53 protein-coding genes, 1 tRNA gene and 1 pseudogene are annotated in these 56232 nt (G+C 67.6%); 32 read left to right on the top strand and 23 right to left on the bottom strand.

What is annotated here, in order from left to right:
- The 6 genes and pseudogenes from J4573_RS44350 to J4573_RS44375 all read right to left on the bottom strand — a co-directional run.
- Nucleotides 1-885: pseudogene (locus J4573_RS44350) on the bottom strand (hypothetical protein); the annotation flags it as partial.
- Nucleotides 886-1211: 326 nt separating this feature from the next.
- Complete coding sequence (locus tag J4573_RS44355) at nucleotides 1212-1661, bottom strand: hypothetical protein (RefSeq protein ID WP_208262397.1); 450 nt, start codon at nucleotides 1659-1661, stop codon at nucleotides 1212-1214.
- Between the two features lie 642 nt (nucleotides 1662-2303).
- On the bottom strand, nucleotides 2304-2828 hold the full coding sequence (locus tag J4573_RS44360; protein ID WP_208262398.1) for an ATP-binding protein: 525 nt from the start codon (nucleotides 2826-2828) through the stop codon (nucleotides 2304-2306).
- A gap of 101 nt (nucleotides 2829-2929) precedes the next feature.
- Nucleotides 2930-3280: a helix-turn-helix domain-containing protein gene (locus J4573_RS44365; RefSeq protein ID WP_208262399.1), complete on the bottom strand. Its 351-nt coding sequence runs from the start codon at nucleotides 3278-3280 to the stop codon at nucleotides 2930-2932.
- 7 nt (nucleotides 3281-3287) lie between these two features.
- Entirely contained in the window at nucleotides 3288-3839 is a 552-nt protein-coding gene (locus tag J4573_RS44370) for a hypothetical protein (RefSeq protein ID WP_208262400.1), read from the bottom strand.
- 427 nt (nucleotides 3840-4266) lie between these two features.
- Entirely contained in the window at nucleotides 4267-4716 is a 450-nt protein-coding gene (locus J4573_RS44375; protein WP_208262401.1) for an ATP-binding protein, read from the bottom strand.
- Nucleotides 4717-4994: 278 nt separating this feature from the next.
- Here J4573_RS44375 and J4573_RS44380 point away from each other — a divergent pair, with 278 nt between their 5' ends.
- Nucleotides 4995-5849 (top strand): helix-turn-helix domain-containing protein, encoded by an 855-nt coding sequence (locus J4573_RS44380; RefSeq protein WP_307797419.1) that lies wholly within the window; start codon nucleotides 4995-4997, stop codon nucleotides 5847-5849.
- A 30-nt stretch (nucleotides 5850-5879) separates the two neighbouring features.
- Nucleotides 5880-6083: a DUF397 domain-containing protein gene (locus tag J4573_RS44385; RefSeq protein WP_208262402.1), complete on the top strand. Its 204-nt coding sequence runs from the start codon at nucleotides 5880-5882 to the stop codon at nucleotides 6081-6083.
- Nucleotides 6084-6211: 128 nt separating this feature from the next.
- Here the strand turns inward: J4573_RS44385 and J4573_RS44390 are convergent, their stop codons facing one another.
- Both J4573_RS44390 and J4573_RS44395 read right to left on the bottom strand, forming a co-directional pair.
- Complete coding sequence (locus J4573_RS44390) at nucleotides 6212-7408, bottom strand: helix-turn-helix domain-containing protein (RefSeq protein ID WP_208262403.1); 1197 nt, start codon at nucleotides 7406-7408, stop codon at nucleotides 6212-6214.
- A 3-nt stretch (nucleotides 7409-7411) separates the two neighbouring features.
- A complete protein-coding gene (locus J4573_RS44395) occupies nucleotides 7412-7828 on the bottom strand; it encodes an NUDIX domain-containing protein (protein WP_208262404.1) in 417 nt (138 codons plus the stop codon).
- A gap of 139 nt (nucleotides 7829-7967) precedes the next feature.
- Here J4573_RS44395 and J4573_RS44400 point away from each other — a divergent pair, with 139 nt between their 5' ends.
- The 4 genes from J4573_RS44400 to J4573_RS44415 all read left to right on the top strand — a co-directional run bounded on the left by J4573_RS44400 (nucleotide 7968) and on the right by J4573_RS44415 (nucleotide 10512).
- A complete protein-coding gene (locus tag J4573_RS44400; protein WP_208262405.1) occupies nucleotides 7968-8804 on the top strand; it encodes a TauD/TfdA family dioxygenase in 837 nt (278 codons plus the stop codon).
- Between the two features lie 423 nt (nucleotides 8805-9227).
- Nucleotides 9228-9428: a hypothetical protein gene (locus J4573_RS44405; protein ID WP_208262406.1), complete on the top strand. Its 201-nt coding sequence runs from the start codon at nucleotides 9228-9230 to the stop codon at nucleotides 9426-9428.
- 23 nt (nucleotides 9429-9451) lie between these two features.
- Nucleotides 9452-9634: a hypothetical protein gene (locus tag J4573_RS44410; protein ID WP_208262407.1), complete on the top strand. Its 183-nt coding sequence runs from the start codon at nucleotides 9452-9454 to the stop codon at nucleotides 9632-9634.
- 155 nt (nucleotides 9635-9789) lie between these two features.
- Nucleotides 9790-10512 carry an aKG-HExxH-type peptide beta-hydroxylase gene (locus J4573_RS44415; RefSeq protein ID WP_208262408.1) on the top strand — a complete coding sequence of 241 codons (723 nt, stop codon included), beginning with the start codon at nucleotides 9790-9792 and terminating at the stop codon, nucleotides 10510-10512.
- Here the strand turns inward: J4573_RS44415 and J4573_RS44420 are convergent.
- Both J4573_RS44420 and J4573_RS56445 read right to left on the bottom strand, forming a co-directional pair.
- Nucleotides 10509-11186 (bottom strand): pentapeptide repeat-containing protein, encoded by a 678-nt coding sequence (locus J4573_RS44420; protein WP_208262409.1) that lies wholly within the window; start codon nucleotides 11184-11186, stop codon nucleotides 10509-10511. The genes J4573_RS44415 and J4573_RS44420 overlap by 4 nt on opposite strands.
- Before the next feature lie 140 nt (nucleotides 11187-11326).
- Nucleotides 11327-12715: an AfsR/SARP family transcriptional regulator gene (locus J4573_RS56445; RefSeq protein ID WP_208262410.1), complete on the bottom strand. Its 1389-nt coding sequence runs from the start codon at nucleotides 12713-12715 to the stop codon at nucleotides 11327-11329.
- A gap of 1082 nt (nucleotides 12716-13797) precedes the next feature.
- Here J4573_RS56445 and J4573_RS44430 point away from each other — a divergent pair.
- The 7 genes from J4573_RS44430 to J4573_RS44460 all read left to right on the top strand — a co-directional run bounded on the left by J4573_RS44430 (nucleotide 13798) and on the right by J4573_RS44460 (nucleotide 24011).
- Nucleotides 13798-14844, top strand: a complete 1047-nt coding sequence (locus J4573_RS44430; protein ID WP_208262411.1) for a restriction system modified-DNA reader domain-containing protein — start codon at nucleotides 13798-13800, stop codon at nucleotides 14842-14844.
- Nucleotides 14845-15069: 225 nt separating this feature from the next.
- Nucleotides 15070-15708: a DUF433 domain-containing protein gene (locus tag J4573_RS44435; RefSeq protein WP_208262412.1), complete on the top strand. Its 639-nt coding sequence runs from the start codon at nucleotides 15070-15072 to the stop codon at nucleotides 15706-15708.
- Between the two features lie 57 nt (nucleotides 15709-15765).
- Complete coding sequence (locus J4573_RS44440; protein WP_208262413.1) at nucleotides 15766-16200, top strand: hypothetical protein; 435 nt, start codon at nucleotides 15766-15768, stop codon at nucleotides 16198-16200.
- 180 nt (nucleotides 16201-16380) lie between these two features.
- Entirely contained in the window at nucleotides 16381-17337 is a 957-nt protein-coding gene (locus J4573_RS44445; protein WP_208262414.1) for a hypothetical protein, read from the top strand.
- A 244-nt stretch (nucleotides 17338-17581) separates the two neighbouring features.
- Complete coding sequence (locus J4573_RS44450; RefSeq protein ID WP_208262415.1) at nucleotides 17582-21088, top strand: DEAD/DEAH box helicase family protein; 3507 nt, start codon at nucleotides 17582-17584, stop codon at nucleotides 21086-21088.
- The gene (locus J4573_RS44455; protein WP_208262416.1) at nucleotides 21085-22509 is read left to right on the top strand and encodes a restriction endonuclease subunit S; all 1425 of its coding nucleotides are present in this window, start codon (nucleotides 21085-21087) and stop codon (nucleotides 22507-22509) included. Before J4573_RS44450 ends, J4573_RS44455 begins: the two co-directional genes overlap by 4 nt.
- Complete coding sequence (locus tag J4573_RS44460; RefSeq protein ID WP_208262417.1) at nucleotides 22506-24011, top strand: class I SAM-dependent DNA methyltransferase; 1506 nt, start codon at nucleotides 22506-22508, stop codon at nucleotides 24009-24011. The genes J4573_RS44455 and J4573_RS44460 overlap by 4 nt, the downstream gene beginning before the upstream one ends.
- A 131-nt stretch (nucleotides 24012-24142) precedes the next feature.
- Here J4573_RS44460 and J4573_RS44465 read toward each other — a convergent pair.
- Nucleotides 24143-24218: transfer RNA gene (locus tag J4573_RS44465), tRNA-Glu, on the bottom strand.
- Between the two features lie 48 nt (nucleotides 24219-24266).
- Nucleotides 24267-25895 carry a metallophosphoesterase family protein gene (locus tag J4573_RS44470; protein WP_208262418.1) on the bottom strand — a complete coding sequence of 543 codons (1629 nt, stop codon included), beginning with the start codon at nucleotides 25893-25895 and terminating at the stop codon, nucleotides 24267-24269.
- A 29-nt stretch (nucleotides 25896-25924) separates the two neighbouring features.
- Between J4573_RS44470 and J4573_RS44475 the strand changes: the two genes are divergently transcribed.
- Nucleotides 25925-26266: a metallopeptidase family protein gene (locus J4573_RS44475; protein ID WP_208262419.1), complete on the top strand. Its 342-nt coding sequence runs from the start codon at nucleotides 25925-25927 to the stop codon at nucleotides 26264-26266.
- Between the two features lie 146 nt (nucleotides 26267-26412).
- Nucleotides 26413-27864 (top strand): MFS transporter, encoded by a 1452-nt coding sequence (locus J4573_RS44480; protein ID WP_208262420.1) that lies wholly within the window; start codon nucleotides 26413-26415, stop codon nucleotides 27862-27864.
- 24 nt (nucleotides 27865-27888) lie between these two features.
- Here the strand turns inward: J4573_RS44480 and J4573_RS44485 are convergent, their stop codons facing one another.
- A complete protein-coding gene (locus J4573_RS44485) occupies nucleotides 27889-28215 on the bottom strand; it encodes a PspC domain-containing protein (RefSeq protein ID WP_243774608.1) in 327 nt (108 codons plus the stop codon).
- A 143-nt stretch (nucleotides 28216-28358) separates the two neighbouring features.
- On the opposite strand from J4573_RS44485, the gene J4573_RS44490 reads away from it, so the two are divergent.
- The 5 genes from J4573_RS44490 to J4573_RS44510 all read left to right on the top strand — a co-directional run bounded on the left by J4573_RS44490 (nucleotide 28359) and on the right by J4573_RS44510 (nucleotide 32052).
- On the top strand, nucleotides 28359-29510 hold the full coding sequence (locus J4573_RS44490; protein WP_208262421.1) for an acyl-CoA dehydrogenase family protein: 1152 nt from the start codon (nucleotides 28359-28361) through the stop codon (nucleotides 29508-29510).
- A 116-nt stretch (nucleotides 29511-29626) separates the two neighbouring features.
- On the top strand, nucleotides 29627-29857 hold the full coding sequence (locus J4573_RS44495; RefSeq protein WP_208262422.1) for a hypothetical protein: 231 nt from the start codon (nucleotides 29627-29629) through the stop codon (nucleotides 29855-29857).
- 122 nt (nucleotides 29858-29979) lie between these two features.
- Nucleotides 29980-30201, top strand: a complete 222-nt coding sequence (locus J4573_RS44500; protein WP_208262423.1) for a hypothetical protein — start codon at nucleotides 29980-29982, stop codon at nucleotides 30199-30201.
- Nucleotides 30202-30329: 128 nt separating this feature from the next.
- Entirely contained in the window at nucleotides 30330-31352 is a 1023-nt protein-coding gene (locus J4573_RS44505; protein ID WP_208262424.1) for an aspartate-semialdehyde dehydrogenase, read from the top strand.
- 97 nt (nucleotides 31353-31449) lie between these two features.
- Complete coding sequence (locus J4573_RS44510) at nucleotides 31450-32052, top strand: hypothetical protein (RefSeq protein WP_208262425.1); 603 nt, start codon at nucleotides 31450-31452, stop codon at nucleotides 32050-32052.
- Between the two features lie 14 nt (nucleotides 32053-32066).
- On the opposite strand, the gene J4573_RS44515 is transcribed toward J4573_RS44510, so the two are convergent.
- Nucleotides 32067-32288, bottom strand: a complete 222-nt coding sequence (locus J4573_RS44515) for a DUF2277 domain-containing protein (protein ID WP_208262426.1) — start codon at nucleotides 32286-32288, stop codon at nucleotides 32067-32069.
- Nucleotides 32289-32450: 162 nt separating this feature from the next.
- Between J4573_RS44515 and J4573_RS44520 the strand changes: the two genes are divergently transcribed.
- Together J4573_RS44520 and J4573_RS44525 are read left to right on the top strand one after the other, a co-directional pair.
- Complete coding sequence (locus J4573_RS44520) at nucleotides 32451-32846, top strand: hypothetical protein (protein ID WP_208262427.1); 396 nt, start codon at nucleotides 32451-32453, stop codon at nucleotides 32844-32846.
- 11 nt (nucleotides 32847-32857) lie between these two features.
- A complete protein-coding gene (locus tag J4573_RS44525; protein ID WP_208262428.1) occupies nucleotides 32858-33325 on the top strand; it encodes a hypothetical protein in 468 nt (155 codons plus the stop codon).
- Nucleotides 33326-33419: 94 nt separating this feature from the next.
- On the opposite strand, the gene J4573_RS44530 is transcribed toward J4573_RS44525, so the two are convergent.
- The 3 genes from J4573_RS44530 to J4573_RS44540 form a co-directional block, all read right to left on the bottom strand.
- The gene (locus tag J4573_RS44530; protein WP_208262429.1) at nucleotides 33420-34946 is read right to left on the bottom strand and encodes a M28 family metallopeptidase; all 1527 of its coding nucleotides are present in this window, start codon (nucleotides 34944-34946) and stop codon (nucleotides 33420-33422) included.
- 137 nt (nucleotides 34947-35083) lie between these two features.
- Nucleotides 35084-37492: a M4 family metallopeptidase gene (locus J4573_RS44535; protein WP_208262430.1), complete on the bottom strand. Its 2409-nt coding sequence runs from the start codon at nucleotides 37490-37492 to the stop codon at nucleotides 35084-35086.
- A 350-nt stretch (nucleotides 37493-37842) separates the two neighbouring features.
- Nucleotides 37843-38871, bottom strand: a complete 1029-nt coding sequence (locus tag J4573_RS44540; protein WP_208262431.1) for an alpha/beta hydrolase — start codon at nucleotides 38869-38871, stop codon at nucleotides 37843-37845.
- 91 nt (nucleotides 38872-38962) lie between these two features.
- Between J4573_RS44540 and J4573_RS44545 the strand changes: the two genes are divergently transcribed.
- Nucleotides 38963-39673 carry a peptidylprolyl isomerase gene (locus J4573_RS44545; RefSeq protein WP_243774609.1) on the top strand — a complete coding sequence of 237 codons (711 nt, stop codon included), beginning with the start codon at nucleotides 38963-38965 and terminating at the stop codon, nucleotides 39671-39673.
- A gap of 6 nt (nucleotides 39674-39679) precedes the next feature.
- On the opposite strand, the gene J4573_RS44550 is transcribed toward J4573_RS44545, so the two are convergent.
- Nucleotides 39680-42184: a tetratricopeptide repeat protein gene (locus J4573_RS44550; RefSeq protein WP_208262432.1), complete on the bottom strand. Its 2505-nt coding sequence runs from the start codon at nucleotides 42182-42184 to the stop codon at nucleotides 39680-39682.
- 156 nt (nucleotides 42185-42340) lie between these two features.
- Nucleotides 42341-43264 (bottom strand): hypothetical protein, encoded by a 924-nt coding sequence (locus J4573_RS44555; RefSeq protein WP_208262433.1) that lies wholly within the window; start codon nucleotides 43262-43264, stop codon nucleotides 42341-42343.
- 175 nt (nucleotides 43265-43439) lie between these two features.
- On the opposite strand from J4573_RS44555, the gene J4573_RS44560 reads away from it, so the two are divergent.
- The gene (locus tag J4573_RS44560; protein WP_243774610.1) at nucleotides 43440-44210 is read left to right on the top strand and encodes an isocitrate lyase/PEP mutase family protein; all 771 of its coding nucleotides are present in this window, start codon (nucleotides 43440-43442) and stop codon (nucleotides 44208-44210) included.
- 35 nt (nucleotides 44211-44245) lie between these two features.
- Here the strand turns inward: J4573_RS44560 and J4573_RS44565 are convergent, their stop codons facing one another.
- Entirely contained in the window at nucleotides 44246-44920 is a 675-nt protein-coding gene (locus J4573_RS44565; protein WP_208262434.1) for a hypothetical protein, read from the bottom strand.
- Between the two features lie 86 nt (nucleotides 44921-45006).
- Here J4573_RS44565 and J4573_RS44570 point away from each other — a divergent pair, with 86 nt between their 5' ends.
- The gene (locus J4573_RS44570) at nucleotides 45007-46092 is read left to right on the top strand and encodes a lipocalin-like domain-containing protein (RefSeq protein ID WP_208262435.1); all 1086 of its coding nucleotides are present in this window, start codon (nucleotides 45007-45009) and stop codon (nucleotides 46090-46092) included.
- Nucleotides 46093-46427: 335 nt separating this feature from the next.
- On the top strand, nucleotides 46428-47264 hold the full coding sequence (locus J4573_RS44575; RefSeq protein WP_208262436.1) for a nitroreductase/quinone reductase family protein: 837 nt from the start codon (nucleotides 46428-46430) through the stop codon (nucleotides 47262-47264).
- A gap of 7 nt (nucleotides 47265-47271) precedes the next feature.
- Here J4573_RS44575 and J4573_RS44580 read toward each other — a convergent pair whose 3' ends face one another.
- Nucleotides 47272-47997 (bottom strand): TetR/AcrR family transcriptional regulator, encoded by a 726-nt coding sequence (locus J4573_RS44580; RefSeq protein ID WP_208262437.1) that lies wholly within the window; start codon nucleotides 47995-47997, stop codon nucleotides 47272-47274.
- Nucleotides 47998-48148: 151 nt separating this feature from the next.
- Between J4573_RS44580 and J4573_RS44585 the strand changes: the two genes are divergently transcribed.
- The 4 genes from J4573_RS44585 to J4573_RS44600 all read left to right on the top strand — a co-directional run bounded on the left by J4573_RS44585 (nucleotide 48149) and on the right by J4573_RS44600 (nucleotide 53975).
- Nucleotides 48149-49687, top strand: coding sequence for an MFS transporter (locus J4573_RS44585; protein ID WP_208262438.1), 1539 nt, complete (start codon nucleotides 48149-48151; stop codon nucleotides 49685-49687).
- A gap of 247 nt (nucleotides 49688-49934) precedes the next feature.
- The gene (locus J4573_RS44590) at nucleotides 49935-50639 is read left to right on the top strand and encodes a hypothetical protein (RefSeq protein WP_208262439.1); all 705 of its coding nucleotides are present in this window, start codon (nucleotides 49935-49937) and stop codon (nucleotides 50637-50639) included.
- Nucleotides 50640-50919: 280 nt separating this feature from the next.
- Nucleotides 50920-52521 (top strand): AMP-binding protein, encoded by a 1602-nt coding sequence (locus J4573_RS44595; RefSeq protein WP_208262440.1) that lies wholly within the window; start codon nucleotides 50920-50922, stop codon nucleotides 52519-52521.
- The gene (locus tag J4573_RS44600; protein WP_208262441.1) at nucleotides 52518-53975 is read left to right on the top strand and encodes an MFS transporter; all 1458 of its coding nucleotides are present in this window, start codon (nucleotides 52518-52520) and stop codon (nucleotides 53973-53975) included. Before J4573_RS44595 ends, J4573_RS44600 begins: the two co-directional genes overlap by 4 nt.
- Here J4573_RS44600 and J4573_RS55725 read toward each other — a convergent pair.
- Both J4573_RS55725 and J4573_RS44610 read right to left on the bottom strand, forming a co-directional pair.
- Nucleotides 53959-54459, bottom strand: a complete 501-nt coding sequence (locus J4573_RS55725; protein ID WP_279575804.1) for an FAD-dependent monooxygenase — start codon at nucleotides 54457-54459, stop codon at nucleotides 53959-53961. The two genes, J4573_RS44600 and J4573_RS55725, sit on opposite strands and share 17 nt — an antisense overlap.
- Nucleotides 54456-54806 carry an FAD-dependent monooxygenase gene (locus J4573_RS44610; protein WP_208262442.1) on the bottom strand — a complete coding sequence of 117 codons (351 nt, stop codon included), beginning with the start codon at nucleotides 54804-54806 and terminating at the stop codon, nucleotides 54456-54458. Before J4573_RS44610 ends, J4573_RS55725 begins: the two co-directional genes overlap by 4 nt.
- Nucleotides 54807-54889: 83 nt before the next feature.
- Between J4573_RS44610 and J4573_RS44615 the strand changes: the two genes are divergently transcribed.
- A complete protein-coding gene (locus J4573_RS44615; RefSeq protein WP_208262443.1) occupies nucleotides 54890-55270 on the top strand; it encodes a hypothetical protein in 381 nt (126 codons plus the stop codon).
- Between the two features lie 38 nt (nucleotides 55271-55308).
- Complete coding sequence (locus J4573_RS44620; RefSeq protein ID WP_208262444.1) at nucleotides 55309-56190, top strand: LysR family transcriptional regulator; 882 nt, start codon at nucleotides 55309-55311, stop codon at nucleotides 56188-56190.
- Nucleotides 56191-56232 lie beyond the last annotated feature (42 nt).

Consider the following 56232-nt stretch of genomic DNA (forward strand, 5'->3'; position numbering starts at 1 on the left):
GCGCAAAGGGCGCGGCGCGGCGCGGCCCGTACGCGACGCGGCACCGTTTCCGGCGGGGCGGGGCTTGCCGGGCCGTGCGGGCGCGGCACCGGTGGCCTGGGCTACGCCGCGCGTCGCGGCGAACACGCGCTCCAACCCGGCGGCGGTCGCCGTGTCGTCTTCGGCGACCACCGCCGCGTAGGTGGTGGTGACTGACGCGAGGAGATCGGTCAGCGCCCGGCGGGTCGCTTCGGTGCGCTGCGCGGACGCCAGCTCAGCGTCGATCTTCGCGCGGCGTGCCTCTTCCTCGGCCAACCGGGCCTTGATCTCAGCCTCCGCGATCGCGCGGCGTTCGGCCTCTTCGGTCATGACCCGCATGGCGTCCGCGAGCGTGTCCGCGTCCACCACCGGCGCCACCGGCTCCTCGTCGGCATCGTCGTCAGTGCTGTCGTCCGCGTCGGTGGTGTCGGCCGGGGCGTCGCCGGTGGGCTCGGCTACCGGGTCCGCGTCCGCGTCGTCCGAGGCCGTGTCGGCGGCCGGGTCCTGGCCGTGGTTGGTCGCGGGCGCCTCATCAGTCCCCGCGTCCGTGTCGGTGGCGGGGTCGGTGGAGGCGGGGGTCCACGTGTCGGGCTTGGTGCGCCCGTTGCGGCCCTTCTCACCCGACGCTGACACCGCGTGCCCGGACTCGGCGAACGCGGCGAGTTCGTCGCGGGCGTCCGCCGCTTTCACGCCCGCCGCCTTGGCGATCACCGCGACGGTTGCACCCGGGTTGGTGGTCAGCGCGTCCCACACCGCGCCGGACGGGACGGCCGGGGTAGCGGTCGTGTCGGGTGCGGCCGGGCCAGTAGCGGGGACGTCAGCCGGGTTGGCGGGGGTGGTGGTGGCGGGGGTGGTGTTCGCGGCCATTTCATGACTCCTATTTCCGGGGCGCCGGGACCATTTCCCGTCCGCCGTATTTCGTTCGTTCCACCACCACAATTTCTCGATGAACGCCCAACCTCAAGTCCACCCGCCCATTTTCCATAACGCCAAAACGGCTGGAGAGGCTTACCTCACAAACACCACCCCGCCACACCAATCAACGACACCCCGCCGAACCGCTCGACTTCCGGGATTCGATGAGCTTTCGGGGCGAAAAGAGAAAACGCACGCCGCATCAAATGCGGCGCGCGTTTCGGGACGCGTTCACTGGGCGGGGGCCGACCGTGTCGGGCCCCCGCGATGTGGGCGGGTTACCACGGGTACATTCCGGCCTCGGCGGCGGCTTCGTCGGTCATCCACAGGAAGCGGACTCGGGCGATCACCCCGGGGGTGTCGATGTCTTCGGCGGCGTCGACGATGGCGTGCCATCCATGGCCGGGGATGTTGATGGTCCGGTCCATGACGTCGGTCAACGCGCTGAGTCGTTCCTCGGTGATCTCGTCGGCCCCGTGCACGTCCGGGGCCACCGGCTCAGGGTCACCCTCGAACCGGATCACTTCGGCGGTCTTGTCGAAGTTGTATGCGGCGACCAGCCCGGCCTCGGCGTCGTCCGCGCTGATCTCGGCGCGGTGCGCGTCCCACCGGAACGCGTAGTCAGCGGGGACGAGTGCGCACCCGGCCGCGTCCAACACCGTCACGGCCGGGTCGGCCGCGACGTTCATGACGGGGGCGGTGGTGGCGGGGGTGGTGTTCGCGGCCATTTCGATCTCCCTATATCGCGACCCGGCGGATTTTCTTTTCCGCCCGTGTTTTTCTTATGTATTAATTGTCACTCCGTCACGGGGCGTAATCAAGCAATTGGCCGTGGACTTTACCAACCGTGAGGGCTGAACCGTCTTACCTTCACAACCGCCGCACGTAAAAGACCATGGAAAGACCCGGGGCGGGCACCGGGACTTTCCGAAGAAAGATCCGGTGCGGACGGCCGGGAGAGCCACGGCGGGCATGCACCAGCTCGGGCCTCGCCGCCAAAGCCGGCGAGGCGGCCTGGAGAGAGGGATGAGAGGACAAGAAGGGAGGACAAGACTTGAGAAGAAGGGCATTGGACGAGGACGTCCACACTCGACACACACATTGGAGTCACCTGTACAGGTGAGTCGGGCCCACCAGGAGCACACCTTGCACGCACCCCACCTGCAGGAACACCCCACTACCGGTCTTCTCCTCATAAGCAGGAGACCAACAAGGAGACCAAGAAGAAGACCCACAAGGAGACCGAGAAGGACCCGGGGCCTGGGGTGGAGACGAGGAAGGCCCTGCCCGTCGTCCGCTAGGAACGTGCGGGCAGGGCCTCTATCCTGGCCCTGAGGGGCCAGCCTGTTAACGGCAGGCTGGGCCCTCCTTTATGAGGCCAGGGCGACCGCTAGTCCGTCGCGCGTGGCCTGGTTCTGGGTGATGCTGAGGTCGGCCCAGACGGTGTGTCCGTAGGCGGGGTTGCCGTGGATGCCCAGGGCGATGGCCATGTTCTGGACGCCGCGCAGGCCGTGCCCGTGGTCCCGGATCTCGCCCTCGGGAGGTGCGGGCATAACCCCGGGGACTTGGCTGCCGCCTTGATCGGTGACGGCGATATAGGCCAGATCGGCGTAGGTGAGGTCGACGCCGAACCAGCCGCCGTGTTCTCCTGACCGGGTGTGCCGCAGCGCGTTGGTGACCAGCTCGGTGACGATGAAGGCCACCTGGTCCTCGTGCCCGGACCCGGTGAACAGGTAGACGGCGAAGTCGCGCGCGACCTTCACCTGGTCCAGACGTCCGGGGTAGGCGCGGCGCCAGGTCATCTTGCCGCCCTGCAGCCATTCGACCGCCGAGCCGTACCCGATCTTGCCTCGCTGGATGTGCTGCTGGTCGGGTTGCTGGTTGTGCTGTTGCATGTGCTGCGTTCCTCCTTGATGTTGCCGTTCGCGGACGGAGCGTCCCGCCCGTGGGGCGCGGGCGGGTGGGCGGGTATCACCGCTCGACTCGGGAGTGAAGGTCAAGGCCCGCCGGCCCCGCGGACCTCACCCCCACTTGAACCCGGCTGGCCTGCCCCGGCCTCGGGTCCGCTGCGGGACGAAGGGCGAGGAACCTGGTACCGGTACGCGGGCCGCGTGCGGTTCTGGGCGAAGCCCCGGGTCACCCTGGCGTGGGCGGGATTGAAGTAAGCCGTCGACGCGCCATCGAGACGCTCTACGGCCCCCTCGTCGACCAAGAGGTTCAGGGCATGCCGAGTCTGGTCGGCCGAGTAGCCGATGGCACGGGCGAGGTCCCACAGGCGAACCGGCTGCGCCTGGCCCGCCAAGAAGTCGCTGATCTTGGCTTTGAGTTGCTCGCTGACGTACGGCACGACGGCGTCACCTCCCCGGCGTGTGTGCCTGTGTGCGGAGGACGTGAGAGTGATGATGGCCGCCGGGCGGCTGGAGGTTGAAGCCCGCCTTGCGCAGCGCGCCCTCGATCACCTGGAGATTCCCCAGGCCGATGCCGTCGAGCTCCTCCAGCTCCCCGGTCAGGGCCAACGCGTGCACGTCACCGGCCGTGGAAGACGTGTCCAGCCTCGAGTTCCGCCGGGTCAGCGCGTTGTAGGTGCGCACCGGCAGATGCAGGCAACTGATCGGGCACTCGGGAAGAACCGGCTCGCCAAGCCCGGCCCTGTCAGCAGCCTGCTCCTGCTCGCACCGCAACCGCGCCACCTCGGCCCGCGCGGCGGCCACCGCCTCCAGTACCGTCCCCCGCAAGAACCTGCCCGCCAAGGACGCGAGAATCGCCTCCTCCACGACCCGGTCCACGACCTCGACCGGAAACCACCCCCTAGGAGACCCCTTCACCAGCTCGGCCAATGGCGCACCTCCCTGTTCGGTCACCCGTTCCGGCGGGTCACCCTGCACCGGCGAGTCCGCGTTCGTCATCGCTGTACCTCGCTTCCTCGGCCAGACAGCCCCACCACTGGCCGGGCAAGCCGTCTGGCGTTTGTCGTGTGGTTGCTTGGGCCGTAGTTCGCCTCCACGGCCCGCTTGCCGCCGCCGGGCCCGCATGGAACGGATCGCGACGCGGCGGCTATTGGTGCGTACCTCGCCCCGAGAGGGCAAGGTCCGCCGGCACCGCGGACCTCGGGTTCAACTCGAGGTGGGAAGGGTCTGGCGCGGGCTCCGGGGAGTCATGGGCATGGGCTCAACCCGGAGCCCGCTCGCTCGCGCGCGGGAACGAGTCCGGCGTCCGCGCGCGAGCGGGTCGAGTGGAGGTCCCCTTCCGCAATAGCCTTGATGTCCAGCGGGATCGTGCGGCGGTGATCCCGGCTCAGAGCAGGCACCCTGGCTGACCTCCCGCCGGGCGGGTCTACTTCAGCAAGGCCCAGACGCACTTGCGGATTACTCCGGGCTCCCCGGGGAACTCCGCGAGCCGATGGCCCCAATGCGCGGCGAGCGTTTGCACGTTCGCCAGGCCCCAGCCCCCCAGGTCGGATTCGTCCATGTCCATGAGGGCTTCGATGGGGGGCGGGTCCAGGCGCGGTGCGGTCCAGATCGCGGTGTCCCACACCTCGACCAACGGCCGACCCCGGTTCCCCCACACCGCGAATATGACCCGCCCTTGCGTCTGCGCGGTGACCGCGTTGGTAACCAACTCAGAGCTGATGACCATCGCATCCGACACCAAGTCGGGGTGCCCTAGAGCCTGCAGGGCGCGGGCTACGCCAGCCCGTGCCCTGCTCACCTCCGAGAAACTCAGCGTCAGGTTGAGACGCAGGTAAGGCTTCCGGCCAGTACCGGGTTCGGCATCGACCATCATCTTGATCCCCTGAAGCGGTGGCGGGTGGCGGGGGCGCGTGATTTGGAGCGGTTGATGGTTGATCGGATCTCGCGTTGCGCCGCCGATTCCATGTCTCCGCTCCCTGGCTTGGCCTACAACGCGCCCGGAGAGGCCCCGAAACCTCCGAACACGTCGCGTCATGCGTCGTTAAGCTCAGAGTGTGCTGCGCCACAGACTGGATGACAAGAGACTTGTTTGAGAACCTCTCAAAAATCATGCTTCTCACTCTCGTGAAATCGCCCACGGAGGGCTGAACAGTGTCAAAGAACGTGACCTTCGCCGGGCGGCGCCTGGCTCGTGAGATGCGCCGGTTGCGGGACGAGGCAGGCAAGAGGCGTGAAGAATCGGCCGAAGCGGCGGGCATCGCGCCCGCAACGCTCAGCCGGATTGAGGCGGGCACTCACGCACCCAAGCCCGCCAACATCCTGGCTCTCTGCTTGTTCTACGGCCTGGAGGTTCAACAAGCGCAGGCTTATGCCGATCTCGCGCGACAGGCGAAGGAGCCGGGCTGGTGGCACCGCTACAGCGACGCCCTACCGAAGGGCTTTGATGTCTACGTTGCGATGGAGGCGACGGCGAGCGGGATGCGGGTGTACCGGCCGGACAGCATCGATGGCCTTCTGCAGACCGAGGCATACATGCGTGCACAGATGCTCGCCGAGCCGGAGTCCCCGACCGAGGAGCAGGTCGAGCAACGTACCGCGGTCCGACTCAAGCGACAGGAACGATGGTTGAGCGGCGAGGGCAGCCCTCAGTTGTGGGTGATCCAGAACGAGGCTGGCCTGCATCGCATGGTCGGTGGTCCAGATGTCATGAAGGAGCAGCTCCGCCGGCTGCACGAGTTGTCCCGCCTCAGTAACGTCACGCTGCAGGTGCTTCCGTTCACCAGCGGGGCACACCCAGCCAGTCATGGGGGCTTCCACCTGCTGGATTTCCCGGATGCCGGTGACCCTGACATTGCGTACATCGAGTACCGTTTGGGCAGCCTCATCATGGAGGAACCGCACGAGGTCGCCGCATATGCAATGATCTTCAACTTGCTTCGAGCTGACGCCCTTGGCCCCGATGATGCTCGGGACATGTTCGAGGCACTCGCAGCCCGACTCAAATGATCTTTGATCTAGGAAGAAGCGGTATCCACGATGGATGCTCAGCAGGACCTGCTGCGTTGGCGCAAGGCCAGGCGCAGCGAGGGCAACGGAGGCGCCTGCGTTGAGGTCGCCTCCCGGAAGGGCACGATCGTCCGCGACAGCAAAGATCCAGACGGCCCCCGCCTGAACTTCTCGCGAGCTTCATGGCGTGCGTTCCATGAGGCCGTGATCGCGGGGGAACTCGACCTCCCCTGACCTAGTACCTGATCTGCCGGATTCCCGGCCCACCGTAGCTAGAAGGCGCTCGCGTGAGAAGGCACCGCGATGAACATCTAGCTTCATGGCAAGTTCTCACTTGTTGGGTTATCACGCAGTGGCGGCAGTCAGGCCGCCATCTCTCGTCGGAGCTGGTTAAGAGCCTGCGCGGCGTTGATTTTGATCTCCGGCAGATGATCGCCAGCCGTACGCATGACTCGTTGCAGCTGATGCGGGAGGCGTTGCGTGGCAGCCTCGCGAACCGCAGCCTCCAGGGACTCGTGGGCGCCGCTCGGGTCACCGGCGAGAAGCCGCACGTTGGCGACCGTCACCAGTTCGATGACGCGCCATTGCGGAGCCACCGTAGTGGTCGGTGCCGGAGAGCGATCAACGAGGTCAATTGCAGCGTTCGTACGCCCTGTAGCCAGTAGCCCGCGAAGGCGGATCTCATGCAGGGCATAGGGATTGAACAGCGACGTGTGCTCGACCTGATCGAGCATGGCGTCGGCTTCCTTCACGGTGGTGTCGAAGAGGTGGCCGTCTCCGAGCGCGCCCGCGGCCCGTGCCAGGAGGGGAAGCGCCGCAGCGCGGGCGTCCCGATCGGGGGCTAGGGCGAGTGCGTGTTGGAGGCGGCTAACCGCAGCACCCAGCAGACGGGCTTTCCGTAGCTCGTTCCCGTGCATCCGTAGGGCGTAGGAGGAGAATCCCGAGTCTTCGAAGTACAGCGCGATGTCCAGGCTTCTTGCGGTCCAGCGCGCTGCGGTTCCCAGACGTTCCTCCGGCAGGATGTTGCCGAGGGCGACACCGACACCAGCACGTGCGCGCGCCAGCAACTGCAGGAGCTCTCGCTCACTGTGCCCGTCTTCGACCCGGGCTTCCAGCCGTGCGACCAGGGGCCAGAGCTCTGAGACGGCCTCGGAGGCATGCCCCGATTGGCGGGCGATCTCGGCGAGACGAACAGTCGATTCGCCGAACTGCAGCATGGCGCGGTGATCTGAATCAACAGAGTCCGTAACGCCGAGGACGTGCGGAGGCAGGCAGAGTTGGCCGGCGATCCGGCGCCGTGAGCCAACGTCGTCCAGCGTCCGCTTCCCGCGTTCGAGAAGTGAGATGTAGGTCTTGTCGTAGCCGAGGAGCTGCCCCAACGTGGTCTGGTTGATTCCGTGGACGGCGCGGTGGAAGCGCAGAATCCTGCCGAGATCGCCAGAGGCCAGAATCTCTTGAGCCTGCGGAGTGGCCCAATGCCAGAGCGCATGGCGCGTGACCGTCGGTCCGGTACTGCGTGATGGTTTGCGCTCGTCCCGACCTTCGGCGCCGCCTGCCATGGGTTACATCCGTCCGAACCAGGTGGCGATCGACTGCTTGTAGCCGTCGGGCATACGGAGACCGGGTACCTCGCCGGGGCCGAACAGGCCGAGCTCCTTGTGCTCATGGCTCACCACCGGCACGACGTCCGGTGTCAACACGGTGCATCCGTAGGTGACGATCAACACGCGTCGTTCTGGGAGCGTCTCGGGCAGCGGCTGGTAGATCCAGACGTCCAGGAGCGGACCGGCCTTGACGCTCCAGCCGGTTTCCTCTTCGAGCTCCCGTTCTACGGCCGCCTCCGGGCTGACGTCAGTCGACTCAAGTCGTCCGCCGGGCAGCTCCCACTCCTCGCGTTCGTTCTTCAGCAGCACCACGCGGCCATCAGAACCGACAACGACACCTTTGACGGACACGGGCCAGGTCGGAGGCGCACTCATGTCCCGGAACGTAACACGCACTAGTCCCCACCCACCGGGGCCAGGCGAGATAACCGGGTCGACAATCTGTCGCTTTACTGCGCCCCTGCACCACCCGAACAGTGAATCGAACCGCGGTCCGCAGAACAGGAGCCAGCCAGTGCGAACCACCACCCAGGCCCCGGACGACGTGCTCGCCCCCTATCCAGTTGAAGCGATCACGCCACGGGTCATCGCTCAGCGTTTGCGCGAGTCAGGGCTGATCGTCGTGGATGGACTGACCCGCCGTTCGGACGTTCGACAGCTGGCACTGCTCTTCATGAACCTGTATGCCCACCGTGACAGTGACCCGGATGGCATCACCACGATCCGAAACAACGGCAGCACCGAGAACAGGCCCGGCTTCGAAGGCTTTGCCAGTGGCCCACTCGCCCCGCACACCGAGCGATCTGGCATCCCCACTCCGCCACGCTTGATGTTCATGGCATGCGCCAGACCGGCCGATCGAGGCGGCGAATGCCTATTGACCGATGGCCGTGAGCTCTACAACAACCTGTGGACACACCGGCCTGAGGCTGCCGTCGCTCTGTCCGAACCACGGACCGCGTTCTATGGGATGGGCGATGGCGCTGGAGGCGGTCACGCTGCCCAGGTATTCACCCGTCTGCCTGGCGGACGTATCGCGGTGAGACTTCGCCTAGACGCCCTGGCCCGCTGGAGCCCCATGGTTGAGCCCTATCTGCGAGATCTGCGTGCCGCGGCCCTCCAAGACCAGGTCACCCTCCCTCTAGCGGCCGGCCAGGCTTACATCCTGGACAACACTCGCTGGCTTCACGCTCGCGGAGCCTTCTCTGGGGATCGCCGGTTCTGGCGTGTCTTGGGAGATCCGAGGTTCCCGCTTCCAACCGGCTTCCTTCCCATCAACCGCACAACCACCACCGCGGCAGAGGTCGCCCGGACCGCCGGTCTCCCAACGGGCGAGGAAGGCATCGTCTGAGATGGGTCCCGGCCTCTCCCACCAAGAAGACCTGCCCCGACGCGGGACAATCGCCGCCGCCGAGCTGGCGCTGCGCCCACGAGCCGCTCTGCTTGCGCTGGCTAACGAACTGCACGCTCTCGGGATCTCCTCAAGGCTCGCTGACGACAACGCGGCGATGCTGCGCTGCTGGGACTCCCAGCGACAGGGCGGGCAGATCGCAGTCACCTGCACGCAAGGGCCCGGCACACAGCTCAATTTCCAGCTCCATCCCACCGGTGACGAGCTCGGTAACGACGAAGAGCCTCATCAACCTAACCAGACGGCAGAAGTGGCGTGGGCGATCGCGAGTGTGATCAGAGGGAAAGGGGCGCCGACATGAGCCCACCGGAGACCAGCCAAGGCAGACCACCAAGCTGCCGGTCCCCCTAAGGAGGACCACAGGTGAATCTCGCGCTCTTTTTCGGTGTCGTCGCGGTCTTCGTCGCGGGCTATCAGGTGGCGGTGCTCCGCCGGACCAGAGCCGACATCAGGGATGTGCACAGCAAGCTGACCAGCCTGAAAGCCAAGAGATGGAGCGACCTGAAAGGGGTGATCTATGCCCTGCTGACCCTTGTACTTCTGTATCTCCTGTCACGGACATAGCCCTCAAGACCAAGGAGAAGCCAATGGCGAACATCCTCAACGAGACCCGCCCCAACATCGCCGACACCGCCGCACTGGACTCGCTCGCCGACAACGTCCTGGCCCGTGTGGCGCTGACCGCCGAGGACCAGTGCGCGAGCGCCCAGCAGAACCTGGCGGAGTTCACGGCCGCCGACAACGTCTCGATGATGGGCGGCTGGACCTGACCCCGGCGCCGGCCTAGATGAAGGAGGCATCCCTCATGCATTTCCTCAACGTCCCGCACTCAGTGGAATCCGTGGGGAGGCTGGTCCACGCATCGGGGGATGCCTTCCCCGCCGTACCCAGCCTCGGCAGTGCCTACCGGGCCACTCTGGCGCAGATGCGCCCGATCACCCCGCCGCTCAATGGCGTCTGTATCAGCGACGAGGGCGACGCCTGGGGCACCTATCTAGTCGACCACCACGTATTCGAGAACATCTTCGTCGGCCTGCAAGCCTCAGGGCCCCTTCGCCTCAAGGCCTGGTCAGCTCAGGTCGAGCTCGCCATGGCCTACACGCGCGAGAACTTCCCCGCACTGGGATACCTGTGTGATCTCCTGATCACCGACATCGTGCTGCTGCACTCCGCCTCCACCGGCGGCGGCTCGGCATCCCATCTCCCCGGCCTGGTAGCCATGAGCCCCGGACCCAACTGGGGCATGTACGACTTCGCCGAGACCATCGTCCACGAGATGACGCACCTCAACCTGTTCATCCTCGACATGGTGAACAGGCTCTACCGACTCCCTACGACCGAGCTCGCCGAGCACGAGAACCGCGTAGTGAGCGCGGTCAAAGTCGGCGAACTGCGCCCGTTCGACAAGGCGTTTCACTCCGCCGTCGTGGCGGTGCCGCTCATGTACATGCAGGACGCCCGTGGCGACTCTGCCCTCGTCGACGCCTTCGCCGAGTCACTCAACGACTGCTGCACGGGCCTTGAGGCCAAGCGCGACCTCTTCACTCCCTACGGCCAGACGCTCCTAGACGAGCTGGCGACGTTCGCCCGAACGTTGAACTTCGCCGCGGTCGAGAGCGGCCTCACCCGCGAGAGGCTCGCTGCCTAGTCTTCGATCGTGATCCCCAGCGCCGATGCCAGAGCGTGCAACAAGCTCATGGCGTCGGCGCTGGAGACTATTGCGCCGTCGAAGCTGGTGATGCCGCGCACGCCGTTGAGGTCGCATCCGGCGAACCGGACTGCGTTCATCGAGACGTTGCTGAACTGGGTGGCGACGAGCTTGCAGCGCTCGAAGCGGACGTTCTGGAGTTCGGCCTGCTGGAAGTTGGACTCGGCCAGATTGCAGTCCCGGAAGACAACGTCCTTCAGGTGCGTGAAACGGAAGCTGGCCAGGTCGATCCGGCATCCGTCAAACACCACGTCGCGCAGGCCGCCCTCGGGCATATGAAGCCCGGTCATCCGACAGTTGCTGACGGTCGCGTTGAAGATCCTCGAGCTGAACAGCCGCCCGTTCGCCAGGTCACAACCCTGGAAGACCACATCAGCGAAGCCAGCACGGTGAGCAGTGACTCCGGAGAAACGCGTCTGGTTGAACCGGCAGCGCTCAAACTCAATATCCTCGGCGCCGTCTCCCGTCACGGTCACCTGCCCGTACTCCAGCGACAGGTACTTACCGTCATGAGCGAGCTCAGTGTCAGCCTCGGTCGCCGCGGCGAGCGATTTTGGAAGCTTGGGCTCTTTGGGCGCCCTTGCGGGCGGGATGGTCGCCGAACGCGCGCGCATGACATCGACCCTACAAGTTGGACCGGTAGCCGACCGGGGAACGACCCAGCCCTTACGAGGTGGCATCACCGCGCTTTGGATGCGCGGTCCGCCCCCTGCCAAGGTCCTTGCGCCCGGCCGGCACCCGTTCAGGTGCATCATCAGCTATTGCTGGTCAGTCTCCGGTAGAGGTCCGCGGTGCGCCGGTCGGGCAGCCTCCTGCGGTCGCGAAGCGTTTCGGTGAGCCGTTCGTAGGTGTTGTGCACTGCGGTGATCCGGCCGAGGTCGGCGAGGATGCTCATGCGCTGGCGGCACAGGTGCTCTGCGGCGGGGTCGAGGCCCGCGGCGCGATCGAGATGCAGAAGCGTCTCATCGGGCGTGGTGGCCATGTCGGCAAGCTGGGTCAGAGCTTGAACGATGTCGCGATTGAGGTCGCGGGCATCGCTCCGAGCCCAGTCGTGCGGGACATTGGGCAGGTAGGGCCCGGTGTACAGATCGACTGCGGCGTTCAGAGCTGCCGCCTTCTGATCACTGCTGGCGGCGGCCAGGGCGAGCAGGTCGCGGAGCTGCCATACATCGCAGGTAAAAGCCTTCTGGACGAGGCTGTAGCCGTTTCCGCCGGTGTTACCGATCACGGTGATGCCCTGGTTGTGAGGCACGCCGAGAGCGCCGCACAGCTTGGTGCGGGTGGTCTTCAGCACGGTCTTGAATCGGTTCGGGGACGGTGCGGCACCGTCCCAGAGCATCTCCACGATGGTGTTCTCGGTGAGCAGCGTTGTCCGGTTGCGCGCCAGCAGAGCTAGCAGGGCCTGCATGTCGGGGGATTTGTGCACGCCGAACTGTCCACCAGGCCCTTCGACGGCTACCCGGCCGATAAGCCGAACAAGGCCCGGAGGCGCCTGAAGGTCGGTCACAACTGCCCTCGGCGGCATGGCCGTGGTCATGCCGTCTGGCGGAGTGGCCAACGTTGAAGTAGCGATGCCCGCGGCCTGGAGCACTTGGCGCGCGCGGCCTTCGTCCAGGAGGGTGACTTGAGTTCCGGTAAGACCGTGGGCACCCTGCCCGATGGCGTCGCTGATCAAGCCGCTTCCGTCGATGGCCAGAGTGGTGCCGTGTGGCCAGTCGCCCAGAACCACCGCGCCGACGCCAAACTCCGCGCCACGCTGCAGCTCATAGACAGCACGGGCAGGCTCAACGGCGGCGTCGAGAACACCGACGAGCGGTGTCTCGGCTGGCGGACCCGGTGCCTCTCCGGTGGCGTCGAGTTTGGTGTCCTGGCAACGGCCAACCTGCCCAACGACTTCGCCCCCAATGAAGTCCAGGACGCCGTTCGCGGTCGCAGCCAGATGAAGGTTCCCGACACCGGCATCGGCGATCTGTTCACCCAGACCCGCCCCGAACACCGCAGTGAGAGCGGCGCGGGTGGTCACCACCCGGCGCCTCCCGCGAATAGCCTCGGAAAGAAGATCCGCGATGACCACGCGCTGGAACTGCTCGCCCCCGGCGCCCACCACGCGCAGCCCGCCCGCCTGGCTCAAGTCAAGCTCCACCAGCACAGCGCCTTTGGACCCCACAGCGATCTTCGCCGGGTGGGCTCTAGAGGGTTGCAGTCTGGCCGGTTCGGTGACCGCCGTGGCAACCGCCGCATGTTCCTCGCGCCGACGTCGACGCCGCAAGCCCGTGATTCCGGTCAGTGCGAGGGCCGGACGGTGCCGCATCAAGACCCAGACGCCCAGGAGCGCAGCGAGCGAAGCTCCCGCCATTCCCCCCATCAGCCAGTGTGACGAGCCCTCAGGGGCGTACCCGGACCTCGACTCGGCCCGGGGTTTCGAGGAGAAGGGCACCTTGGCCGGCGGGACCGCAGAGGCAGGTGTAGCAGGACGCGACACTTCCGGCACGGCAGCGGATTGCTTGTCGGAGCGCTTTCCGCCAGACCCGCCGTGGTGCCGGGCTCCGGCCTGGCCGCTCTGTGAGATGGAGGCAGACGGCCGCCGTGTCCCGGTGCTCTGCGTGCCCGTGCGCGGCCTTCGTGTGGGCGAACGTACGTCGTGGGTTCCCGAGCGCTTGGGGGCGCTTTCCGGCTGGCGGACCGAGTTACGCAGAGCCTTGCCCATGTCGGGATTGCGGGTACCGAGCTGGCTCCCCAGGTTGGCGCACAGCTTGTCCTGGTTGAACATGTTGGCGGCTGCGCCCTTCAGGTCCACGCAGTCCCGTCGGTCCTCAGCTGCCTCGACCGGTCCACCGCCGAACAATGCCAGGCCCATCACCACCCCGAGGGGCACCGTGACCCGGGGAACCCACGAGCCGCCTCGATGCTCAATCCCGGTGGCCGTCCTCAACGCCGCAGCCATGCCGCCTCCCCGAGTGCATACCGTGACCAGCAGGCATGTAGCCCGGTCACGCAAGATCGCCACACCTTAAGGATCATCACGGTCCGTGAGCATGCGCCTACCCGACACGCCAAGGCCCAGAGTTACGGATCGGCAAGACCTGCCAGAGCGCGCCCGCAGGCTTGCCTGAGAAGGACATCAACCTGAGTGGAAAGTGAGAACAGCGTTTCTCTCCGTAACGAACAGGGGCTCCGGTGCGGAAAACCCAGGAGAGCTCTGCTCCAACGGAGGTGGGTGCGTGCATGGAGTCCCTGGGGGCGGTGGTCGCTAGGTGCGTAGACCGGCTGAACGACTTCGATCGGGACGGCCTTGACCTGATCGAAGACGACACCCGAGCTGTGTTGATCGATCCCGTCATTCAGGCGCTCGGCTGGGACATCTATCAGCCGCGGGAGGTCCGCCGCAGCTACCGGCGAGCCGGTTGGGAAAACCCCGTCGACTACGCCCTCCTAATCAGTGGCCAACCGCGGCTCTTCGTGGAAGCGAAGGCCATCACCAAGAATCTGGACGATCACCGCTGGATAGCCCAGAGCATCAGCTACGCCACGGTCGCGGGTGTCCCCTGGGTCGCGCTCACCAACGCCCGTGAGTGGCGGATCTACAACACTCACGCCCCCGTCCCCGCCGCCGAGAAGCTCTTCAAGGCCACGCTGACCGCCAGCGACGAAGCATCGAACCTGCTACACCTCCTGAGCAAAGCCAGCATCACCGATGGGACACTCGACGCTCAGTGGCACGCGGCCAAGATCGATGAGCAGGTCCGGGCGACGCTAACCGAACTGATATGCGGGCCGAAGCCACACGATGAGGCCGTGTCTCTCATCTCACGACACACCACCGGTCTCTCGGCCCATGACATCCGGGCCAGCCTCGCGCACCTTCGACCGACCTTTGAATCTGAAAAGGCCGACCGGGGGCCGGATGCTTCGGAGCTGCCGGCCCAACCCACTCAACCGAGTGCAGGACTGTCACAAACCGCAGGCAGTCGAGCTCCCAGCATCAACGATCTGCTCCGCACCGGCCGCCTAAGAGCCGGAACCAAGCTGGAAGCCACCTACGCTGGACAGGCTCTACGCGCCGAGCTCTTGGAGAACGGCCACATCAAGTTCAACGGTGGCACCCACCCCTCACTCACTGCTGCAAGCGTCGCAGCGAAGAAGCACGTCAACCCAGATCTGTCCGACCGCACCGCATCGACCAACGGATGGGACTTCTGGCGTTCCCAGGATCTCCTAACGGGTGACACGGTAGCTCTCCGTGTCATAAGACAACGCCTTCAGCGTGAGTAATGCCTCGGACTCGGGGCCAAGGCGGCGAGGCGCCGATTCCTCCGCGCGATTGCTGGGCCGGGTCCTTCGGGCGGCCGACTTCGGTCATCACAAGACCAACTGAAGCGCCGCGCTGTACACATTTAGTTCCATCGAGTTAGCGGCCCTACCTGGACGGGGGTACACGTGTGATCAGGGGAACAGTGTGATGGACAATGCGGACAGTGGACGAGGGAGGCGAGCGGGGTGGCGTACACGACCAAGATGGCCGCGGCGTTGTCCGGCGCGACAGTCAGCCAGTTGCGCCACTGGCGTCGTGAGACTCCCGCTGGCGTCGTCCTTGAGCCCGAGATTGCCACGTCGCCGACCGCGCTGTACTCCTTCCGCGACGTTCTGGCGCTCCGCACCTGCGTGCGGTTGCGCCAGCTCAGCTCCCTGCAGCGTGTGCGAAAGGCCATCGGAAATCTCCGCGATCTGGGCGAGCGCGAGCACCTGTCGCAGTACAAGCTCGTCAGCGATGGGACGCGGATTCAGCTGGTCACAGACGAGGACGCGGTGGACCTCACCGGCAAACCGGGCCAGCGGCAGCTCGTAGTCGTCATGGGCGAGATCGTGGAGCCCTTCCCAATACGCGCCGGTGTGGTGATCCCCCACCTGTTCCACCCCAACGCGAACGTGGAAGTAGATCCGGCGACCCAGGGCGGGCATCCGGTCGTACGCGGCACGCGAGTGCCATACGACCTAGTTGCCGAGCTCGTCGACGATGGCGTGGCACCGGAGAAGATCAGCGACTTCTACCCGGCGGTAAGCGCCGATGCCGCACGGGACGCGGTCGCGTTCGCGCGGTACGTCAACAGCTACGACCTACCCCGCCGCGCCGCCTGAGCCGCCCCCCGCCCGGCCACCGCCGCCCGGCCCGACCCCCATTGAGCTGAGTCTGGGATGCGCATCCTCATCGATGAGAACTCCCCTGTGCAGCTAGTCCAAGTACTAGAGGCACTGCTGCCGAGACACACCGTCCATCACGTGATCTCCAACAATTGGAAGAGCAAGAACGACATCCCGCTGTTGCTCGACGCACGCACCCGCCGGTATGACCTGTTCCTGACCCGCGACGGCCGCCAACTCGAAGACCCGGACGAGACCGACGCCATCAAGAAGGCCAAGGTCCACCATGTCCGTTTTGCTCAGCGGCACAAGGGCCGCGAGGGCCTGGCGCTGGCCATGGGCGCGGTCATCGGCGCGATGCCGGGCTTGGTCGCCGAGCTCGAGGATGCCGATGGCCAGCGCCTTGTGCGCATCGCTGGTCTGAATCCGGCTGGCCGGTTCGAGGTCACCGACCCTCGAAAGGACCCGCCGAAGTACTGGCCTCGGTAGGTGGGCCGACAGCCCGAGCCGTCAGCACGGTCCACTCTCGGTTGACAATTCGTCCGGCCATCCGCGTACACGGAGGCCGCGAGGATCGCCTCCGTCTCCTTCCTCGCTGATCACTTCTGATCAGGTGCGGACCGCTTACCGTCTACCCATTAATGATCTTCCTCCGGAAAGGCGACTGCGATGAGCCCGAAGACGGCAACCGATGAACAGTCCCGGCTGGCGGAACAGATCACCAAGCTTGCAGCGGCGCACGATCTGACCCTCGTGCCGGTCACGCCGTTCGCCGCGCAAGGTGCGGTAACAGTCCGGATGGACATCGGTGACATGACCGCTGAGGCGTTCGTGAAACTTGCGGCAACCAGCGGGCAGAAGCTGTTCTACCTAGAGGCGACCCGTTTCGACATCGACGACCTGGAGGAGATGCACGACCCAGACGACGCCGACCACTCAGACGATGCGGCCCAAACGGAGGCGCAGACCGAGCTCAGTCGCAAGATGCGCGCGCTTAGCAAGACCGCCAGCCGATTCCTAGGCTGGCCAATCAGTCTGGAGGCTGCGTTCCTCGCCGACGGCGTTCCACACTTCTGGTCCACCGACGACGCCACCTGGCACCAGGAGTTGCAGGAGGCCTTGCGCGGCCTGCAACCTGACGCGCCCGGCACTGACGACCTCGAGTTGTCCGAGGCCGAAGAGGAGAGGCACATCGAGCTGCTTGCAGCCGAACTGCTCGCCCTCCCAGCGTTCCGCGCCGCCACCAGCGAAACCGGCCGCCGCCGGGTCGCCAAAGCCCACATCGCGACCAACATCGATCAGGAACTGCCCGAACGCGAGCTCGACCATATTCGGTGGCGGGCAATCTCCCACGCCTTGGACGCGGCCACCGTCGAGGAACAGCGTCAGTACTCCGGAGCCGAACAACGCCTCCCCGAACTCGCACGCGAAATCGCCGCCGACCCGGCTTACAGGGCCGCCCGGACCGCCGCAGCACGCAAGCACCGAGTACGCGACCACCTGATCGGCCAGGCCGACGGCTACTCCCCGCCTGGACGGCTGGTCGACCTCCTCCTCGACACCATGAGCTCACTGCCCCGCAGCAGCGACGGAACTACCGCTCAGATGCTCCCGCTGCCGGACTAGTGGGAACCACTCGTTGGAGCAGCTCCCACAGCTCATCCAGGACCAGTCGTTCGATGAAGTTCGGCACGTCCCAACTAACGAGCGTCCACTAAACGAGTCGCGCTCTAGGCCGTTCAGACTTGGCGTCAACGGGAACACAGCTCGAACCGGACCTCAACCAATCATCGTAAACTTGTGGGAAGAATCGGTTGATTTCGATATTCTGCAACGTTCTTGGAAACCTCTAGAGCGTGGGATGAGGGACATGGCCGACTCGATCGAAGAGCTGGCGCAACGTTCGCGGAACTTCGGCTACCTGTTCCAGCACGAGCCTCTGCTCGTCCTGGATGGGGCAACAGCCGAGGCGTATATTTACAGCGACCCAGACTCGGCGATGGCCAAGGCTCGACGTTTTACGGAGACCTTGGCGAAGCTCCTCGTTACCCGCACGCAGACGCCGGTTCAGGGGACGACGCAGGGTGCCCGAGTTAAGGCACTCGCCGAGGCGGGCGTTCTCGTCCCCAAGATCCGCCGGGCATTTGATGATGTCCGCATCTCTGGGAATCGGGCCGTCCATTCTCATTGGGGTGACGTGCGTGCGGCTTTGTCTTGTGTCCGGGCGTGCTTCGAACTCGGCGTCTGGTTCCACCTCGCATCCTGCGACGATCCGGCACCGGAGGGATTCGTCCCGCCGCCCGACCCCGTCACCCAGCCCGCAACGTCACCAAGTGAGAACGCGGAGCTGGAGCAGCTTCACCGAGAGTTGGAGCGTCTCCGTGAACGGCTTGCCGCGGTCAAGGTGGCCCGGGATGGCCAGGTCTCCAAACTGGAGGCCGAGGCCCGCGCTCGTCGCCAGGCGGAGGAAGAACTGGCTCGGGCCCTGGCCGATCGCGAGGCGCTGCGTTCGCTCGTTGCGCAGGGTCAGCAGGAGCTTGTCGCAGCCCAGGCCAGATTTGCTTCCCAGTTGGCCAGCGCTCCTAAGGTTCGCCCCGCGCAGCGCGATGCCTTCATCGCCCGCGCTCAGCACGTGGCTGGGGAACCGCTGACTGAGGCTGAGGTTCGCGAGCGAGTAGATGAACAGCTGCGGCTGGCGGGCTGGGATGTCCAGGACGCCAACGACGTTAACCTCTTCGCTGGCCAAGGGGTGGCCGTCCGCGAGGTGCCGACCGCCAAGGGGGTCGCCGACTATCTGCTGCACGTGGATCACAAGATTGTCGGAGTCATCGAGGCCAAGCGTGAAGGGGTGATCCTCACACCGGTGGAGGCGCAGTCCGCCCGCTACGCCGACAGATTGACGGCCTCCCAGCAGTTCGCCGCCTGGCGGATCCCGCTGCCGTTCCGATACGAGACCACTGCGGTCGAGACCCACTTCACCAACACCCTTGATCCCTCACCGCGTGCGCGCCCTGTTTTCTCCTTCCACAGGCCCGAGACACTCGCCCGCTGGATGCGCGATGCAGACGCCGAGCCCGAGATTCCCACCTTGCGGGCCAAGATTCGAGAGCTCCCAGAACTGGACCCACGGGGCTTGCGTGGAGCCCAGGCGCGCGCGGTGGCGGGCCTGGAGGAGTCGCTTGCCCGGGACGAGCCCCGGGGGCTAATCCAGATGGCTACCGGCGCGGGCAAGACCTACATGGCGGTCACCCAGACCTATCGGTTGCTGAGGTACGCCAAGGCCCGACGGGTGCTGTTCCTGGTAGACCGCAACAATCTCGGCAAGCAGGCCTATACCGAGTTCGACAACTTCATCACCCCCGACGACGGCCGCAAGTTCACAGAGCTCTACAACGTTGAGCGGCTGGGCGCCGCCGCCATGCAGGACTCGACCAAGGTCGTCATCTCCACCGTGCAGCGCCTGTATGCCCGACTGCGCGGCGAGCCGGTAGATCCCGAGGTCGAGGACGAGGCATACGACTCTTACGACGCCGGCGACGTCGTCGAGGTCGCCTACAGCGCCGACCTACCACCGGAGACCTTCGATCTGATCATCGTGGACGAATGCCACCGGTCGATCTACGGCGTATGGCGGCAGGTGCTTGAGTACTTCGACGCTTTCCTGGTCGGCCTCACTGCCACCCCGGTCAAGCAGACTTTCGGCTTCTTCCACCAGAACCTGGTCAGCGAATACACCTACCGCGAATCGGTCGCAGACGCCGTCAACGTCGACTTTGACGTCTACCGCATCCGTACCGAGCACGCCGAACAGGGCGCCACCATCGATCAGGGCATCGTGGTTCCGATCATGAGCCGCCCCACCCGCCGCAAGCGGTACGAGGAGCTCGACGAAGACTTCACCTGGACAGGCACACAGCTGGGTCGCAAGGTCATCAGCACTGGGCAACTCCGGCTGGTCATGGAGACCTTCCGAGAACGGCTGTTCACCGAAATCTTCCCCGGCCGTGCCTACGTACCCAAGACACTGATCTTCGCCGTGGACGACAACCACGCCGAGGAGATCGTGAACATGGCCCGCACTGTCTTCGGCAAGGGCAACGATTTCTGCAAGAAGATTACCTACAAGGCCGCGGACCCCGATGCGCTGATCGCCGAGTTCCGCAACTCCCCAGACCTTCGAATCGCCGTTACCGTCAACATGATCGCCACTGGGACCGACATCCGTCCCCTGGAGTGCGTGTTCTTCCTCAACGAGGTCAAGAGCTGGGCTTTGTTCGAGCAGATGAAGGGCCGAGGCGCACGTACCGTCGAACCGGGTGAGCTTAAGCAGGTCACACCCGACGTAGAGAGCAAAGACCGCTTCGTCATTGTCGATGCCGTTGGCGTTACCGACTCGCCCCGAGTGGACGCGACTCCGCTGATGCAGCACAGCGAAAAGCAGATCAGCTTCGAGGCCCTACTCAAGAAAGTCGGCAACCTGACCATCAGCCCAGATGAGGCGTCGACCCTGGCTGGCCGCCTAGCCCGCCTCAACAGACAGATCACTCCAGACGAGCGCAACGAGCTGGAGGCCCTGGCCGGCCGACCGCTCGCCGAGGTGATCGCCTCGGTCTCAGGTTGCGCCGACCCCGACACGTTGCAGGAGGCCCACGACACCGGAGGCAAGGCTGCGGTCCACTCCCTGGTCGTCCAAGCGGTCCGGCCACTCGCCGAAAACGCTGAGCTCCGTCGTCGGCTCCTGGAGATCCGCCGCGCCCACGACATCTACTGGGACGAGGTCAATCGTGACACTCTGATCGACGCCGCCGCCCAGGACCCCAAGTTGCGCGCCCAGGAGGTCGTCACCTCCTGGCGGACCTACCTGGACGAACACCGGGAAGAGATCACGGCAATCGAAGCCGCCTACCGCAGCGGCCTGCCTGGCCGCGCGGCCTACGCCAAACTCAAAGAGCTAGCTGCACGTATCGCCAGGCCGCCGCACGAGTGGACGCCTGATGAGCTGTGGCGGTCATACGAACGCCTCAACCTCGCCGCAGACAAGCGCGGCGCCCAGCACGGCCCTGTCGACCTCATCGGCCTCATCCGCTACGAGCTCGGCCTCGACACCGAACCCAAACCGCACCGCAGTGTCGTGGAGGAGCGCTACGCTGCCTGGCTTGTGAAGCAACAGCATGCCGGAGTCGAGTTCACCGCCGACCAGCGATGGTGGCTAGACCACATCTGCGACGTAGTCATCACCCACGCAGCCGTCGACCACACCGAACTCGACAAGCCTCCCTTCACCGACCGTGGCGGCATCGATGGCTTCCTGCACACCTTCGGGGATGCCAACGCCGCGATCCTTCTCAGCGACCTGAACCGGAACCTAATCGCATGACCGAACTGCCATCTGGCTGGACAAGAGCAACTCTTGGCGATATCGCTGTTTGGGGAAGTGGTGGCACTCCCAAGACGGGTGACCCTCGTTATTACGGCGGAAGTATTCCTTGGGCTACGATCGGCGATCTCACTGATGGCGTAGTGGGCAGTACAACAAGTCTAATAACCGAGGAAGGGCTCGCCAACAGTTCTGCCCGGGTCATCCCTGCAGGAACTGTACTGATCGCCATGTATGGCGCATCGATTGGCCGACTTGGAATCAATTCCGTCCCATTGGCAACAAACCAGGCGATTGCACACGCTAGAGTCTTTACGTCCGTCATGGACCATAAATTTCTCTTTTGGTATCTACATTCTCAGAGAGAGGACCTTGTCAAGGCCGGAAAAGGCGCCGCTCAGCCAAACATAAGCCAGACAATTCTTCGTTCATGGCCGATAGTCATACCGCCAAAGAATGAACAAATCCGCATCGTTGAAACTCTCGAGGAGAGCCTCTCCCGCATTGAACGTGGCATTGGACAGATCGCTAACCTGATTGAGCGTATCGATAGATTTCGTGATGCACTCATGGCCGCATCCTGTACCGGAAAGTTTTCAGCTAGGTCAAATTCTGACCTGGGTCCCGCCGGGCCCTCGCCTGCGAATTCCGTCGATGGCGACCTCCCCAATATCCCGAATCACTGGAACTGGACTCGGTTGGGCGAGATAGCCGAAGTCGTCGGGGGTGTCACGAAGGACAGCAAGAAACAGAGCGATCCCACACTGCCCGAAGTTCCCTACCTGCGGGTCGCTAATGTCCAGCGCGGACGACTTGACCTGACCAATGTAAGCTCCATTCGTGTTCCTTCAAAAAAGGCGAAGCAGCTAGAACTTCAAGTAGGCGACGTCCTCCTTAATGAAGGTGGAGACCGAGACAAACTTGGTCGCGGCTGGATTTGGGAGGGACAGATTTCCGGCTGCATCCACCAAAACCATGTCTTCCGTGCCCGTATATTGGATGGCATCCTCCATCCCAAGCTATTGGCCTGGCACGCCAACGGCTTCGGTAAACGCTGGTGCGAGATCAACGGCAAACAGAGCGTCAATCTGGCTTCGATCAGTCTCTCCAAAATAAAGATGCTGCCAGTTCCTCTGCCACCGTTTGAGGAGCAAGAACGCCTGGTCACTGAGGCAGAGCAATATCTAACGCTTCTCGACGGTACCTACCAGGCAGCTCGCACATCCCTGGCTCGCGCGTACAAGCTGCGGAAGTCTCTGCTGGCGGAGGCGTTCGCAGGGCGGCTGTCGGAGCAGGGTCCGATGGATGAACCTGCCTCGGCAATGCTGGAACGGAACCGAGCAGAACGCGCGGCACAGGGGCCGACAAGGCGGACGCGGAGCAGGGGCAAGGAAGCGCCCCAGAAAGAGACATTGCTGTGAGCACTGCGCAGACGCGACGGCTGGTCGCAAGATTGTGGAACTACTGTGATGTGCTGCGGGACGATGGGGTTTCCACGATCGACTACGTCGAACAGCTGACGTTTCTGCTGTTCTTGAAGATGGGCCATGAACGCGCCAACCGCAAGAGTTTCCCAGACCTGGCGCTCAAGCCGGTGGGAGATGCCTGGCAGTGGCTCCTGGATTCCGATGGCCAAGAGCTCGAGGATACCTACAACCACATCCTGCGGGAATTTGGGCAACGTAAGGACACGCTCGGAGTCATTTTCCGGAAGGCTCAGAACCGAATCCAGGACCCCTCCAAGCTAAAAAAGCTGATCGTCGATCTAATCGATAAGGAGCAGTGGTCCAGCCAGGGTGTCGATGTGAAGGGCGACGCCTACGAGGAGCTGCTGGCCAAGGGAGCCGAGGACATCAAGTCCGGGGCCGGGCAGTACTTCACCCCCCGCGAGCTGATCGCCGCCATGGTTAGCTGCATCCAGCCCGGTCCGGACGATTTGATCTGCGACCCGGCCTGCGGTACCGGTGGCTTTCTTCTGGCGGTTCACGACTACATCCAGCACCACCACGGCAACAATCTGACTCCCGAGCAGCGCGATCGGCTTGCTGGTGGGGGTATTAGTGGAGTCGAACTGGTTGATGGTACGGCTAGATTGGCGGCTATGAATATGCTGCTACACGGCATTGGCAAACCCAACGGCCGTTCACTGATCGAAGTCAGAGACGCTCTGGCTGAGCCAGCCCATACGTATCCCAGCGTAATCTTGGCCAATCCGCCGTTTGGCCGCAAGTCATCCATTACTGTCGTGGGTGAGGATGGGCGTGCCGGCCGGGAAGACATCGAGTACACCCGGCAGGACTTCTGGGCCACGACTAAGAACAAGCAGCTCAACTTCGTCCAGCACATCGCTTCGATGCTCGGCATCCCGGGGCGCGCAGGTATAGTCCTGCCCGATAACGTGCTGTTCGAGGGAGGTGCCGGTGAAGTAATCCGGCGACGGCTCCTCAGGCAGTTCGACGTTCATACCCTGCTGCGGCTTCCAAAGGGCATCTTCTATGCGGGGGGCGTCCAGGCTAACGTGCTCTTCTTTGATAAGAAGCCAGCCCGGCCTGACGTTCCTTGGACCTCCAAGATGTGGGTGTACGACTTCCGCACCGGCCAGCATTTCACCCTCAAACAAAACCGACTCAGCCGTGAGCATCTAGACGACTTCGTCAAGTGCTATCGACCTGGCGAGCCTCGCGAGCACCGCGTCGAGACCGAACGGTTCAAGCCGTTCACCTATGACGAGCTCATAGTGCGAGACAAGGTCAACTTCGACATTACCTGGCTGAAGGACCCCAGCCTGGAGGATTCCGACAAGCTTCTCCCGCCCGAGGTTATTGCCCGCGAGATCGTCGAGGATCTGACCACCGCTCTCGCCGAGTTCACCGCAATCGCGGAAGCTCTGGAACAGGGCAGGGACCGGCCGTCGACAGCGTGATCGCCTAGCGGTGCAGCTACCCCGACGAGGTCCCCTGTCACGTCCGGCGGCGGACTCCGCGCAACGTGGACGTGCGGGTAATGGTGATGGCACCGTCCGGGGGGCAGCGATCATCGCCGCTCCCATGCTTCTGGTACCCCCTACCGGATTCGAACCGGCGCTACCGCCTTGAAAGGGCGGCGTCCTAGGCCGCTAGACGAAGGGGGCCTTGACCATGCCAAGCATAGGGGACAACCAGGGTGGACGCATAAGCGGTTAGCCGGGTGAGGACGTTCGGGTGGGGGACGGGGAGGTGGAGGGCCACTGGGAGGGAGGTAGGGAGGGGAACGTGGGGGATGGGGACGTTGGGTTGGGGGTGGGGGTGTTGTCGGCGGTTATGGCTCGGTCGGGCTTGGGCTCGAGGTGGCGTTCGATCTGGGCGGAGGTCAGGCCCAGGCCGCCTAGGCGGAGGTCGTCCCAGCCTTGGAGGCGGTGGGTGGCGCGGCTGAAGTAGAGGACGGAGAGCTCGATGGGGGTGGGTTCCTCGTGCTCCAGGCCGCGTAGGCCGGCGCCGCCTGTGGAGCCTTGGACGAAGAGGCGGGTGCCGGTGGGGAGGAGTTTGGTGGAGCGCTCGTGGAGGTGGCCCGAGAGGAGGAGGGAGGTCAGGCCGGAGAAGCCTTGGGCCTGGGCGGGGTCGTGGACGGCTACCAGGTCGGGTGCCGTTCCGGAAAGGCGGAGCCTGGCGGCCTGTTCGGCGCCCAGGGCGTGGAGTTGGTCGTTGCCGACGTTGTCGTCTCGGGTGGACTTGTCGGGGGTGAAGCGGGGGTCGCCCACGCCGTAGATGCGGAGGCCGTCGACTTCGCGGAGCTGGTTGTCGAGGACGATGGCGTTCTTTTGACGGGCGACGGCTTTCTGGGTGGCCTTGGAGTCGTGGTTGCCGCGGACGTAGACGTAGGGGACCTTCAGCGAGCTGATGTCGTTGACGAACTTGTCCTCGGGGGCGCTGCCGTGGTCGGAGATGTCGCCGGTGTCGATGATCATGTCGGCCTGGAACTGGTTGGTGACGGAACGGATGACGTTCCAGGCGGCCGGGTTGATGTGGATGTCGGAGACGTGCAGGACGCGCAGGGTCGAGGGGTCGGGCTCGTAGGTGGGGAGGGTGGATGTGGCGGCGTAGAGCTTTGAGAGATTGACCACTTGGCGGGCCAGCTGGGCCCGGTAGGCGGTGAAGCGCTCGACCAGGTTGCGGGTGTCGCCGACCACCTGGGGCGCGTTCGCCAGGAGGCCGGTGTAGCGCGGCTCGGCGATGGCCTGGGGGTTGAACGTCCAGTAGGCCAGGGCTGAGAGGGCTACGAGGCCTGCGGTGGCCGAGCCCAGGGAGATGAGGGCCTGGCGCCAGGAGCGGAAGATCGCCAGGGCTGCCAGGAAGGAGAAGGCCAGGGCGAGGCCCACAGCGCGGAGGATCATGATGATCATGCCGTGGCGGAGCTGGCCGCCGATCTGGGTGGTGAGGTGGTCGACGGCGTTGTCGTCCTGGATCAGCTTCCGGGCTTCGGCTTCGCGGAGCTCGCTGACGCTGGCGTTCAGGGAGATCGGACCCCAGTGGGTGTCCAGGTGCAGGGCGCCCAGCGGGGGGATCTGGATCGTGGTGCCGCCGGTCCAGGACGGGTGCAGGGAGAGCGCAGTGTTGGTGGGGCCGATCTGCGTCTCCACGTGGCCGCCCAGGGCCAGGCCGATATAGCCGCCGGCCAGGCCGGTGAGGACCACGGCCGAGATGCGCGTCCACTTGATGACGGTGGGGCGCGAGGGGCGGTGGAAATGCCACGAGGGACGGCCTGGCCGCCAGGTGGGGCGGCTGGGGCGCCACGAGCTCAGGGTCCTCACGACCTTGGGGACCTGCACCATGCCTCCGTTCGTCGAGCAGAATGAGTCTTGTGATCGAACTATCCCGTGCCGAGTTCGAGGATCTGGTGTCCGAGGCCCTGGACACCATCCCGCCCGAGCTCACCGAGCACATGCGCAACGTGGTCATCGTCGTCGAGGACGTCGCCCCGCAGCGCGGTCTGCTCGGTCTTTATCAGGGCGTACCCCTCACCGAGCGCGGTGACTGGTACGCGGGCGTTCTGCCCGATCACATTTCGATCTACCGCGATGAGATCCTGCGAATCTGCGAGACCGCGGATCAGGTGGTCGAGGAGGTCCGGATCACCGTCGTCCACGAGATCGCCCACCATTTCGGGATCGACGACGCCTGGCTTCACCGGCACGGATACTGACGGGCGGGGCCTCTGGGGCGGACGAGGCAAAGTGTTTCATGAATTGGGCACGGTAGGTCACATAACTGCCACGCAGCGTGAGTTAATAGGAGGGTCGCCCGGGGCATCGGGCGGACCCGACTGGAGCGCGAGTGGCAGGAAGGCAGATGGGTCGGCACAGGCGGCCCCCCGAGGCGCAGGCCACCTACCGCGAAGTCTTCGCCGTAGGTGAGTTCCGCGCACTCTGGCTTGCCCAGGTGCTCTCGAACGTCGGCGACCAGCTGGCCCAGGTGGCGCTGGCGGTGCTCGTCTACCACCGCACCCAATCGCCGCTGCTGACGGCCGTGGCGTACGCGCTGACCTACATCCCGCCGATCGTGGGCGGCCCCGTCCTGTCGGGGCTGGCGGACCTGTTCCCGCGCCGTACGGTCATGGTGATCTGCGACCTGCTGCGGGTCGGGCTGGTCGGGCTGATGGTGCTCCAGGCGATGCGGGCGATGCCGTTCTGGATGCTGTGCGTGCTGGTCTTCCTGACCGTGCTGCTCGGCGCCCCGTTCACCGCCGCGCGCGCCGCGCTGCTGCCGGACGTGCTGGACGGCGACAAGTACGTCGCGGGTTCGGCGATCAACAACATCACCCACCAGTCCACGCAGATGCTGGGGTTCCTGGCGGGCGGCGCGGTCGTGGTGGCCGTCGGGATCTACCAGGCGCTCGCCGTCGACGCGGTCACGTTCGGCCTGTCCGCGGTGATCCTGGTGGTGGGGCTGCGGCGGCGTCCGGCGACCAAGCAGCGCCGCGAGAAGCAGTCGCTGGGCCTGTGGCGCGGAACGCGGGACGGCGCCCGGCTGGTCTTCGGCGACCCGACGCTGCGCTCGCTGATCTCGTTCGCCTGGCTGTGCGCGTTCTACGTGATCCCCGAGGGCCTGGCAGCGCCGTACGCCGCGAGCTTCGGCGGCGACGCGGTGACCGTCGGGCTGCTGATGTCGGCGATGCCGACCGGGATGGTGGTCGGCGCGTTCCTGTTCAGCCGGTTCGTACGGCCGACCAACCGCATCCGCGCGATGGGCTGGATGGCGATGCTCGCCTGCGCCCCGCTGATCGGGGCCGCCACCTACCCGCCGCTGTGGGTCGTGGTGGTGCTCTGGGCGCTGTCGGGCGTCGGCAGCGCCTACCAGCTCGCGGCGAACGCGGCGTTCGTCGCGGCCGTTCCGCCCGAGGGGCGCGGCCAGGCGTTCGGCCTCGCCCAGTCGGGCATCCTCGCCGGTCAGGGCTTCGGCATCCTGCTCGCGGGCGCCGCCGCGCAGGTCCTCGGCCCGGAGACCGTGGTCGCGCTGGCGGGCGTGCTGGGGCTCTCGGTCGCCGCCATGCTCACCCTGACCTGGAACCAGGTCCGCGGCGAGGTGATCGCCGAGATGCACGAACGGCCCGATCCCGATGACACCCAGGAGCTCGAGCCGATCCTCGACAGCGCGCCCGAGGACGTCCTCGTCGCCTCCGCCGAGACCGTCGGCCGGCAGGCCGTTCCCGCAGCGCGGACGAACGGCCATGCTCCCGTCAACGGTCACGCTCCCATGAACGGCAAGACCGCCACCGTCCGGCCCGCCGCCCCGGCCTCGTAACCCCGAAGCCCTCAGACCTGGGGGTTACTTGGAGGTACGGGCCTTGTTCACCGTGTCCTTGGTCTTCTGGGTGACGTCCTGGACGACCTCCTGGACCTTGGGGTTCTCCTTGCCCTTCTGGAACAGGTCCTCGGCGATCGACTTGCTGGCGCCCTCCTCCGGGATCAGCACCCAGGCGATCGCGTAGGCCGCGACCCCGGCGCCGCCGAAGAGGCAGAAGACCGCCAGGGCCAGCCTGACGATGTTGGGGTCCACGCCGAGGAAGCGGCCGGCCCCGGAGCAGACGCCGGCGATCATCCGGCCGTCGCGCGTGCGGCGAAGCTGTTTGTCGTTGCTCTTCTCCATGTCCATGCTTCGATCATTCCCTGCCGCAAAGGGTCTCCACATCGGGATTCGCCCTGATTCGCCCCTGAGTCCACCCCTGGCCGGATGGGCCTTGCGGCCGGTCGTACCCTCATTCCACAGTGCCCCTCGGGCTCGGAGAGAGGAACCCTATGGACGTGCTTCGCCTCGATGACCAGCTCACCGACGAGGAACGGATGGTCCGTGACACCGTGCGGGCCTTCGTGGCCGAGAAGATCACGCCGCACGTGGGGGACTGGTTCGAAGCGGGCACGTTCCCGTCCCGGGAGCTCGGTCCCGAGCTCGGCAAGCTGGGCGTGCTCGGCATGCACCTGCAGGGGTACGGGTGCGCCGGGATGAGCGCCGTGGCGTACGGCGTGGCCTGCCGCGAGCTGGAGGCGGCCGACTCGGGCCTGCGCAGCTTCGTCTCCGTGCAGGGCTCCCTCGCGATGGCCGCGATCTACAAGTACGGCTCGGAGGAGCAGAAGCAGGAGTGGCTGCCGCGCATGGCCGCGGGCGAGGCCATCGGCTGCTTCGGCCTGACCGAGCCCGACCGCGGCTCCGACCCCGGCGACATGCTGACCCGCGCCCACCGCGACGGCTCGGACTGGGTGCTGAACGGCGCCAAGATGTGGATCACGAACGGCTCGATCGCCGACGTGGCCGTCGTCTGGGCCAAGACCGACGAGGGCATCCGCGGCTTCGTCGTCCCCGCCGGGACCCCGGGCTTCACGGCGAGCGACATCCACAAGAAGATCTCGCTCCGCGCCTCGATCACCTCCGAGCTGGTCCTGGACGACGTCCGCCTGCCCGCCGACGCCGTGCTCCCGGACGTGACCGGCCTGAAGGGCCCGCTCGGCTGCCTGTCCGAGGCCCGCTACGGGATCCTGTGGGGCGTGGTCGGCGCCGGCCGGTCCTGCTACGAGGCCGCCGTGGAGTACGCCAAGACCCGCGAGCAGTTCGGCAAGCCCATCGGATCGTTCCAGCTCACCCAGGAGAAGCTGGCCTGGATGGAGATCGCGCTCGGCCAGGCCGGGCTGACCGCCCTCCACATCGGCCGCCTGAAGGACGAGGGCAAGGTCACACCGCAGCAGGTCTCGTTCGGCAAGATGGCCAACGTCCGCGCCGCGCTCGACACCGCCCGCCAGGCCCGCACGATCCTCGGCGCGAACGGGATCACCCTCGAATACCCGGTGATCCGCCACATGAACAACCTGGAGTCCGTCCTCACCTACGAGGGCACCCAGGAGATCCACACCCTCGTCCTCGGCCAGGCCATCACCGGCATCCCCGCCTACCGCTAGCCCCCGCCTACCCCATTGCGGTGCTTATCGCCCAGCGTGATGTCATATGCACGGAAAGTGTCGCGAGCTGCCTCCTTGACGCTTAGACCCACGCCCCCCAGATTGGGAGCGGCCGAGTGAAGGAGCACCGCATCGCGGCGGGCAACGCCGAGCTTGAGATGCGCGTCAAGGCGCTGGAGACCCGCGTCGGCCGCCATGAGGACGACATGACGTCCCTGGTCGACACCTCTAGCGAGACGTTGAAGAGGGTCACGCGCATCGAGAAGGGCCTCGACGCGCTACTTGCGCATCACGGAATCGAAGTCGAGGTTGACCAAGACGAGGATGACCTCGTAGAGGACGAGTAGCGGCGGCCGCCCCAGAGTGATCTGTTAGAGGCGGACTTGGCCGGTGGCCGGTTGTCCCGGGGTCAGGCGTGCTGGCTCTGGGTATTGGAGAGGCAGACGGATCGCGGCCCGGGGGGTGCCGGATGACGACCATCGTGATCGTGATCGCCTGTTTCGCGGCGGCGTTGCTGCTGGTGTTCGTGGTGGGGCTTCTGCTCGCGAGGTCGGGCACCGGGCCCTGGCGGACCGGGGATCCGGCGACCGATGAGGTCAGGAAGGCGGCGGAGGCGGACGCCGCGGCGGTCCAGTCGGACCGCAAGTACTTCCGGCCCGACTCGCCCGGAGCCGATCGCGACGACCTCTAGCCCCGCTTCGTGGCGGAACGTTCAAGAAGTTCTTAAGTAACCTGCTAAGGACTATTGATTGGACGGACGCCGCGATACCTGGGCAGACTCGGTTGCCGCAGGTCACGGCAACCGAGTGAGGGAGCGGCATGAGAATCGGGATCGTCGGGGCGACCGGCCAGGTAGGCGGCGTGATGCTCAAGATCCTGGACGAGCGCGGGTTCCCGGCCGAGGAGCTGCGGCTCTTCGCCTCCGCCAGGTCCGCCGGGCGGACGATCCCGTGGAAGGGCGGCGAGGCCGTCGTCGAGGACGCGGCCACGGCGGACTACTCCGGGCTCGACATCGTGCTGTTCTCCGCGGGCAAGACCACGTCCAAGGCGCTGGCCGAGAAGGTCGCCGCCGACGGCGCGGTCGTGATCGACAACTCGTCCGGCTGGCGGATGGACCCGGACGTGCCGCTGGTGGTGTCCGAGGTCAACCCGCACGCCGCGGCCGTACGGCCCAAGGGGATCATCGCCAACCCCAACTGCACCACGATGGCCGCGATGCCGGTGCTGCGCCCGCTCCACGAGGAGGCCGGGCTGAACGCCCTGGTCGTCGCCACCTACCAGGCGGTCTCGGGCAGCGGCCTGTCCGGCGTCGCCGAGCTGCACGAGCAGGCGCGCAAGGTCGTGGAGGGCGCCGACCGGCTGACCCACGACGGCGCGGCGGTGGAGTTCCCCGAGCCGCAGGTGTACGTGCGGCCCATCGCGTTCAACGTGCTGCCGATGGCGGGCGCCATCGTGGACGACGGCCTGAACGAGACCGACGAGGAGCAGAAGCTCCGCAACGAGAGCCGCAAGATCCTCGAGATCCCCGGCCTCAAGGTCTCCGGAACGTGCGTCCGGGTGCCGGTCTTCAGCGGCCACTCCCTGCAGATCAACGCCCGTTTCGACCGGTCGATCAGCCCCGAGAGGGCCGCCGAGCTGCTCTCCGGCGCCCCGGGCGTGGTCCTCTCGGACATCCCGACCCCGCTCCAGGCCGCCGGTCAGGACCCCACGTACGTGGGCCGCATCCGCCGCGACGAGACCGTGGAGAACGGCCTGTCCCTCTTCGCCTCGGGCGACAACCTGCGCAAGGGCGCCGCGCTCAATGCCGTCCAGATCGCCGAGCTGGTCGCCGCCGCGCTCTGATCGGGTCGCGCGCCCTCTTGATCGAATGACGTGGCCCCCGCTCCGAACCATCCGGGGTGGGGGCTCGTCATATCCCCAAACGATCAAGGAGGCGTTCATGAGGAAGTGGCCGGTGATCGCTACGGCGGGTGCCACGGCGGGCGTGATGGTGCTGGCGGGGTGCGGTTCTGAGAAGGCCGGGGAGCCCAAGAGCGCCGCGACGACCACGGCCGTTCAGCCCTCGGCGACCACACCCGCCGCCGCCCCGAGCCGCCCCATCGCGCCGGGCGAGCCGAATCCCGGCGCCGGGAAGGAGGGCGAGCTCGGCCCGTTCGGGTTCGGGAGCGTCAAGCTGGGGATGACGGCCGCCCAGGCCAAGGGGACCGGGCTGGTGCAGATCAAGTCCAAGCCCTCGGCGGGCTGCGGCTCGTTCATCCTGATCCCGGGCGCCTCGGACGTCGTGCCCGGCAAGGGCTTCATCTCCAAGAAGCTCGGCATCGCCTCGATCTTCGCGGGCAAGACCGTGCGGACCCCGCAGGGGATCGGCCTCGGATCCACGACGGCGCAGGTCAAGAAGGTCTATCCGGCCCTCCAGGAGGGGCCGAACCTCAGCTTCGTCGCCGTTCCGGGCAACCCCAAGGCGACCTACAGCTTCCTGATGAGCGCGGGCAAGGTCAGCGAGCTGGCCCTGGACCTCAAGGCGCAGGACTGCCACAACTAGCCCCCGGGAACTGATCAGGCGGAACGGCGTCCGCCCTTCACCTCCAACGTGGACAGCAGCCGGGCGGTGCTCTCGGCGATCTCCTGGACGGCCCGGTCGAAGGCCTCGGCGTTGTGCGAGGCGGGCGCGCGGAAGCCGGAGATCTTGCGTACGTACTGGAGCGCGGCGGCCCGCATGTCCTCCTCGGTCACGTCCTCGGTGAACGGGGGCCTGAGTGTCTTGATGCTGCGGCACATGGGTCCATTGTGACGTCTGGATTGTCCAATTGTCCGAGACCCCTCCGAGACGCCTTGGACAAAGCGATCGGGCCCCTGACCTGTGCCAGTGTGAGGTCACGACCCCAACGTGATCAACGGGCCCACGGCTTTCGACCCGGTGGCCCGTCCCAAGGAGCTCATATGCGGATCCGAGCGATCGCCGGCGCCCTCGCGGGCGCGACGGCCGCCGCGGGCCTGATGGCGGTCACCGCCACCCCCGCCCACGCCAACGGCAGCACCAAGCCCATCTGCGTGGGCAAGGCGTACGAGATGTACGCCTGCTTCACCCCCAAGGGCGACAAGTTCTGCATCACGAACAAGTCGAAGATCAAGGGCAACTACGTCGACATCGAGTGGTTCGCGCCCTACAAGGGCAAGGGCGGTCGCGTGGTCAACAAGAAGGGCTACAACAAGACCGTCTGCAAGAGCTACGCGAGCTACCTGAAGGAAGGCGAGCGGGTCAACTTCCACGCCTGGCTCTACAACAGTGGCGGCGTCACGATCGACGTCTCCAAGGACAAGTCGGCCACGATCTGAGGGAGTTCTCCATGCGTCTTCGTCACCGCATCGCCGGGATCGCCATGGCAGGGGCCGTCGCGTCGGGCCTCATCGTCGCGGGAGGGACCGCCGCCGAGGCCGGAGCGTACGGCTGCAGCGGCAAGTTCATCCGCTCCTGGCCGATCTCCGCCAAGTTCGTCGTGGTCAGCGACGTCCGGCTCTACTACAACTCCTCGACCCGGTACAGCTGCGCCGTGAACGTCAAGCGCAAGGCCTACCGGGGCAAGAAGACCCAGACAGACATCGAGATGCTCAACCAGACCTGGGCCGAGGACAACCAGCACAAGGGCGTGAACTGGTCCAAGGACGGCGGCAAGTTCTCCCAGTACGCCGGTCCGGTGAAGGTCCGCGGGCGGTCCACCAAGGGCAAGAAGTACAAGATCACGATTGTGGCGTCCGCCTCCGGTGGCTCGGGCGTCAACACCCCGCCGGTCTGGAAGACGGTCTGGGCCTACTGACCTCCTCCCAGGACGGCCGCAGCTCCCGGTGGCCGTCCGTGGGTACGGCTCGCCCTAGGTGCCAGGGCGGGCCGTACCCGTCTTCACAGGCGGCTCAGGACTTGGTGATCTTGAGGTTGTCGACGCCGGCCTCGACGAGGCTGCCGCCGCTCGCGTCGGCGGCGTCGACCACGATCCGGACGGTCTGGCCGGCGAACGACGACACGTTCACACTGGCCGTCTGCCAGGAGGCGGCCCGGTTGGAGGCCGCGCCGGTCTGGTCGAGGACGGTGCTCGTCGTGGTCCCGACGACCCGTACGCGCAGGTAGTCGGCGCTGGAGGCGTTGTTCAGATGCCCCAGATACCAGCTGAACGACAGGTTCAGTGTCCCGGCGGGCAGGGCGATCGGGGCCGACTGGACGCTGGTCACGCCGCCGTCGATGTCGTTCGCCCCGGCGTCGGATCCGGCGGAGGCGCCGGTGACCAGGTCGTTGCTGCCGCCCGCGGGCGCCAGCTGCAGGCCCGTTCCGCTGTAGGTGGTGGGCTGGGCGGCGCCGCGCTCGAACTTGCCGGTCGTGGCGGTGTCGGTCCCGGCCGGGTTGGCGGTCCAGCCCTTGTCGGTCTCAAGATCGTCGGAGTAGACGGTCTCGCCGGGCGGCTGGGCGGCGCCCGCCAGGTTCCAGACGGCGTAGGCGATCGAGTCGGCGTTGCGGTCGAGCGCGGTGTCGTTGATGTTGCTCGAGGTGTCGCATGAGCTGTGGTAGCAGCGGTCGAACGCCTGACCTGCCGTTCCACCCCACAGCTGCGCCTGCGCGGACGTCTTGATCTCCTCGGCGCCGGTGAACATGCCGCCCGCCGGGATGCCGTACCGGATGAAGCCGCCGTAGTCGCTGCGCCCGTCGAACGCGGTGTCGCGCACCTGGACGTTGATCGAGGTGAAGTACGCCCGCAGCGTGTTCTCGATCTCCGCCGACCCGGCGGGGCCACCGCTGCCGCTGGACCCGTCGCCGTCATAGGCGAAGTAGCCGGGGTTGGGCGAGCCGACCATGTCGAAGTTCAGATAGCCCTTGATCTTGGCCCGCTCGGTCGCGCCGAGGTTGCTGGTGTAGTAGTTCGAGCCGACCAGACCGAGCTCCTCCGCGCCCCACCAGCCGAAACGCAGGTGTTTGGCCGGATGGAAGTTCTCCCGTGCGACCGCCAGGGCCACCTCGAGGTTCGCCGCCGAGCCCGAGCCGTTGTCGTTGATGCCGGGGCCCGCGGTCACGCTGTCGAGGTGCGCGCCCGTCATCAGGACCTGGTCGGCGTCGCCGCCCGGCCAGTCGGCGATCAGGTTGTAGCCGGTGGCGCCGCTGGAGGTGAACGACTGGATGGTCGTGGTGTAACCGGCCGCGTCCAGCTTGCCCTTCACGTAGTCGAGCGAGGCCCGGAAGCCGGGACGCCCGTGGGCTCGGTTGCCGCCGTTGCTGGTGGCGATGGTCTGCAACTGGGACAGGTGCGCCTTGACGTTGGCCAGCGGGATATCCGGCGCCGCCAGCGCCTTGGCGGTGGGGGGTGTGGCCGCTGCCGCCGCCGATCCGCCGATCATGGCGGTCGTCACGGCAAGGCTGAGCGCCCCGATGGTCGCGAGTACGCGCGATCTCATGGCGTTCCTCCGAAGGGGTCCGGAAAGGGATCCGAAAGAGAAGCGCCGGCTCGTGGCGGGCCCCGCCTGTCGAGGGTGGGGGACCGAGCGAGGGCTCGCCACGAGCCGGCCGAGGGGGTTCCTCAATAGGGTCGGGACTACGACTTGGTGATGGTGACGTTGTCGATGCCGGCCTCGACGAGGCTGCCGCCACCGGCGTCGGCCGCGTCGACGACGATCCGGACCGTCTGCCCGGCGAACGGCGTCAGGTTGAAGGTCGCGTTCGCCCAGGCGGCGGAACGGTTGGCCGCCGATCCGGTCTGGTTGACGGCGACGCTGGTGGTGGTCCCGACGACGCGCACGCGCAGGTAGTCGGCGCTGGAGGCGTTGTTCAGGTGACCGAGGTACCAGCTGAACGACAGGCTCAGCGTGCCCGAGGGCAACGTGATCGCCGGCGACTGGACGCTGGTCACACCGCCGTCGATGTCGTTCGCGCCGACGTCGGTTCCGGCGGAGGCGCCGGTGACCAGGTCGTTGCTGCCGCCCGCGGGCGCGAGCTGCAGGTTGGTGCCGCTGTAGGAGGTGGCCTGGGCGGCGCCGCGCTCGAACTTGCCGGTCGTCGCGGTGTCGGTCCCGGCCGGGTTGACCGTCCAGCCCTTGTTGGTCTCGAAGTCGTCGCTGAAGACCGTGCCGGGCTGCGTGCTGCCGACGCTCAGGGCGTAGGTGGCCGTACGGTCCACGCTCGCGCCGTCACCGAGCACCGTGATCGTGTAGTTCCCGTTCGGCGTGCCGGCCGGAACGTTCACCGTCATGGTGGACGACTGCCCGGAGGTCACCGACGCGGGCGAGAACGACGCGGTCGGGCCGGACGGGCTGCTGGTCGCCGACAGCGCCACGGTCTGCGCGCTGCCGCCGGTCGTGGCCGTGTTCACGGTCGCGGTGGTCGATCCGCCGGCCTGCGCGCTGCCGGAGGACGGGTTCAGCGACAGTGAGAAGTCGTTCTGCTGCGTGCCGCAGGACGCCTCACCGCTCTGCGCCGGAACGCTGACCGCCGCCCACGCGGCCTTCACCGCGTTGCACTCGGTGGCCGAGCCCGGGAACAGCTGGATCGCCGCGTTGATCGTCTCGATGCGCTCGCGCGCGTGGCTCCAGGCCGTCACCTTGCGGTTCAGGCCGCCCATGAAGATCTGCCCGGCCTTCTGAACGCCGATGCCGGTCACGGTGGAGCTGTTGCACGTCGGGCTGGCCGGGTCGCCGCCACCCGGGTTCGAGCCCTTGGCCAGCAGGTAGAACCAGTGGTTCTGCGGACCGGCGGCCGCGTGCACCTCGGTGCTCGGGATCGACGAGGAGTAGCAGTTCGGGTCGCCGAGCGCGCCGGGGTTGTACATGTTGCGGATCGGTCCGCTGCCGACCAGGTTGACCTCTTCGCCGACCAGGAAGTCCGGCTCGTCGTACTGGGTCGGCTCGTTGGCGTAGTACTCGGTCAGGGCGCCGAAGATGTCTCCGGTCGACTCGTTCATCCCGCCCTTCTCGTTGCCGCTCCCGCCGCTGGAACCGCCGGGCGTGGTCTGGAAGATGGCGTGACCGAACTCGTGCGCGACGACGTCGTAGGAGGTCGCCTGCTTGGAGTTGGCCGAGTTGTGGCCGAAGCTGGTGTAGCTGCCGTTCCAGAACGCGTTCTCGTCGTTCAGGCCGACGCGCGCCGGGAAGCCGCCGCCGCTGCCGTTGATGCCGCTGCGCCCGAGCCAGGCGCCGAGCATGTCCCATTCCTTCTGGACGGCGTAGAGGGCGTCGACGCAGGCGGTCTCCAGGTTGGTGCCGCTGCCGTTGCCCCACGCGCTGTCGGTGCCGGTGTAGGTGGCGCCGTCCTGGCCGCCGCAGCGCAGGCCCGAACGGGTCGGGTCGGTCATCGAGGTCGCGGCCGTGCTGAGGTCGACGGTGCCGTGGTAGTTGGACTGGTCGTCGGCGACGTCGGTGACCTCGTCCCAGGTGCCGACGACCTTGCCGGACGCGGCGTCGACGAAGACGTGCAGCTTGGTCTGGGCCTTCTTGCGGAAGCCCGTCACTACCGTCTCGTACGCCAGCCGCCCGCTGCCCTCGGCCATCACGGTCAGCGCGGGCTTGGACGCCGAGGTGACCGTGCTGACCTGCGAGCGCGAGACCTTGGCGGCCTGCGCGGACGACACGGTCGCCTTGGTGGACACATCGAGCTGCTTCGGCTGTGCGACCGTGGTGCTCAGCACCGAGCCCTTGGAGTTGGTGACGACGACGAAGTCGCCGCCGTAGACGGGCAGGCCGTCGTAGGTCCTGTCGTAGGAGACGTACTGCAGACCGCCCTGGCCGGACACGACACCGCGCCGGACGATCTTCTCCTCGGGCGCCTTGTGGACGGTCTTCGGCTTGGCGGCGACGAACTGGTCGGCCGCCGTAGCGGCGACCTTCTTGGCGTCGGGCTTGGGCGGGGCCGGGGGCGGCGACGTGGCGGCAGCGGCTGTGACGGGGGATGACAACGTCACGGCGAGGCAGGCGGCGATCGCCCCCGCCCCGAGCGCGGACTGATGTCTCACAGGGGTGCTCCTTCCGGGAACCGGGCAGGGCGGGCCGCCGGAGGTCCTTGTGGGAGGGCTCCGCGAGGTCCGGACTACCTGGTGATGAGGGGAAGTGAACGAGGGGAGGTGCTTCTCACGCGTTTCTCATCCGGATGAGATGCCCTGAAGTGCACCCTGATGGGGGATTGGTGTCAACGAATCCATCAACGACTGGATTTTCAATCCGTCCGCTTCGAGGGTCGAACGGTCACTGAACGGCTCCCGATCCCGCACGTGACCAGGTACGACGCGGCCCCCGACCGGCGCGCGGAAGATCGGGGGCCACGAAGATTTTCACTATCGGATGATCACGGGCCGGGCCGGCGCGGCTACGGGGTGATGCGGTGGCAGAGCCAGGCGAGCGACAGCGGGTAGCGGTACTCGATCGCGCCGTGGGCCGCGTCGAACAGCTCGAAGTGGATCACGTCCTCCTTGACCCCGGCGTCGAGAAGCGCCTGGTGGAACGCCTGGGCGCCGACGTCCAGGTACCACTCGTCCCGGGTGCCGCCGTCGATCCAGATCGCCTGCTGTGACTGCATCGCGCCCGCGTACCGCGGCACCATGCGCACCGGGTCCATGTCCAGCCAGCGCTGCCACACGTCCGGCTTCAGCACGCCGGTGACGGTGTCGAACGGCAGCACGGGCGTGCCGTCGTCGGCGGCCGAGTAGCAGGCGGTGTAGCCGAGGAACTCCAGCAGCTTGGAGTCCTCGCCCTTGGTGAACGACACCCGCGAGTTGAAGTCGTTCCACCAGTTCATGATGTCGCCGTCGTAACCGCGCAGCTGGCGGACCGCGTCGGGGAAGTCGGGCAGGTAGCAGTACTCGAAGAGGGCGTCCCCGGAGTGCGTGGCGAACGCCCCGAACAGGTCGGGGCGCAGCATCGGCGTGATCATCGCGCCGTAGCCGCCGCTGGACTTGCCGGTGATCGCCCGGTGGCCCGGCTCGGCCAGCGTCCGGTAGTTGGCGTCCACCCAGGGCACGACCTCGTCGCACAGGTAGGAGTGGTAGCGGCCGGTGCCGGCCGAGTCGAGGAACTGGCTGCCGCCGTACGCCGTCCAGGCGTCCACGTACACGACCAGCGCGGGCGGCGCCTCGTCGGTGGCGAACACCTCGTCCGCCAGCTCGGGGAACGGGCGCCGGAACGGCATCCGGTTGCGCCACATCATCAGGTGGCCGGTGAAGCCCTGGATGACGTACACGACGGGGTAGCGGCGCCCTGGATCGTCGTCATAGCCGGGCGGCACGTACACCCACAGCGGCCGCTCGTGCGGGTCGCCGAGCGGGTTGCCGCGCAGCAGTTCACTGGTGAAGACGTGCTCGTCGACGCGCCCGGCGAGCTCGGCGGACCATGGCAGCATGCAGAGTTCTCCCTGATCATTGAAGTTGGGGCGGCTTTTCGTCGTGATTTGCCTCTACCCCGTCGCCACGGATGATCACTAGCTTGACCCTATGACCAAGCGCTGGATGATCCCCGCCCTCGCCGTCGCCGCTCTCACCGTCACCGTGCCCACCGCCACGGCCAACGCACAGGCCACGGCCGAGCCCACCGCGCGAGGCGGCCATGGCCAAGGCCACGGGCAAGGCGGTCACAAGGTGAAGTGCACGTTCATCCCGACGCCGGACAACCCCGCGGCCAAGCCCGTTCACCCGCCGCGTCCGCGCGCCAGGAACCGCGGCACGGTCGAGGTCACGCTGAAGACCAACTTCGGCGACATCAAGATCCGGATGGACCGGCGGGCGGCGCCCTGCACCGTGCACAACTTCGTGAGCCTGACGCGGCAGCGGTTCTTCGACCACACGCAGTGCTGGCGGCTGACCAATTCCGAGCGGCTCGGCGTGCTGCAGTGCGGTGACATCTACCGCGCCGAGGAGGGCGGGCCGGGCTACAAGTTCGCCGACGAGCTCACCGGCAAGGAGACCTACCCGCGCGGCACGGTCGCCATGGGCAACTGGGGTCCCGACACCAACTCCAGCCAGTTCTTCCTGGTGCACTCGCACGCCAACATCCCGCCCGCCTACACGGTCTTCGGGAAGGTCACCAAGGGCCTGAACGTGCTGGACCGGATCGTCGCCGGCGGCATCATCCCGGGCCCGACCAACCCGCAGGACGGCCAGCCGAAGCACCCGGTGAAGATCATCAAGGTGCTCGTCCGCCACTGAGGCTCGTCACTGACGCCCGTCGCTGACGTCGCCGACCGACCAGGCGGCGATCTGCGCCCGGGAGCTGAAGCCGAGCTTGGCCAGGATGTTGGCCACATGGCGTCCCGCCGTGCCCGGGCTGATCACCAGTTCCTCGGCGATCTGGCGGTTGGTGAGGCCCCGCCGGATCAGCGCGACGACCTCGCGTTCGCGCGGCGTCAGCGTGCTGCCCGGCGGCGCCTCGGCCGTGGCCGTACGGGGCGCGGGCACGGACGGCGGCCCGAACGCGGCGGGGGACTCGAGGTCGATGGTGAGGTCGCCGATCGCGGTCGAGATCGCGTCGGCGGCCTGCGTCGCGCGGCCCTCGGCCCACAGGCGGGCGACCGCCGGGGCGCCCAGCCGTTCGCGGACGCCGTCCAGCCACTGCTCGCGGCGCGCGCCCGAGGCCGGTGACGGCGCCGCCCCCGCGGCCTCGCGCAGGGTGGCGGACGCCCCGGCCAGCCGTACGGCACGGACGTCGTCGCCCTCGCGTTCGGCGAGCGTCGCGAAGACCTCCAGGATGCGCGCGACGCCGAGCCGCTGGCCGGTCAGCTCCGTCAGAACGAGGCTCTCGGCCAGATGCCGCCGCGCGGAGGCGAGATCGCCCATGTCCAGTGCGACCGCGCCGATCCCCGCCAGGCAGCGGGCGCGCTGCATGCGGAAGTCCTCCAGGTGGTCGGCGATCGCGTGGGCCTCGCGGTAGTAGCGCATCGCCCGCTCGTAGTCGCCCGCGCCGTGCGCGACGACGCCGAGGCCGACCAGCGAGGTCGCCGCGATGCCGAAGTGGTCCATGCTCTGGAAGATCGCCAGGCTCTCCTCGTGCAGCCGCCCGGCCGTGCGCAGCTGCCCGCGCCGTACCGCCAGCGAGGCCAGCGCGGCGAGCGCCAGCGCCTCGTTGAACGGGTCGGGCGGGTCGCCGTCGCGGGCGCGCTCGCGGGCCTCGGTCAGCAGCCGTTCCGCGCCGTCCCCGTCGCCGCGCCGCAGAGCGATCCAGGCCATGACGACCTGCGTCACGTTCATGCCCTTGGCGTCGCCGAGAGTCCTGGACAGCTCGAGGCCCTCGCGCGCGTACCGCCCGGCCAGGTCCAGCTCGCCCTGCTCGTACACCAGCTGGCCGTACGCCTCGCAGGCCGCGGCGCGCAGCGCGGGCGACGGGCGTTCGGGCATCGCGAAGAACCGCTCGAACCAGCTCCGCCCCTCCGCGAACCGCCCCTGGATCAGCCAGAACCAGCGCAACGCGATGCACAGCCGCAGGCCCGGCTCGACCTGGCCCGCCACCGCCGACGTGCGGAGCGCGGCGCGCAGGTTGTCCTGCTCGATCCGTACGGAACGGAACGCGGCCATCCGCCCGTCCCAGGCGGCGGCGGGATCACGCCAGCCGGTCCGTTCGTGCCGTTCGGCCAGCGTGACCATGTGGTCGCGGTGCCGTACGAGCAGGTCGGCGGCCTCGCCCGCTTCCGCGAGCCGTTCGCCCGCGTAATGCCGGATGGTCTCCAGCAGCCGGTAGCGCGACGCGCCGTCCTCGAAGGTCACCAGCGACTTGGCCACCAGGTCGCCGAGGGTGTGCAGGACGTCGATGTCCTCGCCGCAGATCCGTTCGGCCTCCTCCAGCGTCCAGCCGCCGGAGAAGACCGACAGGCGGCGCAGCAGCAGCCGTTCGTCCGCGCCGAGCAGGTCGTGGCTCCAGTCGACCGTCGCGCGCAGCGTGCGCTGGCGGGCGGCGGCCGTACGGCTGCCGTGGACCAGCAGCCGGAACCGCTCGTCGAGCCGTTCGGCGATCTGCTCGACGCTGAGGAACGCGACGCGGGCCGCCGCCAGCTCCAGCGCCAGCGGCATCCCGTCCAGGCCGCGCGCCAGCCGTACGATCACCGGGGCGTTGCCGCGATCGAGCCCGAAGCCGGGGCGGGCCGCGGCGGCGCGGTCGGTGAACAGCCGGATCGCGGCGTGCCGTCCGACCCGGGCCAGGTCGAGGTCGGCGAGCGCGGACTCCTCCGGCAGATCCAGCGGCGGCACGCGCCAGATCACCTCACCGGGAACGCGGAGCGGCTCGCGGCTGGTCGTCAGCACGCGCAGGCCCGGGCAGCGCTGCAGCAGCCGTTCGGTGAACGCGGCGCACCCGTCGACCAGATGCTCGCAGTTGTCCAGCACGAGCAGCATCTCGCGGGCGCGCAGCGCGGCGAGGAGCGTGTCGGCGGGCGTGCGGCCGGGCTCCTCGGTGACCCCGACCTCGGCGGCGACGGCCTGCGGGATCAGCAGCGGGTCGGTCACGTCGGCGAGCGGCACCAGCCACGCCCCGTCCGCGAAGCCGTCGGCGACCGCCGCGGCCAGATGCCGCGCCAGCCTGGTCTTCCCGATGCCCCCGACCCCGGTCAGCGTGACGACACGCTCGCCCGGCAGGAGTGTGGCCAGGTCGGCCATGTCCCGCTCCCGCCCGACGAACCGGTTGGTCTCCGCCGGCAGGTTGTGTCGCCCCGGCTGCGTGCGATGTCTCATGACCCTCGCTGAGAGTCTGACACCGCCGCCCGAGCCCTGCCAGAGACAGTCCAGGTCAGGACGCGCCCCGACCGGCCGTCAGGACGCCCCCGGGCCCGGAGCCCGGACGCGCCCGGACCGGTGCGGGCCCCGCGCGGGCCCGCACCGGCGTGCCGCCTAGGAGGCGCGGCGCAGGGTCAGGAAGACCCGGTAGATCCCGTTCGGGTCACCGCCGTCGAACCGCAGCGCGGGCAGCGTCACCTGCGCGGACTTCGCGGTGTCGGAGTCGGCGTCGGCCTGGTTGAGCAGCAGCGACGTCGGGTTGCCGACCGCGTCGTCGGCACCGATGGTGGCGATGACGCCGGCGATCGAGCTGAGCGCGCCCAGCACGACGGCCGCCAGCGGCTTCTTCATCGCGGTGGCGACCGCGGCGGCCGCCGTCAGCACGCTGGCGATGTCGGACGCGATCTGCGCCTTGTCGCCGAGGTCGTGCTCGAAGTGCGCGGCCGTGAGCAGCAGGTCCGAGTCGAAGGCGGCGGGTCCGCCGCGGCCGAACAGCCGCAGCTGCTCCGAGCCGCTCGCGGGCGCGCGGTCGCCCTCCTTCACCTTGTAGACCGGCGTGACGACCGACCGTGCCGGGTCGCCGTCGTCGGCCTCCTTCTGCGTGATCAGCGCGAAGGTGGTGTAGGGCTCGTCCTTGCCGAGCCACTCCGGATTGCTCACGTCGTCGCAGATCATGTGCGAGAACTGCAGGTCGTACTTGTGCGTGACCGTCTTCGGCGGCTTGGACGTGGCGGTTCCCCCGAACCCGTCCACGATCCGCCCCAGGTCGGCCGAGAGCACCTGCGTCGAGCTGGGCTTGAAGGCGTAGTTCCCGCCGAACCGGGCGCGCTTGTCGGCGTCGCTCAGCTTGTCGGCCGCGCGGACCATGCGCGCCGCGCCGTCCTTGGCGCCCGGCATCTTGTCCAGGGCCTTGCCGACGGCCCGGTCGAGGTCGTTCTGCTGCGCGGACGGGACGCCCGCCGCGTAGCGCCGAAGGAGCAGCAACGTCGCCCCCGCGAACTCGGCGGCCCCCGCGCCACCGATCTCTGTGTCGCTCATGTCGAACCCTTCGCTGCGATCGGGCACCCCCCGTGGGGCCCGATGACGCTGCAAACGTTATGAAGAGTCCTGGTATCACCACATGTGCCGAACGATGTATTCGCCGATGCATGTCACATTCCGGCGCGGTGTGGTGTCGGTATGGAGGACACCGTTGTCCACTGGAGGAATGATCATGTCGACCGCACTGAACGAGAAGGTCGCCCGGCTGCGCGAGCTGCACAGGCCGGGCGAGCCGCTGCTGTTGCCGAACGTGTGGGACGCCGGCTCGGCCAAGGTCGTCGCCGAGGTCGGGTACCCGGCGCTCGCCACCGCCTCGGCGGCCGTGTCGGCGATGCTGGGCGTCCCCGACCACCAGGGCGGCACGCCCGAGGAGATGCTCGGCGCCGCCGGGCGGGCCATCCGCGCCGTGGACGTGCCGGTCACCGTGGACGCCGAGGCGGGCTACGGGCTCGCGCCCGAGGACCTGGTCGCGCGCCTGGTCGGGATCGGCGCCGCCGGCTGCAACCTCGAGGACACCGACCACGCCGGTGAGGGGCTGCGCCCGGTCGCCGAGCAGGCCAAGTACCTCGCCGAGGTCCGCAACGCCGCCCGCGACGCGGGCGCCGACCTGGTCATCAACGCCCGGATCGACGTCTTCCTGGGCGCGAAGAAGGGCCCCGAGGTCGTCGCCCAGGCGCTCGAACGGGGACGCGCCTACTTCGAGGCCGGCGCGGACTGCGTGTACCCGATCCGCGTCTCGGACGAGGCGGACATCAGGGCGCTGGTCGAGGGCCTGCCTGGCCCGGTCAACACCAACCTTCCGGGGAACGACCTCGACCTGCGGAAGCTGGCCGAGATCGGCGTCGGGCGCGTCTCGTTCGGCCCGATGCCGTACTTCACCGCGCTGGAGGCGCTGAAGGGCATGGCCACGCGGATCGCCGCGTACGAGAACCCGTACGGCTAAGCCCGGACGGCACGGCTTGGCGGCAACCCGGACGGCTAACGGCCCGCGACGCTCACCAGGATGAGCAGGAAGAACAGGAACAGCGGGATGCCCGCGCCGATGATCGCCATCGGCCGCGTCATGAGCGGCGGGCCGGGGTCGGCCGGGGTCCCGTGCTCGCTGCCGTCCGGCGGCGGCATCGGCGGCCCCAGGCCGGCGACCTTGCCGCGCCGCACCAGGTTGATCAGCACGGTGAAGGGCGTGATGGCGAACGAGAGGTAGCCCCACCAGCCGCCGATCAGCGTCTTGGCGGTCATGTCGCGGAACACCGAGAGGCCGCAGTCCCTGCAGAACGGCCCCTTCATGTGCAGGAACGACATCATGATGATCATGCCGCGGTGGCCGCGGAAGGTGGTCTCGGCGGCGGGAACGCATCCGCAGAACCTGCACTGCACGCTGTAGGCGGCGCCGTGCTGCTGATAGCCGTGCTGCTGCTGGTGGTAGCCCTGCTGCTGGTGATGGCCGCCGTACGGGTCGGGCTGCTGCTGCGGCCACTGCGGAGCCGGAGCCGGTTGCTGCTGGGGCCACTGCGGGGACGGCTGCTGCTGTTGGGGTGCGTAGGGGGCGGCGTACGGGCCGGGGTGCGCGCCGGGCTGCTGGGGCGGGCCGCCTCCGTACTGGCCCGGCTGCTGCGGCGGGCCTCCGTATGGGGGGTTCTGGGGTGGATGCACGGTCGGCGATGATGCCACGAAACCCCCCACAGCCGACGTCGATCCAGGTATCTTCCGATCAAGCTTTCAAGATCAAGGAGGACCCGATGGCCGCCGTGCGTCGTGTTCGCGGAATGTTCGTGACGGTGGCCGCGGCCGGTGCCGTGCTGGCCGGGGGTCTTCCCGCCTCGGCGGAGCCGGCCGCGCCCGCGTCGCCCGCCGCACCGGTGCCCGGGGCATCGATCCCGAAGGACGAGTCGCCGCACGACAACGTGCGCGAGTGGTGGTACTACACCGGTCACCTGAACGGCGTCGACTCCCACGGCAAGCGTCATTCCTACGGCTTCGAGCAGGTGTTCTTCCGCAAGCGCGTGACGTTTCCGACGCTCGCGGGCTACTCGGGCAACCTCGCCGTGACCGACCTGACGAACGACGCGTTCAGATGGGAGACGCGGACCGCGATCCAGCCCGACACCATTCCGGCGGGCGGCGGCTACGACATCGCCGTCCAGGACTGGAAGATGGCCGGGAAGAACGGCTCGTACACGCTCGGCGGCGGATTCCAGGACGGCAGCTACAAGGTCGACCTGAGCCTTCAGCAGAAGACCCCGCCCGCGCTGCACGGCGCCTATCGCGGCATCAAGGGCCTCATCGACTACGCCCAGTGGGGCGAGTCGTACTACTACTCCTACACCAATCTCGCAACGCAGGGCACGGTCTGGGACCACGGCGAGCCGGTGAAGGTGACCGGGACTTCCTGGTTCGACCACCAGTACGGCGACTTCAAGAGCGCGTTCGGCAAATGGGACTGGTACAGCGTCCAGCTGAACAATGGCACTCAGTACATGGTCTACCTGATTCACGATGCCAACGGAATAGTCAGGCGGTCCGGGACTCTCGTCCGGCGGGACGGCTCCACGGCCGACCTTCCCTCCGACTCGCTGAAGGCCACGGCGCTCGGGACGTGGAAGAGCCCGGCGACCGGCCTGTCGTACTCCAGCGGCTGGTTGCTGCAGGTGCCCGGCGGCAGGCTCGTCATCAAGCCGCAGCGCCTCGACCAGGAGGTGGCGTGGCCGAACGCGCCGGGCGGCGGCTACTGGGAGGGCACCTCCTCGGTCGCCGGAACCGTTCACGGCAAGCCGGTCACGGGCCAGAGCTACGTCGAGATCACCACGCCCGCCATCACCTTCTGACCGGGTTGACGGAATTCGCGGCACCGGGTGACAATGCACCCGGTGTCGTGTGGCGTTGCCGGGATGGAGACCGCGAGGACGGTCTCAGGGGAAGGCAACGAGTGGGCGGCACCCGTATCGCAAGGGGATGATGTCGTGGCTTCCATGTTCACGGGACTCGTCTGATCCAGCCGGCTCCGGCAGCTAGTACGACCTGCCGTTGAGCGGCTCGTCCTTTCTTTCTTCTTTCATCGCCGCGCGCGTTGACGCCTGCCTGCGTTCACGCCTGCATGCCTTAACGCCTGCATGCCTTAACGCCTGCGCGGATTTCACCCATGCCAGGAGTTCAGTTCTTCATGCCCAAAGACTTCAATCAGCAGATCATCGAGGAATTCCGCGCCAATCGCGGACGCGTCGGCGGCCCTTTCGAGGGCGGCCGGCTGCTTCTTCTGACCACCACCGGTGCCAGGACCGGAAACAAGCGCACCAACCCGCTCGCCTACCTGCCCGATGGTGACCGCTTCCTCGTCATCGCGTCGGCGGGCGGCGCGCCCTCGAACCCCGACTGGCTCCACAACCTCATCGCCAATCCGCGCGTGACGGTCGAGGACGGCGTCTTCACCCGGGAGGCCGACGCGACCGTTCTGCAAGGCGAGGAACGGGACCTGCTCTTCGCGCGCGCTGTCGAGGCCGACCCGGGATGGGCCGCCTACCAGGCCAAGACCGAACGGATCATCCCCGTGGTCGCGTTGAGCCCGATCCCGGCGCCGCCGGTCGTGGAGGGCTCACCGGGCGAGGAGCTCGTGGCCATCCACGGCGCGTTCCGCAGCGAACTGGGCCGCATCCGCCGCGAGGTCGCCGAGTCCGGGCCCGTGCTGGGAGCTCAGTTGCGCGTCAACTGCCTGACCGTCTGCCAGGGCCTGCACTTCCACCACGGGGTCGAGGACGCGCACGTGTTCCCGGCCGTTCAGGAGAAGTATCCGGAGCTGGCCGAGCCGCTGGCCCGCCTGCGCGAGGAGCACGGCACCGTCTCGCGGCTGCTCGATCAGCTCAAGGCCGCGGTCACGGACGCCGGAGCCGACCGTGCCACCGTCGCGGCGGAGGTCGAACGCCTCACGGCCGAGCTGGAGGCCCATCTCGACCACGAGGAGTCCTACCTGGTGCCCGCCCTGAACTCGATCAGCTTCCCTTGATCCGCGATCAGCTTCCCTTGATCTGATCGAGGCGGACGGCCAGGCCGTCGAGGACCCGTTGGAGGCCGTAGTCGAAGTTCTCGTCGCGTACCTCCGACGGGTCCTGGCTCAGCTGCGCGGCCGGGGCCGAGGGGAGCTCGGGGTTGTCCTCGGCGGCGGCCCGCAGGTTCTCGACGAACTCGGTCTCGGTCTGGCCGCTGCGCGCGAGCATCGACAGGTAGGCGGCCTCGTTGGTCGCCAGGCCGACCACGTAGGAGATCACCGTCCCCATGGCCTTGTCGGACTCCTCCACTGAGAAGCCCGCGGCGTTGAACACGGCGATCACGGCCTCGGACAGGCGGCTCACGTTCGGCCCGAGCTGGACCAGCCCGACCTGTCCGAGGAGCGTGGCGACCCACGGGTGGCGCAGGGCCATCGCGCGCAGGCTCGCGGCGAATCCGGCGATGGCCTCCCGCCAGGCGTTCGGGTCGCCCGCGGCCGGCACCTCCAGCTCGCCGTAGACCTCGTCCACGACCAGCTCGATCAGCTCGTCCTTGTTGGCGACGTGCCGGTAGAGCGAGGTCGCCCCCGCGTTCAGCCGCGTGCCGAGGCTGCGCATGCTGAGCGACTCGATCCCTTCGGCGTCGAGCAGCTGGATCGCCTCGGCCACGATCCGCTCCTGGCTCAGCGCCGGGTGCTCCTTCTTGCGCGGGCGGGCCCACACCGAGGGGATCGCCTTGTCCTTGGGCGGCATGCGCGTCTCCTTCGCATACTCCGACGTCCGAATACGTCGAGGTCAACCACCCCTCACACTAGCGCACACCGTACGCACTTGCGCACGCATATCTGGATGAGTACAGTGTGCGCATCGAGGAAACGATGTACGCATCCAGGGAGTGATCGGGATGGAAGCAGTGAGCGGACGGCACCCGAAGCGGTGGCTGATCCTGGTGGTCCTGTGCCTCAGCACGCTGGTGCTGGTGATCGACAACATGGTCCTCACGGTCGCGGTCCCGCCGCTCGCCGAGGACATCGGCGCCACCGCGCAGGACGCGCAGTGGATCCTGGAGTCCTACATCCTGGTGTTCGCCGGCCTGCTGCTCACCGCGGGCAGCCTCTCCGACCGGTTCGGCCGCCGCCGCGTGATGCTGATCGGCCTGTCGCTGTTCGGGCTCGCCTCGCTCGCGGCGACGTTCGCCGCCGACCCCGGGCAGCTGATCGCCGCACGGGTGGTGATGGGCGTCGGCGGCGCGCTGATCATGCCGTCCACGCTCTCGATCCTGATCACGGTGTTCGACGACGAGGAGCGGCGCAAGGCGATGGCCGCGTGGTCGTCGGTCGCGATGGTCGGCTTCATCGGCGGCCCGGTCCTCGGCGGCGCGCTCATCTCCTGGTTCTGGTGGGGCGCGGTCTTCCTCATCAACGTCCCCGTCGTCGTGCTCGCCATCGTCGCCGCCCTGGTGTGGATGCCCGAGTCCAAGGGCCCCTGGAGCAAGCCCGACCTGCCCGGCGCCTTCCTGTCGGTGGTCGGCATGACCTCCCTGGTGTGGGCGATCATCGAGTGGCCGAAGCTCGGCATCTCCCACCCGCACACCCTCGCCGCGTTCGGCGTCGCAGTCGCCGCCCTGGCCGCGTTCGTGATCTGGGAGCTGCGCACCGACTCCCCGATGGTCCCGCTCGGCCTGTTCAAGGCCCGCAACTTCTCCGGCGGCAGCTTCTCGCTCACCCTGGTCCAGATCGGCAACGGCGGCCTGCTGCTGGTGCTCACCCAGTACCTGCAGTACGTCCTCGGCTACAGCCCCACCAAGGCCGGCCTCGCGTTCATCCCGATGGCCATCGCCTCGCTCGCCTTCAACGGACTCGGAGCCGCGTTCGCCAACAAGATCGGTAACCGGATCGCGGCCGCCATCGGCCTGGCCGTGATCGCCGCCGGGTTCGGCCTGCTGGCCACACTCACCCCGGACTCGGGCTTCTGGATGCTGTCCGCCGCCCTGTTCATCATGGGCGCCGGTGGCGGCCTGGCGATGCCCGCCGCGGTGTCGGCGCTGATGGCCGAGGTCCCCGCCGAGCAGGCCGGCGTCGGGTCGGCTCTGAACGACACGATCCAGCAGGCCGGCGCCGCCCTGGGCGTCGCGATCCTCGGCAGCGTCCTGGCGGGCGGCTTCAACCACCACATGCCCGCCGGCGCCCCCCGGACTTTGGGTGAGGCGGTCGGCGACCCCGCCCTGGCCGAAACCGCCCGCTCCGCGTTCACCAGCGCGATGCACACCAGCTTCACCCTCGCGGCCGTCGGCGCCCTCACCGCCGCCGTCGTCGCCCTGACCGTGATGCGCAACCGCAAGAACGAGACCCCAGGCCAGCCCGCCACTGAGCTCGTTGAGTCCGCTGAGACCACTGAGACCGGAACGGCCGGGACCGCTCAGATGGAGGTCGCGACCGCCTGACGTACAGCACCTCGATCTGAGGCCGTGCACCGATTTCGGTGCGCGGCCTTGGTCGTTCTCGGTCCCTTATCCGGGCGGGGTGCCTCGTCCGGATGAGCATGACCGCGCCAATGTTTGTCGGCTTCAGATATGGCTTTCCGATGTCAGCTGGCTAGAAAGATCGTGTAAGTGGCGCGGTCACGGCGGCGCCTGAATCCGACCGCTACGGGGGCCACGGCAGGTTCACCCCACTCCTAGGAGGAGTCCTGTGAAAGCCCAGCCCATCCTGACCGCGTCCGCGGTCGCGGCCTGTGCGGCCGTCCTGGTCGCGTCGGCCGCCGCGACCTCGTCGGCCGCGACCACCACCATCCGTTCGGAGACCGCCACCGGAGCGCCCTACGCCGGCAACTGGCAGGTCTCCACCGTCGGCCCGGTCACGTTCGCCATCACCTTCCTCGGCATCAAGGTGACCGGATCGTGCGACAACGCCAACCTCAAGGGCACCGTCCAGTCGAACGGGGCCGGCGCCCTCACGGCGGCCTCGATCGGCGCGTGCAAGACCTCCAACGGCCTCAGCTCACCCGCCAGCGACCTCGGCGACCTGCCCAGCAACACCGGCCAGGTCACCTACGCGCCCGTCTCTGGTGGCCGCGACGGAACGCTCGCCATCAACGGGAACCTCACGTTCAAGCTCGAAGGCGACTTCCTCGGCAAGCTGCGCACCTGCTACTACGGCTTCCGAACGGGCGGCGCCGACGGCCTCGCGTTCGACATCTACAACCGCGACAACCCCAACCGTCCCCTCCCGAACGACGACGCGCAGGGCAAGTCCACCAACATCACGCTCGTGAAGCTGACCGGAAGCGACGGGCTCTGCCCGTCCAACGGCACCGGCAGCGCCTCCGCCATCGCACGCGGCGAGAGCGTGGCGGGCTCCGGAAACTTCGACCGCAAGCTCTACCTGACCTCGTAGTCCAGCTGTAGAGGCCCGACAGCCCGGGCCTCAGAGGAAACCCATTGCTTCAGGGCGGGCGCACCCCGTTACCGCTGCCAATGCGCCCGCCCTGATCCCCTCCTAGCCCCCTCTCGGCCCCTTGATCCGTGCTATCCCGTCCTATCCCGCCCTGATCCGGACATGATCGGCTCATGGTCCAATCCTCCGGTTTAGTGTGATCGAGCGGATGTGAACCACAGCTCGATCCGCAGCCAGATGCAGCCCCCTCGCTGACAAGCGCCTTGGCTGGAGGAGCCCCATGGCCGACTGGTCCCACGAGTACCGGCGGCACGGCTGGTGGCGCGAGGAGACCTTCCTCGACGACCTGCGCCGGCATGCCCACGAACGACCCGACACGATCGCGCTGGTCGGCCACCGCGAGGCCGACGGAAGCATCGACCGCGCCACCTACTCCGAACTGCTCGCCGACACCGGCCGCTACGCCGCCAAGCTGCGCGACCTCGGCATCGAACCCGGCGACGTCGTCGCCGTCCAGCTGCCCGACTGGTACGAGCTGGTCCCGCTGGCGATGGCCTGCGCCCAGGTCGGCGCGCGCTTCTGCCCGCTGATGCCGAGCTACCGGCAGTACGAGCTGGCCCACATCCTCGCCCTCACCGAGGCGAAGGTGTGCATCACGCTGGCCGAACGGGACGGCGCGCGGCTGGCCGACATCGTCACCGGCCTCGACCTGCCGAGCCTGCGGCACGTCCTGGTCTCCGGCGACCCGCGCCCGCCCGGCACGGCCGACTTCGCCGAGCACTTCCTCAAGGGCGACGGTGAGGTCGCGGTGAGCCGGGACGCCGAGCTCGGGCCCGACGACCCGTACCTCATCCTGTTCACCTCCGGCACGACCGGCGAGCCCAAGGGCGTGCTGCACAGCCAGAACACCCTCTACGCCGCCGCGCGCGGCCTCGCCGACGCGATGGAGCTCGACTCCTCGCTGATCATGCAGGTCGCGCACCTCAACACGCACATGTCCGGCTTCGCGATGGGCCTGATGATCCCGCTGCTGCTCGGCGGCACCGCGGTCTTCCAGGACCGGTGGAACGTCAGGGTGTCGCTCGACCTCGACGAGTCCGAGGACGTCTCCCTCTTCTACGGCGCCGCCCCGTTCCTCATGGACATCATCGACGAGCTGCGCAAACGTCCCCGCACGTTGCCCGAGCTGCGCTGGATGATCAGCGGCTCGGCGCAGGTGCCCCCGCACCTCATCGGTGAGATCCAGGAGGTCCTCGGGCTGACGACGTACACGCTGTGGGGCATGACCGAGAACGGTCCCGTCACCGTCACCCGTACCGACGACCCGCCGGACTGGGGAACGCAGAGCGACGGGCGCACGGTCGGCGGCATGGAGCTGCGCATCGACCCGATGGAGGGCCGTACGGACGGCGCGGGCCCGCTGTGGGTGCGCGGCCCGTCGCAGTGCCTCGGCTACTTCCGGCGCGAGGAGCTGTACGCGTCGGAGCTGGACGGCGACGGCTGGTTCGACACCGGCGACCTCGCCCGCGACGACGGCCGCGGCGGCATCCGCATCGCGGGCCGTACCAAGGACATCATCCTGTCGCGGGCCTTCAACGTCCCCGTCACCGAGCTGGAGGCGGTCCTCGGCCGGCACCCGAACGTCCGCGAGATCGCGGTGATCGGCATCCCGCACCCCGAACTGCTGGAGGAGGTCTGCGCGGTCGTCCTGCCGAACGACCCCGCGTCGCCGCTCACGCTGCAGGACCTGTGCGACCACCTGCGGGAGAACGGCGTGAACGAGTGGATCTGGCCGCATCGGCTTGAGCTCGTCGACGCGATGCCGAAGACCATCACCGGCAAGATCCGCAAGGTGGAGCTGCGGCAGCGGTACGGCGAGTGAGGTTCCGGCCACTGCCCAGGTCACCGGCCGGGCCACCGCCCAAGTCACCGGCCGGGCAGCCGCCCACGCCGCCGGGCGCGGCGTCGGCCGCGCAGAGCCGTCCGCTGGCCATCGGCGTGGTCTGTGCCGGGGTGTTCCTGGGCGCCATCGACACGCAACTGGTGAACGTCGCGTTCCCCAAGATGCTCCGCGACTTCCCCGGCACCGACCTCGCCCAGCTGTCGTGGGTGTTCAACGGCTACACGATCGCGTTCACCGCAGCGTTGCTCCCGGCCGGAGGCCTTGCCGACCGCTTCGGCCGCCGCCGCGTCTACCTAGCAGGCCTGTCCGTCTTCGTGGCCGCCTCCGCCGCCTGCGCGGTGGCGCCCTCGCCCGCCGCCCTGATCGCGGCACGCCTCGTTCAGGGCGCGGGCGGCGGCATCATCACGCCGCTCGCGCTGGCGCTGATCCTGCACTGGTTCAGCGAGGAGGAACGCGGCACCGGCATCGGCCTGTGGAGCGCGACCCAGTCGGTGGCCGTCGCCGCGGGCCCCGCGCTGGGCGGCATGCTCGTGTCCCTCTGGGACTGGCGCACGATCTTCTGGCTGCACATCCCCGTCGGCCTGCTGGCCCTGGCGTTCAGCGTCCGTACGCTCCCGCGCGACGAGGTCGGCAAGGCGGCCGCCCTCCCCGACCTGCCCGGCCTCGCGTTGCTCGTGGGGGCGATCGGCCTGCCATCGTTCGCCATCGTCCAGAGCCACGACTGGGGCCTGGTCGACGCCCGCACCCTCATCGCCCTAGCCGTCGGCCTTCTCTCCGCCGCAGCCTTTGCCCGCCGGGCCTCCCGCCATCCCGCGCCATTGGTCGACCTGGCGCTGCTGCGGCTCCCTACCGCCTTGAGGGCGAACGCCGCCATGTTCGTGTTGGGCCTGGTGATATTCGCGCTTTCCCTGGCTGCGGTGCTCTTCCTCACCGGAGTCTGGGATTACAGCGAGGCAAGGGCCGGACTGGCCTTCACCCCGGCCCCCGCCATCCAGGTTCTAGTGGCCCCGTTCGCAGGCCGCCTTGTCCGCCGTACGGGCTTCCGCACGATGGCCCTGACCGGCGCAGCGGTCCTCTTCGCGTCCGTGGTCCTGCTAGCCCTGGCCGCCGGCCACACACCCTCCTACTGGCTCGTCTTCTTCCCGTCCCTCCTCCTAGGTGGCTCCGGCATAGCGCTCCTGGTCACTGCCCTCAGCGCAGCAGCCTTGACCGAGATACCTCCATCCCGCCTGGCCACCGGAACCGCCCTCTCGGTCACCGCAAGGGCATGCGGAGCCGTCATAGGCCTCTCCACACTCGCGGTCATCCTTGCGGGCGCCCCACGAGACTCCCTAGGCACCTACCACGCGGTCTGGTGGACCATGGCAGCCCTCTGCGCCGTCATGACCGCCCTGGCCACGCGCCTCCCGCGCCCCCTCAAGTCCACCGAGTGAGCGCAGCCTCCAGGGGCTCGAAGCCGTCGTCGACCCACCCCACATGCCCGTCCGGCCGAAGCAGCACCGCGTCCACGTCAAGATCCCCTCGCGCATGATGAACCCCGCCGTACCGACGTTCAGCCCCCAACTCCAAGACCACCGCCTGCCCGGCATGCAGTACTGACGGCTCAAGCCCGGGCATACGGCTCCCGACGACCGGATGCCTGCCGGGCAGGTCGTAACGGATGTCGAGCCCGGACAGCATCCCCGCCAGATACCTGTTGGCCTCAGGAATCTTCAGCAGTTCACCCACGATCGTGCGCAACGCCCCGACGTCCTCATCCGGCACCATCAGGACCCCTTGAGCACGCGTGTTGGCCAAAACCGCAGCACCGACGGGATGCCGTTCCGCGTGATAGGTGTCCAGCAGAGCGAGGTTCCCCTTCAGCGCCGCCGCGAGCTTCCAGCCCAGGTTGAACGCATCCTGCAAGCCCAGGTTCAACCCCTGCCCGCCCGCAGGGGAGTGGATATGAGCCGCGTTTCAAGGCACTCCTCCACGCGCGCCTGCCGTATGCCCAGCTGGTTCTCGCCCAACGGCCGATAGTCGATCGACAGCCCCGCGAAGTGCGACCGCGACAGCGAGACAATCGCCCGCTCGACCAGCGGCTGCAGCATTCCGCGCATGTCCAGGATCTGGGCCGACCGAGGCTGCAGATTGAGCGCCTTGGACTGCCCACTCCGCTCGGCGAGCCGCTCCACCACCAGGGCATCGACGCCCGCCAGAGCAAGCTCGTTCGCCAGCATCAGACCCGTAGGCCCGGCCCCCACCACGATCACCTCAGCGTCCATCCCGTGCCCCTCCATGGTCCCCGCGGACGCCGCCCAACGCGGTTCCTACCCGATCGATCAAGTGCCTATGGGAGGTTGAGACCATGCGGCATACATTCGCCCACGACGCCGTGGTGGCGATGGAGGCGGGCGGGGACATCCGGGCGCCAGGCGGGGCGGTCACCGTCGCCCTCTGCGGCACCTGGCAACACGAACCCCCGTGTCCCCTGGCCGCACACCACACAACGGCCGAACGCACGGCCCAAAGCGACGAGGTCCGCCTCCGCGTCCTCTTCGCCGCCGAACCCGCCGCCGAAGCCCGCATCCGCCGGCAGATCGAAACGGCCCTCAGCAGCTCCGGCCTGGGCGCCGGCTTCCAGGGTCCCGACGGCCTCAGAACCCGCTGGCAGCTCCGCGAAGCCGGCCCCAGCTCCGTCCGAGCCGAAGAAGCCGACCACGCCGCCCGCCTCTCCCGCCCCGACTAGCGCGAAGGGCGCTGACCGGGACCTCCTAGACTGATCACGTGGAGCTACGTCAGCTGCGGTACTTCGTGGCCGTGGCCGAGGAACTGCACTTCGGGCGGGCCGCCGAGCGCTTGCACATCGTTCAGCCGACCGTGAGCCAGCAGGTCCGGCGGCTGGAACGCGAGCTGGGCCTTGATCTCTTCGACCGCACCACCCGTACGGTGTCGCTGACGGCCGCCGGGCAGACCTTCCTGACGCACGCTCGTACGATGCTGCGAGCCGAGCGTTCGGCGGTCGAGGCGATGGCCGCCCTGCGGGCCGAGCAGGAAACGACGCTGCGGCTCGGCACCAACGTGGGCCTCGGGACTCGGTTGGACGCGCTGCTGGGCGCGCTGGCCGAGCGTGCACCTCAGATCACCGTGGAGCTGGTCAGTGCGCCCCCGGCGACCAGGCTTCAGCAGGTCCGCGATGCCGAGCTGGACGCCGCTCTCATCCGGGGCGCGGACCATGGCCCGGACCTGGAGTTTCTGCCGCTCTGGAGCGACCCCCTGGTCGCCGCGCTGCCCGCAGCCCATCCGTTGGCCGGTGAGGACCAGGTGAAGCTCGCTGATCTGGCCGAGTTGCCGTTGCGGATCACGCCGCGTGAGAACAATCCGCACCTGGTCGACACCGTCGTCGAGGCCTGTCGTGCCGCTGGCTTCGAGCCCCGCATGGGGCCCGCGTTCACCAACGATCAGGACACCCTGGCGGCCATCGCAACGGGCAAGCCGAGTTGGACGGTCTACTACGCCTCCCAGGCCTCGGTCCAGCCCGCGCCCCGCATCGCGTTCCGCCCGTTCATTGAGCCGGCACCGGCGATTCGGACCTACCTGGCGGTGCGGCCTGGGCCGCCGACCCCGCGGCTGAGGGCTCTTCTGGACGCCTGCGCCGCGGTGGATTAATCACGATCCTCAATCAATCCATGAGCGAAGTGCTCATTGGAG

The organism is Actinomadura barringtoniae (assembly GCF_017573505.1).
Classification (GTDB): Bacteria; Actinomycetota; Actinomycetes; order Streptosporangiales; family Streptosporangiaceae; genus Spirillospora; species Spirillospora barringtoniae.

Excerpts from the sequence above, each read along its gene's own strand:
- J4573_RS44575 (WP_208262436.1), top strand. The coding sequence starts at position 46,428 with ATGCCCAAAGACTTCAATCAGCAGATCATCGAGGAATTCCGCGCCAAT.
- J4573_RS44360 (WP_208262398.1), bottom strand. The coding sequence starts at position 2,828 with ATGCAACAGCACAACCAGCAACCCGACCAGCAGCACATCCAGCGAGGC.
- J4573_RS44480 (WP_208262420.1), top strand. The coding sequence starts at position 26,413 with ATGGGTCGGCACAGGCGGCCCCCCGAGGCGCAGGCCACCTACCGCGAA.
- J4573_RS44520 (WP_208262427.1), top strand. The coding sequence starts at position 32,451 with ATGCGGATCCGAGCGATCGCCGGCGCCCTCGCGGGCGCGACGGCCGCC.
- J4573_RS44560 (WP_243774610.1), top strand. The coding sequence starts at position 43,440 with ATGTCGACCGCACTGAACGAGAAGGTCGCCCGGCTGCGCGAGCTGCAC.
- J4573_RS44525 (WP_208262428.1), top strand. The coding sequence starts at position 32,858 with ATGCGTCTTCGTCACCGCATCGCCGGGATCGCCATGGCAGGGGCCGTC.
- J4573_RS44515 (WP_208262426.1), bottom strand. The coding sequence starts at position 32,288 with ATGTGCCGCAGCATCAAGACACTCAGGCCCCCGTTCACCGAGGACGTG.
- J4573_RS44470 (WP_208262418.1), bottom strand. The coding sequence starts at position 25,895 with ATGGTGCAGGTCCCCAAGGTCGTGAGGACCCTGAGCTCGTGGCGCCCC.
- J4573_RS44615 (WP_208262443.1), top strand. The coding sequence starts at position 54,890 with ATGCGGCATACATTCGCCCACGACGCCGTGGTGGCGATGGAGGCGGGC.
- J4573_RS44385 (WP_208262402.1), top strand. The coding sequence starts at position 5,880 with ATGGATGCTCAGCAGGACCTGCTGCGTTGGCGCAAGGCCAGGCGCAGC.
- J4573_RS44445 (WP_208262414.1), top strand. The coding sequence starts at position 16,381 with ATGAGCCCGAAGACGGCAACCGATGAACAGTCCCGGCTGGCGGAACAG.
- J4573_RS44570 (WP_208262435.1), top strand. The coding sequence starts at position 45,007 with ATGGCCGCCGTGCGTCGTGTTCGCGGAATGTTCGTGACGGTGGCCGCG.
- J4573_RS44390 (WP_208262403.1), bottom strand. The coding sequence starts at position 7,408 with ATGGCAGGCGGCGCCGAAGGTCGGGACGAGCGCAAACCATCACGCAGT.
- J4573_RS44430 (WP_208262411.1), top strand. The coding sequence starts at position 13,798 with ATGGAGTCCCTGGGGGCGGTGGTCGCTAGGTGCGTAGACCGGCTGAAC.
- J4573_RS44410 (WP_208262407.1), top strand. The coding sequence starts at position 9,452 with ATGGCGAACATCCTCAACGAGACCCGCCCCAACATCGCCGACACCGCC.
- J4573_RS44595 (WP_208262440.1), top strand. The coding sequence starts at position 50,920 with ATGGCCGACTGGTCCCACGAGTACCGGCGGCACGGCTGGTGGCGCGAG.
- J4573_RS44555 (WP_208262433.1), bottom strand. The coding sequence starts at position 43,264 with ATGAGCGACACAGAGATCGGTGGCGCGGGGGCCGCCGAGTTCGCGGGG.
- J4573_RS44375 (WP_208262401.1), bottom strand. The coding sequence starts at position 4,716 with ATGATGGTCGATGCCGAACCCGGTACTGGCCGGAAGCCTTACCTGCGT.
- J4573_RS44550 (WP_208262432.1), bottom strand. The coding sequence starts at position 42,184 with ATGAGACATCGCACGCAGCCGGGGCGACACAACCTGCCGGCGGAGACC.
- J4573_RS44505 (WP_208262424.1), top strand. The coding sequence starts at position 30,330 with ATGAGAATCGGGATCGTCGGGGCGACCGGCCAGGTAGGCGGCGTGATG.
- J4573_RS44610 (WP_208262442.1), bottom strand. The coding sequence starts at position 54,806 with ATGGACGCTGAGGTGATCGTGGTGGGGGCCGGGCCTACGGGTCTGATG.
- J4573_RS44490 (WP_208262421.1), top strand. The coding sequence starts at position 28,359 with ATGGACGTGCTTCGCCTCGATGACCAGCTCACCGACGAGGAACGGATG.
- J4573_RS44500 (WP_208262423.1), top strand. The coding sequence starts at position 29,980 with ATGACGACCATCGTGATCGTGATCGCCTGTTTCGCGGCGGCGTTGCTG.
- J4573_RS44585 (WP_208262438.1), top strand. The coding sequence starts at position 48,149 with ATGGAAGCAGTGAGCGGACGGCACCCGAAGCGGTGGCTGATCCTGGTG.
- J4573_RS44530 (WP_208262429.1), bottom strand. The coding sequence starts at position 34,946 with ATGAGATCGCGCGTACTCGCGACCATCGGGGCGCTCAGCCTTGCCGTG.
- J4573_RS44415 (WP_208262408.1), top strand. The coding sequence starts at position 9,790 with ATGCGCCCGATCACCCCGCCGCTCAATGGCGTCTGTATCAGCGACGAG.
- J4573_RS44580 (WP_208262437.1), bottom strand. The coding sequence starts at position 47,997 with ATGCCGCCCAAGGACAAGGCGATCCCCTCGGTGTGGGCCCGCCCGCGC.
- J4573_RS44485 (WP_243774608.1), bottom strand. The coding sequence starts at position 28,215 with ATGGACATGGAGAAGAGCAACGACAAACAGCTTCGCCGCACGCGCGAC.
- J4573_RS44395 (WP_208262404.1), bottom strand. The coding sequence starts at position 7,828 with ATGAGTGCGCCTCCGACCTGGCCCGTGTCCGTCAAAGGTGTCGTTGTC.
- J4573_RS44455 (WP_208262416.1), top strand. The coding sequence starts at position 21,085 with ATGACCGAACTGCCATCTGGCTGGACAAGAGCAACTCTTGGCGATATC.
- J4573_RS44450 (WP_208262415.1), top strand. The coding sequence starts at position 17,582 with ATGGCCGACTCGATCGAAGAGCTGGCGCAACGTTCGCGGAACTTCGGC.
- J4573_RS44355 (WP_208262397.1), bottom strand. The coding sequence starts at position 1,661 with ATGGCCGCGAACACCACCCCCGCCACCACCGCCCCCGTCATGAACGTC.
- J4573_RS44545 (WP_243774609.1), top strand. The coding sequence starts at position 38,963 with ATGACCAAGCGCTGGATGATCCCCGCCCTCGCCGTCGCCGCTCTCACC.
- J4573_RS44440 (WP_208262413.1), top strand. The coding sequence starts at position 15,766 with ATGCGCATCCTCATCGATGAGAACTCCCCTGTGCAGCTAGTCCAAGTA.
- J4573_RS44370 (WP_208262400.1), bottom strand. The coding sequence starts at position 3,839 with ATGACGAACGCGGACTCGCCGGTGCAGGGTGACCCGCCGGAACGGGTG.
- J4573_RS44540 (WP_208262431.1), bottom strand. The coding sequence starts at position 38,871 with ATGCTGCCATGGTCCGCCGAGCTCGCCGGGCGCGTCGACGAGCACGTC.
- J4573_RS44420 (WP_208262409.1), bottom strand. The coding sequence starts at position 11,186 with ATGCGCGCGCGTTCGGCGACCATCCCGCCCGCAAGGGCGCCCAAAGAG.
- J4573_RS44510 (WP_208262425.1), top strand. The coding sequence starts at position 31,450 with ATGAGGAAGTGGCCGGTGATCGCTACGGCGGGTGCCACGGCGGGCGTG.